Raw genomic sequence first — 57,671 nt, forward strand, 5'->3', positions numbered from 1 at the left:
TGTATTAGGCACGCCGCCAGCGTTCGTCCTGAGCCAGGATCAAACTCTCCATTAAAGACCAACCGAAGTTGGTTTATCGAAAGAGCGATTAGCTCATTTTGAAACTGACGAGATAAAATATCTCATTGTTTGATTTTGCGAACAAAATCATTTACTCACTCGTTGTTCAGTTTTCAAAGATCAAATTCTTTTTCGCTGCGTTTTTCAGCAGCTATAAGATCATATCATGTTCATTTCAAAAATGCAAGGGTTATTTTTTTCTTCTTTTCGAAGTTTGTTTCGCCCTAGTTATTTTCTTTCGAAACGGCTGTTTTGTTGTCAGCTCAAATAATATATCATATACCTAAGCAACTTAGCAAGTATTTTTTTATTATTTTTATTTTTTGAATACATCTACTCATTTTCTGCTCCGATAAATCAGTCAAGGGGCTAGTGCCCCTTCATTAACTGGTCACTCCTTCTGGTTCGAACACCTCTACTGGCCAATGCAGCTCCACACCTTGACGAAGGAGAACATTTTGAAAACGTCCAAGATGTTCTTCTGATCGGCTCACTTCAATAGGATATACTCCGTTGGAGACACAGTAAGCCGCCAAGCTTCCCGATGATTCTCCTATATTCCATTCTGTAGGATGTAGCCGATAGCAACCATTGGCTATTTGAGTCATCCCTATATTTTTGCATGCAGGAAGCAAATTACGTACTCTCACAGGAATCAGTGAACCCAATGGAATTTCATAAGAATAGTTAGGGATGTAAAAGGTTCGCTGAGATACCGTAGTCGGATGAAGATCTAAATGATAGCTGCCCACACCTACACTGTCTGAATACCGTTTGGGTCCCTCCTTCCCCCGAAGCTCACGACTTACATCAAACTCCGAAATCGTATACTTGGCCTTAATCCGGCGCGACTCGCGAATATAAGCCGTTTTAGCCAGACCGTCAGAAGTGCCAAGAAAATCACCCCGTGGTCGAATTCCTGGATAGCCGAAACCTCCATCTAATCGGGGAGCCTCAGTTTGAAGCCAATATATTAATGAACGAGTCAACTCACGCGCTCCTTCTCGATGCCTTGCCTGCTCCTGAGCGGTGACACCAATCAATGGTCCCAGGTAATAATCATTTTGAGCCCAGTTTAAAAGAGTAACCTCACCATCGTTTAGCGGTTCGCTCCATATGGAAGGATCTACGATACGACGATAATCCCATAAGGATACAATACCCTGATCGTTAGGGAATAATGTGAACTGTTTTAGCTTACTGGTATCATCTGCATCTGTTGCAAACCAGCTCAAAATCGGAAAACGGGAAAAGGACGGGATATAATTTCTCCAGAAATCGTATTGTTGCGGTCGCTCTATAATGAAGCTTTCCTGAGGAATGTAGTCTACAGCAGCCACATGCGTGATAGATTGCATATCAAGAGGATTAGCATACTCCAGTGCATGAGGCTCCCCCGTTGCAGCTCGGGACTCCGCTCCACTCGTATGCTCCACACCCGCCATGGGAAGGAGATCACCACACTCTGTGGCATCCAGATAAAACGTTCCATGCAGCACTCTGAGGCCACTCTTATGATCAGGATTATACGAGGTGCGGACGGTAACAGAAGTGATAGAATCTCCATCTGTCTGAGCAGCAATAGGCACGGTGTGATAATATACACGAACACGTCCCGTATTTAAATAAGGAGCAAGCATATCCTCAAGCACCTGTAGAGCTACCCGTGGTTCATGAGCCAGACGACTTACCCAGCCGTTCCCAGGATTAAGAATCGGATCATTGTAGGCTTCTTCGGTTAACGGATAGTTCTGACGGTAATACTCGCGTACACGATTACGGAACTGACGATATGTTGCTGTGCAACCAAACTGTTCGATCCATCGGTGCTCATCTGGGGGAACAGCCTGTGAAGTTAATTGCCCTCCCAGCCAGTCCGTCTCCTCTGTCATGATGACTCTCATACCAGCTTTCGCCGCCGCAAGGGCTGCCGATGTCCCTCCCAGACCTCCGCCAATCACAACAACATCGGCATCAAGCCGTTTTTGCGTCATGGTTCGTTCCCCTTTCATTTTTGTACTAAGATTCCATCACTTCAAAAGCTAGTCTAGCAGCGCCGATGAATCCAGCGCGATTGCCCAACATTGCCCGACTTACTTCTGTTTGAACTCCCAGTTGGTACAAATGCTTTTCCAGCAAGGGCCACCATACCTCTCCCGCATCCGCTACTCCTCCCCCAACAATGATCAACTCAGGATCAAGGGTCACCGAAATATTAGCCAGAAGCACAGCTAAATCTGCCGTGTAGTCGTCCAGTGCCTGAATAGTCTTCAGATTGCCGTGAGCGGCCTCTGTCACAATCTCGTTCCCCGAACGGTACAGTTTTCCGGTGTATTCACTGCCTCGACGTAACAGGGCACTACCTGATACGTATTGCTCGGCACATCCCTTTTTCCCGCAATTACAAGGGTGACCTTCGGGAAATAAAATACTGTGCCCCCAATCGCCGCCGCTCCAGTGAGCCCCTCTACACAAGAAGCCATTTTCCATATACGCGCCTCCGACCCCTGTTCCCAAGGTGAGCATGACCAAGCGCTGTTTGCCCTTCCCAGCTCCCTGCCACGCTTCTCCTAGTAACGCAGCGTTCGCATCATTATCTGCAACCGCACGTAGCGCCAACTTTTCTTTAGCCCACTCCACCAAGGATGTCCCCTGCCAGCCAGGCAGGTTATCTGTGGCGTACACAACTTCACCGCTCTCCACGTTCACTCTGCCAGCAGTAGCAATACCTAAAGCGCCTATACCTATAGGGGTACTCACACTGGTATCTCCAAATGAACGCATCAGTTCGAATACAGCCTCAGACACACGCGACAACACCCATTCACGCCCACGTGAGGCATCTGTATCCATTCGGATTTCATCAAGTACCGATCCATCCCGCGCCACTATGGCGGCCTTTACGGAAGTTCCTCCAATGTCGACCCCAATGACTTTGTTCAATGCAACTGCCACCACCATATCCTCCTTGTTCCCCCACATAAAAGCTTACGAGCTCTTAGCACAAACCTTCTATAGATAGAAAAACATGATGAACTGTCGGAGCGTATCATATTCTAATCTACAACCGCAGAATCTCAATAACTTCGTTCAATAACCGCCCTCGCTGTTTTTTCCTTCATCTCTTCGGTGCGGCTTGTGTGCTTGCGAGCAAGTCCTTCGCAGATGAGGTCAATCACGAATAGCTGTGAGATTTTGGCGCCGATTGAACCGCCTTCTATCGGAGCTTCCTTCCCTGCGGTCAGTAAAACAATATCTGCAATGGAGGTAATAGGTGATTTTGCATAATTCGTAATTGCGATAACTGTTGCTCCGTTCTGCTTGGCCTTGTGCAGCATGTCGTTGGTATCCAGTGTACTTCCTGATACACTGATGCCAATAGCGACATCACCAGGACTCATGGACACGGCCATCATCGACTGAATATGTCCGTCTGCCACAGCCTCGGCGCGCCGCCCAATCCGCAAGAATCGGTTTTTAGCATCCTGTGCGGAAATTCCCGATGCACCTACACCGAAAAATTGAACATAACCCGCTTGATCGAGACACGCTATCGCACGACTAAGCTCCGAACGGTCCAAGAGCCCCATGCTGGAGTGCAAAATATCGAGCATATTGTGATACACCGTGCGGGTAATATCATGTTCGTGATCTGGGTCGATGTTCTCCTCGCTCATATCGGTTTTTCGATAAGTCTGGTTTTGTGCCAGCGACAGTCGGAAATCCTGATACCCTTTAAAACCAATTTTCCGGCAAAAACGCATAACCGTCGTTTCGCCTGTACCTGCAAAGTCAGCCAGCTCCGTCACGGAGAAATATATGATGTCAGCGGGGCACTCCAGTACGCACAAAGCGACTTTTTGCTCCGATTTCGTTAATGAAGGATAATACGTGTTAATTCGGTCGTTCATCTCCATAGATGCATTTCACTGCCTTCCTTGCGGCATCGGCAAACCGCTGCGTAATCAATTGGGGTCTAGTAATCGCCGAGCCTACAACCACTGCATGTGCACCCAGCCGAAATGCTTCCTCTACTTGTGCCGGATCATGGAATCTGCCTTCTGCAATGACAGGAACAGGAACCAGCTCTGATGCTCTCCGCACCAATTCCAGATCCGGACCCTCTATCTGAGTAGAATATGGCGTATAACCGGATAACGTCGTGGATACGCAGCCTACACCAAGGGAAGCCGCATGAAGCGCCTCCTCCAGTGTCGATATATCCGCCATGGAGGTGACTCCGTGCTCATGAGCGTAATCTATGAGTTGCTTCAGCTTGCCCCCCGCTGGGCGCGGTCGTAATGTGGCATCCAGTGCAATGATATCCGCACCTGCCTCCACCAGTTCCTCCATTTCACGGAGGGTAGGCGTAATGTAAACATCAGAATCATCATAATCCCGTTTAATCAAACCAATGACTGGTAGAGGGATCGCCTGTTTAATCGCACGTACATCCGATGCACCATTGGCACGAATCGCTACAGCTCCACCCTCCTGTGCAGCACGTGCCATTTTGACCATAAAATCTGTTCCATGCAACGGTTCGCCAGGTAGCGCCTGACAGGAAACGATCAGTCCATGCCGAACCTTGGATAATATAGCTTCCATCTCCATAGGAATCACTCCCTCTCCTCAGCATAATGCCGAACGGTCAATCCAACTTCAAAGGTACGGTTCCACGGCATGTAGCAATCTGTAATTTCCACGCGACCCTCCGGCCCGTTCACATATTCATCGAGCGCCTGCTCCAGCCGTCCGCGAATAACTGTAGCTACCGATCCTCTAGGTCCATCAAGCATAAACTTGTTAAAACCCATCTGCTCCACAATTCCATTATTCATAGCTGTACGTACCACAGCGCAATAACAGGCATCCTCAGCGTAGCGTAGCCCCAGAAAATCCAGGTGTTCCTCCGTAGGACCATAGCGAACATAAAGCATGGACTGGGCAATGACGGTACCGAGCGTATTAGAACTGGTATTCCAGCCTGCATAGCCTGCCAGCTTAAAAAGCAGTCCTTTTTGCTTCAATAGTCTAAGCAGCTTGAGATCGGCGCCGTTGGCGTAAGCTACATCAGCAATTGCAATATGTTTATTGGCATCATGCTGCATATGAGCACCGTACTCCACCAGTTCTACCAGATTCCGATGTACATCATATCCGGCCATCGCATGCTGCTGGGATGAAGCTTCTGCCATCGTGTCACCAGGTGTGTTGGCCAGCAAAATCAAATCAGCCTCCGCTGCTGAGGAAGCAATCAGCCCACCTGCCGCTATAATCTGATACTTTAACGTTTCGTAAAAATAACGATCCTCAAAAAGCGGGACTAAGAACGCCCCCTGCAAAGCAGATAATCGAGGATATACCAGTGGAACTACATGATTCGTCCGATTCACCCAACGAGCTAGCAACGTACAACCCACTTCGTCTGCCCCCGGATACATGTATACTTTCAAATCCAGCCCAAGCTCGGAAATACGACTTCTTAGTCGCTGTTGATCCTTGGCGGTATAGCCGTAGGGAGCCGAATCATCCTGTGGAATGATCAGAAAATCAATCACGCCTTCTGCTACCAGTTCCAGTGCTACTTGATTAGCTTCCAAATTCACACGGCGACGCCCTAGATAATCGTCCAAAATCTCTATAGGCAAACGCTTGTTGATGTCCGCTAATTCCAGCAACTCTTCTGCGGTAGCGATCGCTAGCTCCTGACGATGCTCAATGAAGCCTTTTCTAAATATTTCACGACCCCAATCAGCATAGTAGTCTGGTTCCTCATCAGCCAAAGAGTATTGCGGACAACGCATAATCAATTGAAAGGCATACAAAGTCAGTTGCGGGTATAGCTGCTTCAACCTGCGAAGACGATTAGCCCTGTCCCTGACCTGCTCACTCGACATTCCGTGTAGCCGAGAGGGTACGATTCCCCCGTACAGCAGCGTATCCATCGCAATAATCGCTCCATCAGCAGTCGCCGCACGTTCTTCGAGCCACGTCCATAGCCTGGTCGTATCGCCAGGGATTTTCTTTTGTCCCATCCATTCTAAAGGAGGGCGCTCCATTTCAAGGTCTGTGCCCTGTGCTAGTAAGTAAGGAAATTGATAATTGCAGGGCCGCTCATCCAGCGGTACAAAAAGTAATCGGGTATTTGGCTTCACCATACGCTCCACCTCTCCTGGAAATTACCGTTATTCTAACGGCAAATGGTAATTTTCAAGGCAGCTATGCTGTCTTGTTTCTTAACCATCACCAATTCTCACAAGATCAGTCGATATTTGCCTTGTTCATCCTGATCGACATAGCCCCACTGCACGGCGGCACGGATCGCTGGATTGCTCCCCAGTCGAGTCTCTGCTTCTAGGCAAGCCGTGATACCGCGTCGTAGTTCGTCCACGACCTCGTCCGCCAGAGGCGGCGGCTTTTGTCCGCCAGTTGCTTCGCTCTGCATGAGGTTTCCTAGCGACTGCACATCGTTCTGGCGCTCGTTGCCTAGCGCAGCTTGGCGCAGCACTTGCCACAGGTCCACATCCAACTTGGCACGTTCCAGCCAAGGCGTAGCCTGTGCCACGAAGCCTGCCGCCGCATCATTGGCAGATATATTCTGTAGGACGCTCACAACGTGAAGCAGCCGCTCGAAGTAGATATCCAGCGCAGGGATATCGCGCATTTGCAAGGCAAGGTCCACGTCCTCATACGTGCTGCTGCCCAGTCGGCTGTTCTTGTTTTGGCGACAGAAAAACATCAGTTCATCTGCATGCTCCCCCGCTAACTCCCGCACAGCCCATTCCCAGGACAGCTCCGGCATATAACGCTCACTGTTCCACATATAGTGGGACATCGTAATAAGCGTCACCTTGGAGCACTCCCATTGGTTCATTGGGTTGGCCACCATGCCGGTATGTCCGCAAGCTGGAAGCCCGGAATACCGTCCGCGCAGCGGATCGAGGAATAACCGATCATGGTCACAATCATTCACCGGGATGTTATCCCATAACCACAGCTCATGCCCATAGAATGCATGGTTATCGGCAGCATGCTGGCGACCAATCTGTGGAGCAAATACAAAGTATCCCGTCCAGAATACCTTAATATCTGGATGCAATCGCTCCCGGAAATCCTTTTTGTATTCGGTATCCCAATAGGACCAATATTCCGATGGACAGACTGTCAGCGTAAATTCAGGCAGCCGCTCAGCCAACCATGTATGAACCTTATTCGTCAAAAAGACATGAGCGTGGCCCGAGCGGCCCAGCAAATGCCGATTTTCCCCTTTAAGGACGTAATCAATATCATCCATTAATACAGAAAAATGACGTACGCCTATCGCTATCATGGCTGCCAGCTTCTCCGTCAATTTGAGAAAATCTTCAGCGCTACCAAAGTTCAGGTCATTCCCTGGACTAATACAATAGTGAAAATCAATCTCGTGCCGTTCACAGGCTTCCTTTAATTCGCGGATTTGGGCAAATGTCTCCTCGGGGTACGGTTCCCTCCATAGCTCGCGATGATAGGGATCGTCCTTGGGAGCGTACATAAACGTGTTCATCCGATGCACAGCCATAAAATGAACGGAATCCAGCCGATCTGCGAAACTCCACGGTTTCCCGTAGAAACCTTCAATGATTCCTCTGACCGGAAAGGAAGGCTCATCCCGAATAGACATCACCGGTAGCGCACATCGTTCCTGTTCTACTTGAAGCAGGAGATGCAGGGCATCCATGCCGTACTTAAGCCCTCTTTTATTGGACGCATGGATTTCAATTCTCCCTTCCTTCTGAATGTCCAAACGATATCCATCGGCAGTAAGCGTTCCGTCATATTCGAGCATCAACTGCACGCTTCCCCTTGTTTCAGTCGGAACACCGGGCCCCGGAGGTGCAATGAGTCGGATCGGTCCCTCGGGGTCAAGCACACCTTCATACTCCTGATTCATTGCGAAGCGAGAGGACAGTTCACAGATCAGGTTCGGTTCAGAGATAACCAGTTTGTCCCCACTGTCATACACATCACGAAAATAATATTGAACCTCCTGCGGTGTTAGCCCTACATCCGAATTAGGTCTCATTCTTTTGGACAGTTCCATCGCAATCGTCTCCTTCCATTTACGGGCTCTCCGTAGCCGAGACTTCTGAATTATCCTTTCACCGCTCCCGCCAAGCCTTCCATATAATAGCGCTGCGTGAACAGGAACAATATAATGATCGGCAATACCGAAATCATTGTGCCTGCAGCAATCCAGCCAAAATTATAGGCAAACTGACCATTGAGATACGTAAGTGCAGCTGCCAGCGGGTATAGCTCCGTATCGTTCAGAATAACGATAGGCCATAGGAAGCTGTTCCAGAACGACATGGCCTCCAACAGAGAAATCACAGCAAGCGCCGGCTTGACCAGCGGAAGCACCAGTTGCCACCAAATTCGAAACTCCGAAGCGCCGTCCATTTTACCCGAATCACGCACATCGGCGGGAATATGAATAAACGTCTGCCGCATTAGAAAAATGTTGAACACAGAGACTGCCCCAGGCAACACCACACCCATATATGTATTGCCCAGATGAAGCCCTTGAATGGTCAGATAATGCACAATAAATGCCGTGTAAGAAGGAATAATCATTGTAGCAATCAGCAGCGTAAACACCACATTTTTACCCTTAAAGCGAAACACAGCCAAGGGATACCCCGTCAAACTGGCCAGTACCACATTGAGCACAACGCCCAACACCGTAATGATGACTGTATTCAGCATATATTTAGGAAAATCCATGAACTGCCACACCTGAACATAGTTGTCGAAATCAATAAAGGTCGGGAAGATCGCAGGCGGCGTTGAAAAAATATTACGGCCTGGCATGAGGGATACACTAAGCAGCCATAGAAACGGTCCCATCAAAAAGAGGGCTAGCAGCACTAAAAGCACATACATTACCGTCATTCTGAGCACTCGACCAAGACTACGCATGATGCGACTGCTTTCTTTTTTAGGAAGAGACGAGCGTAGCATTTTATCATTCTGTAGATTCATCAATAGGGATTGACACCGCCTTTCCTATTGAATCGGAATACAATAATACTAAGTACCGCAATCATTGCACCGACAATTAAGCCAAGTGCCGAAGCGTACCCAAAATTAAACTGCTCCATCCCCTTTTGAAAAATATACAAGCTGGATGTCAACGTGGCCGTTCCCGGTCCACCCTTGGTTAACACATATACCTCATCAAATACGCGAATAGCTGACATGAGCGATATGAGGGTACAAAACAGAACGTATGGCTTCAGCAGCGGAAGTGTAATATGAACAATCAGACGCCATCGACTGGCTCCATCCACCCTAGCGGCTTCGTACAGATCTTGAGGAATGTTTTGTAATCCTGCCAGATAGAGCATCATATAATACCCGAGTCCCTTCCACATCGTAATGAACATCAGTACATACAAGGCTAAATTGCTGTCCGATAACCAGTGTATGTCTTTGCTAATCAAACCGACTTGTATAAGCAAATAGTTCACTACGCTGTTATTGCCCAACAGCCAGCTCCAAATTAAGGCCACAGCTACCATCGAAGTCACAACAGGGATGTAGTAGGTCGTACGAAATATTTTAATTCCGGGGATACGACTGTTCACCAGCACAGCCATCAGGATAGAGAATATTTGAAGAAAGGGAACAATGAGCACGTACAACAATGAGTTCCAAATCGAAATAAGAAAGTTACGGTCCTTAAACGCTGCTTCAAAATTATCCAGGCCGACAAAATGGGTATCTGATATGACAGAGTAGTCCGTCAATGCCAGCGGAATGCTGTAAATAATAGGCCAAAATACAAAGACGGCAAGCAATAACAGTCCCGGCGTCATAAAGGCCCAGGCCGTAAAGGACTCCGACCTCAACCATTTGATCATGCTGCATCACCACCTGATTTTGATAAATGAACAGGGGAGTATTCGCATTACTCCCCTGTCATACCTATTGCTTTAAAATATCATTCACTTCCTGCTCCAAGGCAGTAAGCGTCTCCTTCGTATTACTTCCGTTCAATAAAATATTTTGCAAGGCTCGCGCGATCGCGCTGTTCACATCCTTGGCATTAGGCACACCGACCATATAATCTGTCGCCTTATCCAAGCTTTGTGCAGATACTACCTTGGCTTGTGCCTCTAATGATTGGTCAGACTGAGTAAAATACGGGTCTTTAATCGATTCTTTTGTGGAAGGTAGTGTATTGGCCTCTTTAGAAAATGCCGTTTGACTCTCTGCATTTGTTAAGAAAACAGCAAATTTCACCGCCTCGTCTATATGTGCAGACTTGGTAGGTACGACCAGGTCCATAGAGTTGGAAAGCCGCAAATCAGCTTTGCCGGTTGGGACGGGAACAGCAATCGTATTTTTATATACGTCCGGCGCTGCCGTTTTGATAAAATTAATGAATGTCGGGCCCGCCAGCTCGAAGGCAACCTGCTCGCCAGCGTAATATTTCACTTGCTGCGAGAAGTCAGCATCTTCCTTAAGCACGACTCCATCTTCCATCTGTTTTTTTAGATTATCGATCATGGTGACTGCGTCTGGTGTGTTGAATGCAGCTGCTGTCTTTTCTTTATTTAAGATAGGAATACCGTCAACCGCAAAAAGCTTGGATACAAGCTGCTGAGCATAGCCGGCCTTACCGATTTTTCTATTGATTTGGCGGCCCCATTCTGACAATTCCTCCCGCGTTTTGGGCGGATGGGCAGGGTCCAATCCAGCTGCTTTAACCAACTTAGTATTCATGTAAAGCACTTCCGTGCCTGTATACCAGGGGAGTGCATAAGCTTTACCGTTAATAACAGTCGAATTATAAATACCTTCGAAATAAGCAGCCTTTTCCTCAGGCGACAAGTGTTCATTCATATCAACAACAGCGCCCTTAGAGCCCATTTGGCTAGCAAATTCCGTATTGAGATTCACTACATCCGGACTGCTGTTGCTAGCGATACTCGTCAACAACTTATTGGTCACTGCATCATACGGGTAATCCTTCCAATCAATTTTGACATTAGGGTTCTTCTGCTCATAATCGGCAATGACCCGATTGAAATACGGGGTAAATGTAGGTTGTAGCGCAATGGTCCAAAATTGGAGTGTCACTTTCCCTCCGTCTACCTTTTCCGGCTTTGAGCCTCCGCCACCGCAGCCGCTCAGCAGTACAACCAGCGCCAGCATAGATACAAGCAACCGTAACCTGCCTTTCGCTTTCTTTGTCACATGGTGACCCCCTTGTTCTTAGTTGATTAAGGTAAATTATAACAGAAATACCGTTATAGAAGGAACATTTTTTCAATAAAATAAATTTAGAAGGAATAATTTTTCTTTTATTGGATACAAAAAAGACGCCTCTTTAATAGAGACGCCATGTTTGCCAAATCAACCCACAGAGGATTCATATCTATTAATAATATGGAGCCATGAAAACGTACACCAAAACTCCAGTCAAGCTCACATATAGCCAAATAGGCATCGTCCAACGGGCAATTTTACGATGTTTTGCTACCTGCATCGTCCATCCCCATACAACTGTGAATAGCGCCAACGGTACGATAATCGCCGCCAATATACTATGCGAAATCAACAGCGTAAAGTAAATCGGCCGAAGGATACCCACACCGCCATATTTTGCAGTTTCCGGTGAAATGTAATGGAAGGTCAGATAGGAAAACAAAAACAAAACGGTACTGGCGAAGGCCAGCAGAATAAAGGTTTTATGCACCTTAATGTTTTTCTTGAAAATCGCAACCAATGCAGCCACCAAGAAAATAAATGTGAAGCTGTTAAAAATCGCATTCAACCTTGGGAAAATAGTGAGATCAAAACTAACACTCCCCTGGTATCCGATCGGCGAAAAGAACAGCAGCAAAATAATCACATTGGCTATAATGGAAACGGTGATAATCAAGGCTGTAAAATTACGATTGCTCGTTGGAACGTACTGCTTGTCCTCACTCGCTTTATTCATCATGAGCGTCTCCTTCGTTTAAATTCAGGTTTTCGTTATTTTTGCGGTCATAACCATAATATATTATATAGAACTCATAGATAGCCTGTGAAGTGACAACAGTATGAACAATTTCACAGCCATTCTCCAGGAAATATGCTTCATCGATTTGGGAACCACTCTTACTTCCCAATATCAACGGTAGAATGCATTCATTTTACAAGCTTTATGCACACAAAAAACACCGGGAAGGGATCGTTCCCCACTCCGGTGTTGTGTCGGCTATGCAATAACGCGCCTTGATAGCAATATTCATTGCTGCCAGACGTCACTGTATTCCTGATGACGCTTGAACAGAGCCAGCGCGTACGAGCAAGCAGGGATCACCTTTTTATGCTGTTCCCTCGCCATAGCAACAACTTTGTCGATGAGCTCCTTGCCAATTTTTTGACCCCGTAACTGTTCAGATACAAATGTATGGTCAATGACCAGAGAGTGGTCATCTACGGATTTATAACCTACTTCTGCAACTACCTGTCCATCATCCACCATGACTACTGCATGGTCTTCCTCGCGAATTTGTCTCATGAGACCAATCCCCTTTCTGACTGAAGAAATGCCGTAACGACTCCATGCGAACGAACGCTGCATTCACTTGATACCCACGCTAGATATCCTTATCATTCCCCTATTTAGGGGATAGCGAAACATCACATACATAAAAAAGGAACTATCGTCGACACTATATTTATTCCAATTAAGGTAAAGGGAGGTGCTGTATTGGGTACGGAAATGAAACCTGTCATCCCGTTTGAACCAGAACTGAGTGAAAAAGTCCCTATAGATGCAGGCCCTTGGCGTTACGAAATAAAATGGGACGGTACAAGAATTTTAACGTATCACGACCAGGGCAACACGCGTCTGTTCAATCGTAAGCAGCATGAACGAACGCTGTTGTACCCGGAGCTTGCTCGCTTCTCCTCCTACTGTAGGGCAGATTCAGTCATACTGGACGGGGAGATGATCGCACTTGGTGCCGACGGTAAACCGTCGTTCCATGAAATTATGCGCCGGGATCTGATTCGCCGGACGGAGCGAATTCAGGCAGCCTATGAAGCCGTACCCGCTACTTACATGTTGTTTGACATTGTATATCTAAATGGGGAATGGGTTCATCGCAAACCGTTACAGGAAAGGCTTGAACTGCTGCATCAGATCATCATACCGAATGAACGGATCCAACTGGCTCCTGCTCATCCTGATGGACAGGCTCTTTTTCAGGTTATGTGTAGCCAAGGAATGGAAGGTATTGTGTGCAAAAAACTGGATAGTCCCTACACATTGGGCGGACAGGACAGACGATGGGTCAAGGTCAAAAATTATGGCGATATCATTGCCGTTATCGGTGGCTATACCCTGAACGGAGGTGTGATCAACGCTGTATTGCTGGGCCAGTATGATAAGCAAGGAATGCTGCGCTATATCGGGCACGTGGGTACAGGTAAGCTGACTCGTGGAGATTGGCATCAGCTTACCGAGCGCCTGATGCCACATACTCTATCGGAGCGACCTTTTATTAACAAACCGGATCGGCATCAAGACGCATTTTGGGTGAAGCCCATGTTTACCGCCAAAATTCAATATAGTGAGTGGCGGTGGCAAGAAGGACGCACCTTGCGTCAGCCATCCATCCAAGCTCTTGTGGATCAAGGTATTGAACAGTGCATCGGACCCTGGAAGTGACGTTTTGCCGATACTTTTTCAAAAAATGCAGAACAAAGTTTGTATAAATCATTGCAACCAGTGGTTAATTAAATTACAGTTAACTAATTAACTACATCGAGGTGGATCGCATGTTCTTTTTTTTGGACTCCGAAATTCGTCAACTGGCTTATAACCTATTTCCAGGTGGCAATAAACCGATTGGTGTTTTGGTAGATTTATTTTCTATAACATACGAAATAAGAAAAAATATGGAAAAACGTTCACGTGAGTTTGGTCTCTCCTATGGGCAATATATTGCACTTTGTGTACTTTCTGCGCAAAGAGATGAAATGTCATCTCCTTCAGCGTTGGCTGAAAAGATGGGTGTCAGCCGGGCAGCCATCAGTTCTATGGTCATTTCTCTTGAGCAAGAAGGATTCATAAATAAATACGACGATCCCAATGACAAGCGGGGAGTTTTTGTTTCTCTGAATGATAAAGGAAGAAGTAAAATCCAGCAGATGGACCCTTTTTTCATAGGGCTGGCTTCACGTCTGATGTCAGACTTTACTGAATCGGAGCTCTGCCAGTTTCAGACCTATTTGTCACGCGTACGAGATGCTTTTGAAGATGTTAAAGGTTCGCGTCTAACCACCCCCAGCGCCCTCAGAGAGGAGAAAGACAAATGGTGCGAAGACTGAGACAAAATCTGTTCGTCAAACTTGCCCGCAGATCGGCTGGTCGAATGATAACAGCATCCGATTTTAAGCCTTCGCATGCTCCCAAAGTACATCGGACTGAGAGAATGATCCCCACCTCTGTAGGTGATTCAAGGGTAATTGTATATGAAGCTTCCCTCCGGTCTGCTGATCCACTCCCTGTATTCGTCAATTTTCATGGTAGCGGATTCATAATGGGCAGCGCTGAAATGGATGACCCCTGGTGCCCGGTCATTGCCGAACGAGCGAATTGTGTCGTCGTTAATGTCGATTATCGCTTGGCCCCGGAGCATAAATTCCCTATTCCGCTACAGGAAAGTTATGATGTGACCCAATGGGTGTGCAAGCATCCTGACGTACTAAACATCGATCCCCAACGCATTGCGGTCGGCGGACATAGTGCAGGAGGTAATCTTGCAGCAGCGCTGTGTCTTATGGCCCGGGATCGCAAAGAATTCCCAATTGTGTATCAGGTGCTGGATTACCCATCACTGGATATTGCTACAGATCCCAAGCTGAAGCCCCAATTTGAGAAGGCGATCCCGCCTCGCGTGGCAAAAATCTTCAATGAAAGCTATTTGCGCTCGCCAGATGAGGCGCGAAATCCGTTGGTTTCTCCTATTTATGCAGAATCGCTGCATGATCTTCCTCCTGCGCTGATCATAACGGCCGAGCTAGACTCCTTGGCTGATGAAGCTGAGCTGTACGCCAAGCGGCTGATTGAAGCGGATGTGCCCGTAACATATAAGAAATATATGGGCGCCGCACATGCTTTTACTCATAGCGGCGATCTCGCTGTAGCTGAAAGTGCCTGGCACCTGATGAGCGATCAGTTGAAGTTAGCATTTGAATTTCGTATCGAGGACACTCTGGCAGAGCTGAAGAAATAAAAATAAAAATAAGCCTCCTGCTTCCACTGCCCTCATGCAGTCGGGTTCAGGAGGCTTATTTTTTATCATTACAAACTGTTAAAAGCTTCAGTCAATACAGGTACAATTTGCGATTTGCGCGATACGACGCCTTTCAGAACAGCCTTGTTGTCATCCAACTGTACATTGTAGGCTTTTTCAACTGCCTGAGCCTGGCTTCCCAGCGCAATACCAATGGAATCACTGTTCACAATGTCTGTTACGACGAACAAGAACAGATCAAGATTTTTGGCTGCAATGGTTTGGGACAAAGCAGCTTCCAGATCAGCTTGACGGGACAATACGTCGTTTACGTCTACTGCGTTCACTTGTGCGATTTCCACTTTGCGTCCATTCATCTGGAATTCTTTGGCATCCAAGCTTACTAACTGCTCAATCGTGTGGCCACTCAAATCAGCACCCGCTTTAAGCAAGTCAAAACCGTAACGGTCTGCATCCACACCAGCAATTTCAGCCAGTTCGCGGGCAGCGGCTACATCCTGATCTGTGCAAGTCGGGGACTTGAACAACAGGGAATCAGAAATAATCGCGGACAACATCAGACCTGCGATTTCTTTGGGAATGGCTACACCATTTTCCTTGTAGAGCTTGTTCAAAATGGTGGCTGTGCAACCTACTGGCTCAGCGCGGAAGTACAGCGGCTGGCTTGTTTCAAAGTTAGCGATCCGGTGGTGATCAATGACTTCAGTTACGCGCACCTTGTCAATGTCAGTTGCGCTTTGCTGGCGTTCATTATGATCGACCAGAATGACGCTGTCTGTTTCGGCAGCAACCTGCTCAACCAGACGCGGCGCGCTCACTTTGAAATAATCCAGCGCATACTGCGTTTCCCCGTTAACCTCGCCCAGACGAACCGGCTCTACGTCCGCGCCCAGTTTGGTTTTCAAGTCTGCATAAGCAATAGCTGAGCAAATGGTATCCGTATCCGGATTTTTATGCCCAAAAATCAATGTTTTTGCCAACATAATCGACTCCTTCACCTTAAGCATTTTACGTGATTGTGTAACCTCTACAATTCCAATGCAGATTATATCATTAAATCTTGCATTCTCCCATTCCTCTTCGATTGATTTCAAAAATAATCTAGTGAATTCATAACATTTCCATGGAATCTATATGTGAAGTTAACCTTATTTTTTCTAAAAATATAAAAAACATATAGTAATATATCCCACCAATATGGTAAGATATGCCTCAAAACTGGCAAGTTAGTCACCAGTGGTCAATTCTATTATTTTAGATATTAAGGGAGGCGTGAGAACAACGGCAGTGGCTTCAAATCCTAGTATGTAGAGATATCATATTTTGATTGAAAAGAGGGAAATCTTTGAAAAAGCCGATCATTTTGCAAAAAATACCTGTCGTATCACTCGCTCTTGCCTTGACGGTAAGCTTATCTCTACCGTCTTTCAGTTCTGCCGCTACTGCAGATCTGCCAATCGACTCATTTTTAAAAGCTCAGGAAGCATTAACTATTGAGTCGGCTCCAGCCTTTATCTCACCTGAGCTGAGCACAGACTCCTCTCGTCAGGTCAGAGTCATCGTACAGCTTGATGGTGAGCCCCTAGCTGTGGACAAATATGCCGCACGTTCAAGCGCCAAAGCTTTCACCGCTCAATCCGAGCAAAAAGCCGAATCTGCGATCGCCACCGAGCAAACAACGTTCGTAGACCAAGCCGCTGAGCACGGCATTTCCCTTCAAGTGAATTACCAGTACAATACGGTGCTTAACGGACTGGAGGTTACAGTGCCAGCCAATAAAATTCCAGAATTGGCTAAACTACCAGGCGTTAAATCCATTCACGAAAACAAAACATATTATTCCATCCCCGTGCAGGACCCACCAACACTTACAGCCAATGAAGCCACTTATGACAATGCACCACTGGACCAAATTGGTGTGCCTGAAGCCTGGGCCAAAGGATTGCATGGCGAGGGAATCAAGGTCGGGGTTATTGATACCGGTATTGATTATGAGCATCCAGATTTGAAAGAGGCCTACAAAGGCGGATATGACTCTTTTGAACAGGACAACGACCCTTACGAGGAACCGTTCCTTGAAAAAGAGAATGATCCGTACGGCACAGGTTTTAGTGGAACGACACATGGTACTCATGTCTCCGGTACCATTGCCGGGAAAGCTGCAAATAAATCCTCGGATATTGTACAAAAAGGCATTGCCTATAAATCGGACTTATATGTGTATAAGGTGCTTGGACGCAATACCAAGACCGGTCGTTCCTCCGGTTCCTCGGCTCAGGTCATTGACGGTATTGAACGTGCTGTCAAGGATGGCATGAATGTCATCAACCTGTCGCTAGGTTCAGATTCTGAAAAGGATCCCAACTCCCCGGATGCCATCGCCATCAATAATGCGGTACTTTCCGGGGTAGTCGCGGTCATCGCGAACGGTAACGCTGCACAACAAGGACCCTATTTTTATTCCATGGGTTCTCCCGCAACATCCCAGCTAGCGATTTCCGTTGGTGCAGCCACTTCACCAAGCAAGAGCTTCTCAGGCACAGCCTCAGTGACACGCGACTCCTATTGGGAGGACAACGGTGAATTAAAGAAAACCGTAACTACTGATACCTATGCACATTACGACTTTAATTTAATGGGCTGGGAGACAGGCAGAGAGGACTTTGCCTCCGTTATGGGAACTGCCCCTTATGAGCTTGTATATGCTAATTTGGGACAAGCTGATGATTTTGAAGGAAAAGACGTAGCCGGCAAAATTGTCCTCGTATCACGGGGCAACCTGGCGTTCGTGGATAAAATCGCAAATGCGAAAGAAAACGGCGCGAAAGCCGTCATTGTTTTCAATGGAAATACGAAACCTGGTGACATCACCAAGGCTGATTTAGGGGAAAGCATTTCAGGTCGCGATGACTACGTAAATTCCAATTTGGGTGACAGCTTTGACTTTATTCCGACCTTTGACATGAAAGGTAAGGAAGGTCGCGCGCTGGCTAAACAAATCGTAGACAACGCTGGAGAAAAATTCTCCGTTTCCTTTGGTGCAGACTATATTCGCACAGATCATTCAGGTAATACCATGGCCGATTTTAGCTCCCGTGGACCCAATGGAGATGAACTGCTAAGCATCAAGCCAGACGTAAGCGCACCGGGTGTTGGCATTTTGTCGACGTACCCTGCCTTCGCCAAGTTCTATCCGGATGCATCCTATGAGCAAGCTTACAAACGCAGCAACGGAACGAGTATGGCATCTCCACATGTGGCTGGACTTGCTGTGCTGCTGAAGCAGCAGCATCCAAACTGGACACCGTTTGATATCCGCGCTGCTTTGGCAAATACTTCGGTTACACTCTTTGATGAGGATAAAATCCAATATGATGTGTATTCCCAAGGTGCAGGTCTTGTAAACATCGCGAATGCGATTCAGACTCCAGCCCTGCTGGAAACCGTTGAAAAGATTACGATTCTTGACAAGAACTTTAATCGTCAAGAGGTTGTGAATTACAATCCTTCCGCCAGCTTCGGGGTGTTAAGACCGGGTAGTGATGCGAAGCAAATTCAGCTTCAACTCAAAAACTTGTCTGCTAACACTGTACAGTATGAAGCCAGCTATGTTTTACATGATAATGTCACCTCTGATCCGACGAAGCCTATTGCTACCCCTGATGTGAGCAACATTGCCGTTCAGTTGCAGGGTATCGGTGCGAATGGAGCCATCTCGGCAGAACCTGGCAAGTCACAACCGTTCTTCCTGTCTGTACAACCGAGCGCAAATGCAGCTACAGGTGTATATGAAGGAGAAGTTATTTTAAAAAGCGCTGGACAGCCGACACTTCATCTTCCGTTCGTTGTGCATGTCGGCAAAGAAAATCCAACGACAGGCTTCGGCTTGCAGGATCTAAGTTTCACGAACCCGATTATTTATCCAAGTCGTACAGGTGCGGAGCGCACAACAGATTTGGCTTTCCGTCTGACCACAGATAAAACCAATCAGATCGCGCTCTATGTATACGGATTAGATGATAAGCTAATCGGTCTGATTGATGGGATTGCCACTACCAAAGAACAAGGAGCTAACGCTCGCCTCAAACAAGGCGCATATTCCTTTAAGGGGATTAACGGAAGTTATGTTGAATTTGATGATAATGGCAAGCCTGTTCTGGATGCTAACGGTCAGCCGGTTATTCAACACTTGAAGGATGGCGTGTACAAGCTGGAAGTCAGCTCTCCAGAACTGAATGAAAAGGGAGAAGTCGAACGCAATCCCGATGGTCCTAAACTGTTCACTGCCACGAAATCGATCCGTGTGGATAATAGTGCCCCATCGGGCGGTAATAGTGGCGGCGGTGGAGGTGGCGGCGGTGGCGGCAGAAGCAATACTACACCTTCTGCTGCAACGAATACATCCACCCCTGTCGCTACATCTGCACCTTCACTGCAAAGCGTAGTGAAGCAAGGACAAGCTGTAAAAGCTGTGCCTACAGCCGTTGCGTTAAACAATAATGTACAGTCACTGACAGTAGCTGATGCAGACATGCAGGCTGCCGTGACAGCAGCTGGCTCCAGCCCAACAGCTATCGTATTGTCGGCTACTAGCCAAGCAGGCCAAACGACTAAAGCATCACTCACTTCGTCACAGCTGGCAACGCTGGGCAAAGCCGCAGCAGGAAGCAGCCTGGTTGTGAGTAATACAGGTTCTTCCCTGGCATTGCCAGTATCTGTTCTAAAAAATGCACCTGAAGGTGCGGGCATTGAAGTGGTCATCAGTAGCCAAGCAGAGGCGAGCGGCACATTTACAAGCAAGCTTAAAGGCTCGAATGTGATCGGCACCCCGGTAGGGTTTGAGGCCAACGTAATCACTGGCGGTAAGAGCCAACCGCTCAAAGTTGCGCCAGGACAATTTATTAGCCGATCCTTTACCGTACCTGGTCAAATTGATCCTAATACAGCCGGTGTGCTCTATACAGCGAACGGAAATGTCTATCCCGTCCCATCCGTCTTCACCAAGCAAGTTGATGGATCTACCGTCGTTAAGGTAAGCCGTCCGGGCTTCTCGACGTATGCAGCGGCGACACGACCTGTTAGCTTTGAAGATATTTCATCGTCGTATGCCCAATCCGAAATTCAATCGCTTGCAAATAAATTGCTCATTAACGGCACAACCGACACGAAATTCTCACCGAAGCAAAACGTGACGCGTGCAGAATTTGCAGCCTTGGTCACCCGGGCACTTGGCCTGACACCAGGTACTGCTGCACCATTTAGTGATATTCCGGCAGGTAGCTGGTATGCCGGGGATGTGGCGGCCGCTTATGAGGCCGGATTGATTACAGGTCGCAACAACGACAAGTTTGATCCGCAAGCAAATATCAGTCGTCAAGAAATTGCTGTTGTGCTGGGCAAAGCAGTAGACCTGCTTCAAATCAAAACAGCAGCCGATGGTCCTGCACGCACACCATACCATGATACTTCATCCTTTGCAGGCTATGCCAAGGACAGTATTGAAAAAGTAAGTGCGGCAGGTATTATTAACGGAGCCACGATTAAAGGCTCTTCCTACTTCCAGCCGAATGCACCTACAACACGTGAGGCATCTGCCAAGGTGCTGCATGTGCTCTTACAAAAAGCTGCACTCATTAACTAACAATTACAAAGCCCCCCGAGCCGTTATTTAACCAAAGTCGCGGTTCGGGGGGCTATTCTTATGTTAGACCATAATCTGCGATACTATACTGTTCCTGCTAAAGGCAGCGTTACTTTAAATATACTTCCCGTTCCCAGTGTACTTTCAGCTGTAATGCTCCCTCCGTGTGCTTCCACGATTGATTGCGTAATAGCCAGACCAAGGCCCGCTCCGCCTGAGCTGCGTGTACGCGATTCATCTCCACGATAAAATCGCTCAAATATCCGCTCCAGCTGTTCCTTCCCCATGCCGGGTCCATTATCACGAATTTGAATATCTGCCAGCTTCTTACCAGCCGATAGGTTGACATGGATCACGCCCTGCTCTATATCGGTATGTTGAACAGCATTGTGAAACAGGTTAAGTACGACCTGTTTGATCTTATCGCCTTCTGCCAATACCCGAACACCTGCCGTCATATCAAAAAATACCTTACGTGTGCCTGCCAGCATAAGGAGCTGTGGCTTCATTTCCAGCAGCAATGCATCTAGTGATATGTCTTCCAGCTTCAACTCCGGTGTTCGGTCCAGCTTAGCCAACAATAGCAAATCAGAGACAAGCTTGTTCATGCGCTTGGATTCACCATACATACTTTCTAGTGCTGATTGGAGCTGCTTCGGATTGGATGCTGCTCCACGAAGCAGCACTTCCAAAAAACCGTGGATGGATGTGAGCGGGGTACGAAGTTCATGAGAAGCATCCGCAATAAATCGTCGCATTTGCATCTGCAATTCCCGCTCGGCAGCAAAAGAATGCTCCAGCCGCTCCAGCATTCCATTAAATGAAACTGCCAGGCGATCTACTTCATACTGACCCTGCTCTGCGTCAAAGCGCTCGTCCAAATTGCCCGCATCAATACGTTTGACTGCCTCGACCATTCTGGAAAGGGGCACCAATGTACGGCGAAGCACAGGAAGCATAAGCGCCAAACCAATCGCAAGTGCAATCAGAGACAATAAAATAAAGGTGCGGAGTTGATTAATCAGCTGCTCTTGCATGGAATTCGTGGATACGCCCATTTGCAGTAACCCTGACGAACGGTCTGGTGGACCGAGCGGGCGAAATACAACTAGCTGCTCTTTTCCCTGTGCATCCGTAATTAATTGATAGCCGTGACGCATGCGCTTGCTCTGCTGCATTGCTTGATACTGCTGAGTGGTGAGGCGCGGCGGTTTAAGCCCATTTTCGTTGGACAAGCTCTGGAAGGTGCCGTCTATACCTATAGAAGCAAGCGACATATCCGGCCAAAACAAAAACGGCCCCGGTCGATTACCTCTCCGATTGGTATCATCTTGGGGAGCGGCGATCCCATCCCCACTATTATCCCGTGAATCCTTAATCAATAAGTCGACAGGAATTGAATTCAGCTGTGTATTCATAGCGTCTGCTCGACTGCGATACAGAAAATCTTTCATTAGAAAGTATTGGAGAAAACCGATCAACACGAGCAGCAATGCCAAAATGAGTAAGGTTCTGGCCAAAAGCTGGGACCGGAGAGAACGAAGCGCATATTTTCTCCGTTTTTTCCTCCCCGCCTTCATAACAGATCCACTCGGTACCCAACACCACGCAGCGTCCGAATGACCCGATGCTCCTTATCTTTGAGTTTTTCTCGCAAGGAGCGAATGTACACTTCCACAATATTATCCTCTCCCCCAAAGTCATACCCCCAGACTCGGTCTAGAATACGACTTTTACTCAGCACGATTCCATGGTTTAACACCAAAAACTTCAATAGTTCGTATTCGGTAGGCGATAGCTCCAGCACCTGACTCTGATAGCGAATCTCCTTTCGTCGGTCATCCACTTGAAAGGGTCCGTGAACCACTTCCCCCAACAGGTCAGGGAACTGATTTCGCAAACGCGCTTCAATACGAGCCAGCAGCTCATTAAAACTGAAGGGCTTAACGATATAATCATCCGCGCCGAGCTTGAGCCCTTTTACCCGATCGTCCACATCATCCTTGGCGGTCAGCATAATAACTGCGATGTTATCCTCTGTCTCCTTGAGACTTTGGCATACCTCAAATCCGTTCATTTCAGGCATCATTACATCCAGCACCGCTACATGCGGACGAAACTCTCTTGCCAGATCGAGTGCATCACTCCCGTTCTCAGCGGTTCTGACTTCATATCCTTCATTAATCAGTCCAAGCTCTAAAAATTGCAAAATATGAGGCTCGTCGTCCGCCAGCATAATCTTAACTCCGTGTATTGGATTCATTATTAATCTTCCCTTTCATATTGCTTCATTTTTATCATATTAAAAGTCGATTCATTTTTACCTGTATCTAATATACCTGATTCCTGCCGTAAAAAAAGCACCTCACCCCAGCTTTCAGCTAACGTTCAGGGAGCGCTCAGAACCCATTAAGGTACGTCTGGCATGATAATAGCAAGCCGGTAGTTCACCGGGCCAAGATCGGAATAAATACAAAGAAACTTTCACAGGGAGTGGAATGAACATGATTAAGAAATGGTTTAAGACCAGGGCGGACATCCCCCTGATCATCATTATGCTGATATCCGCATTTTTGAACGGATACAACATCTGGCAAGACAAGTACGTAAACACCTACTACACGACGGCAGTAGCAAGCATGCTGCAGAGTTTTCACAATTTCTTTTTCGCCTCACTTGATTCTGCAGGATCGGTAACGGTAGACAAACCGCCTGTGGTGTTCTGGATTCAGACGTTGAGCGCCTATATATTCGGACTTCACGGATGGAGCGTGATCCTGCCGCAGGCACTGGCTCAGGTCGGATCGGTCTTGCTCGTTTACTTACTCGTCAAACCGAGCTTTGGTACACTGGCCGCACGTTTGGCTGCCTTCGCCATGGCAACAACACCGATAGCCGTAGCGGTTAGCCGCACGAATAACATTGACGCCATGTTGGTCTTCACATTATTGCTCGCAACTTGGCTATTGTTCAGAGGCCTTAAAAATAGCAAAACCGGGCTGATCCTGGCTGCTTTCGCAGTCGTCGGCATTGCCTTTAACGAAAAAATGTTGCAAGCCTATATGATCGTTCCTGCGTTGGGCCTGTTCTATCTGCTGGCTTCCAAGTATAACTGGAAACGAAAAGCAATAACGTTGGCAGGATCGGCAGTGGTTCTCCTGATTGTATCGCTCTCTTGGGCAGTCGTAGTGGATTCCACTCCGGCCGATGAACGTCCTTATATGGGGAGTAGCGGAACCAACTCTGTACTGAATTTGGCCTTCGGTTATAACGGCCTGTCTCGCCTGACAGGAGATCAGGGGACAGGTGGCAATCGTGGCGGTCAACGCTCAGAGCAAAACAATAACGCTGCAACGAATAGCAACATTACGAACACGGATCAGATCCAGACGACTACATCCTCCAACAGCACTACCACTACGGATGACTCTGGTGCCAACAACATGGCAGCAGGCGGACCCGGTGCAGGTGGTCAAATACCACCCGGCGGATTCGGGGGGAACGGACAAGGTGGAGAGGGCCAGGGTGGTCCAGGCGGTGGCCAGGGTGGAAATTCCGGTGGCGGCATGTTCGGTACTGGTGAAAAGGGACCTTTGCGGTTGTTCCAATCTTCCCTGTCAGGCCAAGCCAGCTGGCTGCTTCCGTTCGCAATCATTGCTTCCATCGGCCTGCTTGCCAGTATTCGACGCCGTAATATCACACGAAAACATAAAGAAGTTATCTTCTGGCTCGCCTGGTTGATTCCCGTAGCTGCATTTTTCAGCGTAGCAGGTTTCTTCCATCATTATTACCTAATTATGCTCGCACCACCGATTGCAGCGCTCTTCGGAGCAGGATTCGTAGAATTGTGGCAGCAGTATCGTGAGCGTTCCAACTGGCTCTCCTGGCTGTTACCCGTGGCAGTATTAGCAACATCGGTATTTAGCTGGTTCATTCTACAAAATTACAACGATACCATCGGCAGTGGCTGGTCCATCGCGGTATTGATCCTAGGGATCATCGGCACAGCACTCCTGGTGGTAGCACGAATGAAATCCGAGAAGTTCACAAGATATGCCATTATCGCAAGTGTACTCGCTATGTTTATCGGCCCTGTGTACTGGGCATTGACACCAATCGTCTACGGGGGGAACAGCATGATCCCACAAGCTGGACCGACTCAATTTGGCGACGGCGGTGGCGGAATGCCAGGCCGCAATGATGGCAATAGAGGTGCAAGCTTCAATGGTCAACAAGCCGAAGGAACTCAAATGAATAACCAGACTCAAAATGCAGAGAATTCCAACTCTGTTGGAAATACTTCAAGCACACAAACAAGTACAGACACGGAACAAAAAACTTCTACCCGTTCCAGAGGAATGGGAGGCCCGAACGGTAGCCAAAGTTTAGATCAAAAAACATTGAGCTACTTGCAAAAAAATAACACAGGTGAAACCTATCTTTTCGCAGCAAGCAATTATTCAACAGCCGCTCCTTACCTGGTCGAGGCCGGACAAAAAGTAATTATTATGAACGGTTTTGTGTCTTCCGATCCGGTCTATACCGTCGATAAAATCAAGGCGCTGGTCGAAAGTGGGCAAGTGAAATACTTTATGATTTCTGGTGGCGGCGGTGGACCGGACGGCGGCAACTCCGAAGTCACTGCTTGGATCAAGGAACACGGCAAAGTAATCCCTACAGATGAATGGAAAACAACAACCACAGCAGAAACAAGTACAGCAGTGAAAGCAACGAACAGCGGAAACGACACCACGAACACCAACGCAAGCGCTCAGGATGGTCAAGGTGGATTTGGCGGAGACGAGCGTGGCGGAAGCGGTACTTTATACGAAATCACATTATAAATGAGGAGGAACTACGAATGAGTGAACCTATCCGTTATTCCATAGTTATCCCGATGTACAACGAGGAAGCCGTTATTACGGAAACCTACCGGAGGCTGAAACAAGTCATGGGCTCAATGGGCGAGCCCTACGAGCTGATCTTCGTCAATGATGGAAGTTCGGACCGCAGCGTCCAACTCATCAAGGAATTCAGTCTCAGAGATGACACGATTGTATTGATTGATTTCTCTCGCAACTTTGGTCATCAGCTAGCAATTACCGCTGGGATGGATTATGCGGTGGGAGAGGCAGTCGTCGTCATTGACGCTGACCTCCAGGACCCGCCGGAACTGATTGTTGAGATGGCTAACAAGTGGAAGGAAGGATATGAAGTCGTCTACGCCAAACGACTCAAACGCAATGGCGAAACTCGCTTCAAGAAATGGTCTGCCAGCCTCTTTTACCGCGTACTTAAAGCATCAACGGATATTAATATCCCGGTCGACACCGGGGACTTCCGCCTAATGGATCGCAAGGTCATAGATGAATTGAAACGTCTGCCTGAAAATAACCGATTCGTACGCGGTCTGGTCAGTTGGATCGGTTTTAAACAAACTGCTGTTGAATATGAGCGCGATGAGCGGCTCGCAGGCGAAACCAAGTATCCGCTAAAACGCATGATCAAGCTCAGTCTCGACGGGATCACATCCTTTTCGATTAAGCCGCTCAAGCTGGCAGGTTATATCGGCGCACTTTTGTCCATGTCCGGCTTCCTGTATCTGATGTATGTGTTGTTTCTTAACTTTTTCACCGATTCCTATGTGATGAAAGGCTGGTCATCCATGATTAGCATCAGCCTGATCTTCGACGGAGTGATTCTGATTATTCTCGGTATTATGGGTGAATATATTGGACGGATTTATGACGAAACCAAAGCACGTCCACTCTACATTGTCCGTGAGCGTCTAGGTGGACAATATGATAACGGTCCGACACATGCTATGAAGGTTCCTGAACAACGCGAGTCCCTGTACATGAAAGGAGCCCGTGACAGTCTGATTTCGGGCGGACGTACAGTACGCGACAACAGCGCGGTATATACTGGACCCAAATCCGGTCGTGGGGCCTAACTATGAAAAGTCGCATGGCCCAGTTGCTTCCTATGATCCGATTTGGCATCGTAGGTCTGGTGAATACAGGAGTAGATTATATCATTTTTACGCTACTGGCTTGGACCGGAGTGCCGGTCGTGGTGGCGCAGATCATTTCGTACAGCTGCGGCACAGCCAACAGTTATATTTTGAACAGCAAATGGACATTCAGCAAACAACAAGCAAACAACACAGGCAAAGGTCAGTTACTCAAATTTATCGTCATCAACCTCATCGTATTGGGGATAACCTCCTTATTGCTGCAAGTGCTTCACACTGAAACCGAGCTGCCGCTTGCTTTAGGCAAGCTGATCGCCACCGCAGCCGGAATGATCATCAATTATATCGGGAGCCGATACTGGGTATTCGGTTCCCCATCCCGAAAGGAAAGTGAATCTCTATGAGAAAAATTACAAAAGCCGTTATCCCTGCCGCCGGTTTGGGAACCCGTTTTTTGCCAGCTACGAAAGCTTTACCAAAAGAGATGCTTCCAATCGTAGATAAACCAGCCATTCAATATATTGTTGAAGAAGCCATCAAATCTGGAATTGAGAGCATCATTATCGTTACGGGGCGTAATAAAAAAGCCATCGAAGACCATTTTGACAAGTCTGTAGAGCTGGAGCAAGTACTGGAGAGCAAGGGAAAATATGATCTTCTGCGTGAAGTTCAAAGCATCGGGGGCAAAGCCGTCATTCACTATATCCGTCAAAAAGAACCGCTCGGCTTGGGACATGCGGTGCGCTGCGCCCGTCAGTTCATTGGCGATGAGCCCTTCGCCGTGTTATTGGGCGATGATATTATGAATTCCTCCACTCCGGCGATTCGTCAAATGATGGATGTATACGAAGCCACTGACAAGCAAGTGGTCGGCGTGCGTACAGTGGAAGAACAGGATGTAAGTAAATACGGCATTATTGACTCTATCCGCCAGAATGGTCTTATTCATGAAGTCGGCGGGCTTGTTGAAAAACCCGCTCCAGCAGATGCTCCTTCGCGACAGGCCGTCATTGGTCGCTATGTATTGGAGCCTTCTATTTTCTCCATATTAGAGAACATGTCGACTGGAGCGGGCGGTGAATACCAATTGACAGATGCTCTGCATCAAGTAGCATTGCAGAACCAACTGCTCGCCTTGGAACTGGAGGGCACACGCTATGATATTGGTGATAAAGCCGGCTATCTGGAAGCGGTGCTCCACATGGGCATGCAGCGCGAAGATTTGCGTCCAATGCTTGACTCCATGATGCGTGAGTGGGCGCTTGCTTCAATGATAAAATAGGAGACTTTCCTCCACCGAAATCCGATGATGTTGTGAAAACACAAAAGTAGCTGGTTAAGCACATAAACTTGTACAATGTAAGAGTACAGAACATCGGAATTTGTTCGGTCGCCCGGCCGAAGCTAAGGAGGAAAAGACCCTATGATTCCTGAGGGAAATCTGCAAAGTAATGTGGATCGTTTCAATGGCTTTGCCGACAACTACGATCAGCACCGTCCAGAAGCGCCATCACTCGTGGTGGAAATCATCAGCCGCTATCTGGATCGGAACGTAGAGCTAGTTGCCGATATTGGCTGCGGTACCGGACTTTCAACCTTCATATGGAAAGACAGCGCTCAGCGAATCGTCAGCATCGAGCCTAACCCGGACATGAGAGGAATAGCGCAGCGCAAGCTGGAGAGAGCAGGAACGACAATGGCAGGAGCTATTTCCTTCGAGAGCGGGTTCTCCAACAACCTGCCCTTTGAGGACAGCACTGTAGACGTCATTACCTGCTCTCAATCCTTTCACTGGATGGACCCCGAGAGCACGCTTCAGGAAGCAGGCAGGGTCTTGGCTCAAGGCGGTGTGTTTGCGGCCTTTGACTGTGACTGGCCTCCAGTGCTGCAATGGCAGATAGAGCAAGCTTATACAGAGCTTATCACCAAAGCAGATGCCACTTTGGAACAGGAAGCTCCTGTAGAGCAACAGGCTCATAAATGGAGCAAGGATCAGCATCTAGCCAATCTGCAACGCAGCGGACAATTTCGCTATACTCGGGAGATTGTCTTCCACAATCGTGAGCAATGTGACGCAGACCGTTATACTGGGCTCGCTCTTAGCCAAGGGGGGATTCAGAGTCTTTTCAAACTTGGCAATCGAACGCTTGACGACGATATAGCTCGCTTCGTGAAGCTGGTAGAGAATCATTTTGAAGGCAGAACACTGGATATCCTGTTCAGCTATCGTATGAGACTTGGCATCAAATAGAACGGGATCAAAATTGTCGTGATCATATTCTCTTCGGCTCAAGCAAAAAAAGACTCTCCTTGTCTCGTGAAAGCGAGTACGTAGGAGAGTCTTTTTTCATTCAATACATTTCTACTACTATTTCCGTACAATCTCTAGTAGTAGTGTAGTTTTGCTGCGCCTTCCTCTTAAGAAGAGTGGACAGCTAGAATGTGCGCCAAACGATCTGGGTAGTCTGTAATGATGCCGTTCACTCCAGCCTCCAGCAGACGTTCCATTTCTTCCGGCTCATTCACCGTCCATGGGTGGTAGACGACACCTAATGCCAAGGCCTCAGACACAGCTTCTGGTGTAACCACTTGCTTATAGGCATGAAGTGCTGTAACCCCGAATTGGGTTGCATATTCCGATGGGCGAACCATAATTTCAATATATAGCGCTCCCGTCTTGATCTCAGGGGCTATCTGCGCACAGAGCGCGAGCGATTCGTGATTGAAGCTGGATAAGATCACCCGCTCTTCCAATCCGAAACGCTTCACAGCGGCAATAACCTCTTCCTCCATCCCCGGATAGAGATGAACACTATTTTTCAATTCCAGATTAATAATGGTATCCGAGGACTGGGCCAGTTCCAATAACTCATCCAGCATCGGTACCCGCTCGCCTCGAAATTTCTCATCAAACCAACTGCCTGCATCCAGTTTATTTAATTCTTCCAGCGTGATATCTCTTACATCCAGCCGGCAACCTGTCGTGCGCTCCAGCGACTCATCGTGAATCAGCACCAAATGCCCATCTTGGGTACGCTGCACATCCGTTTCAATGCCTGTTGCTCCCAGTTCCAACGCGTGGTGGAAAGCCGCCATCGTATTTTCAGGACATACCCCGGAAGCTCCGCGATGCGCAAAATTAATTACCTTCTGGGTCATAGTCACGATATAATCCCTCCTGTCATTTCAAACAAGAACATTCTACTCGTTCATTGTTTGGGCTGTATAAAATATTCGCCACAGTCGCCTGTTCTTCTACGCCGGTTGAACAATCTTCCCAATCCATTTCGAATAAAATGCATTTCCATTCCGTCGATCAAATTCAGCTGCCGCAGACTCTGCCAGTGGTCTGAAGTACGCAATGATCTCTTCTAACGTACGTTCCTGTTTGCCCCATTCAAAAGATGCAGGCATCCGAATCAAACGAAGTTTTCTCGAAGTATCCAGCTTTTGCAGCAGCCCTACCATCGCTGCGTAAAAATACATTTGCTCCAATCCGCTCTCATAGTCCAATGCGATGTGCAAATGACGTTCCACCACTCCGATGCCTTCAATCGGATTTGCAACCGTCAAATACTCAATATGCTCTGCTATCGTTTTCAGGAAGTCACGGTCATCACGAACCAGGCGATAGCCTTTGCGATACTGCTCCTTCGCCTGATCAACCTCGCCTTGACGATACAGCGGCAATAGCACCTGCGAGAGCGTCACATGCGGCACTTCTGCACATCTCATCCGTCCCGATAAAATCGGTTTTGCCACGGCAAGCGCCTGCTCGTCTTCTCCGGTCAAATAATAGAATCGCACCATCTGGCTCTGCTCACAGGCTTCACAATCACTCATACTGTCTGGCTCAATTACGCGGAACATATCCAGATACCGCCGTGCTTCATCCAGTTCACCCATGTCCATCGCGATGCGGAACTTATAATAGTAATATGGTCGCTCATTATACCCGTATTCAGCATAACGTCTGCGCATATCCTCTACCAGATCCTCGATTTGAGTTTTTGATATATTCGGAAAACTGCACACCTTTCCAAGTATCCATTTATAGTTCCACAACAGCTCAACGGGGTCGTATTCCTCTGGATTTTGGTCAAATTGACCCAGCTGCCATGAAAAAGCAATCAGCGACTTCAACGGATATCCGTTAAAAATAGCACAGTCTACAATCTCTCCCCGAATTTCATAAGCGAGCTCCTTCAAACCTGAAGTATCCGCCAGGCGAACAGCCTCTTCCAGAATCGCCAGCTTTGCCGCCCCTCCGGGCATATCCTGCGCCTGCTCCATCATTTCATATATCGTCTCTTCCATTTGAATCCTCCTTTAATTACGCAATTACGTATTCTGTCCGTTCCCTAATCCCCAATTGATAAAATGCAGCACACTCCGGTTCATCAGCCCTAGCTCACTGCGGTTCATCGGATAGTGACCCATCATAAGCGCATTCACATACATCATTTCTGTTGCAGCCGTAATCATCTGTGTATCGGTAGCTTCAAAAATCCGCGCCACTACCGGGTTGCTTAAATTAAAATACAAGGTCGAATAGCCCGCGTTCTGCTGGACTCCCGCTTTTAGACTATCGAGCACATTGGAAAAAAGTGAAGTTGTCTCTTCAACGGTGTTTTCCATAGAGCGCAAGGTTAGTGCATCCTGTGAAATGGTGTACAGCACAGGCAAGCTCGCAGGCTCAAAACGTTTCAACTCAGCGCGGCAACGCATCGGCTGTAAAGCAGCATCCATCACACGCAGCACACCGTAATACTTTGTATGCTCTTCCTGCGTCAGTCCGGTAAAAGAAAGAGATACGTCTTCAGGGCTAAGTCGTTCTGTGTGCAGGGTAGCGTCGACCCAGTGCAGCCTTTTTAAAATTTCCGAATCATAGATATATCCGCCATTGATCACTAGCATGGATTGTGCTGCCGCCACATGCGTAATCTGACGATACTCATCCACGGTCGCCGTGTAATGGAGCGGACGTCCGCCCGCCTCTCGGATCAGTTCACTCAGCTCGCGCCGTCCAAATGTACTTTCGAAGGAAAACCAGCGATGCATAATCCGCAGAAATTCATCATCCTCGACCGCGAGCGCCTTCATGGACAGCTCGTGTAAATAAATCCAGTTCTGCAAGCGGTCTGGCTCATATTCCGCCATGCGTAGCAGTTCTTCGCGAATACAGGTCCCCAATTCAGAACGAACCGCATCAAGCTGCTCATTTTCATAAAAGTATTCACGAGATGCCGTTGGTTGCAATTCGTCTGTCCAAATCAGGCTTTTAATGAAAAATGCCCATTCTGGCAATACATTTTCCGCTTTGTCGGACACGAGCATATGCTTCAGATACACCCGATGCAGCCGCTTGCTGTTCAGATTAACACTGCGAGGCAAAATGAATGCAATCCCGCCTGTTCTGCCCGATGCCGTCCGCAGCGGTATAAAATCACTGAAGCGCTCACCCATTAGGCGATAGCCTAAATCCAGCACCTCACCGCGTCGACTCCGTAATTGTTCCGGGTCCTGCATCCAGCTTGTCGATGGAAGATTGACCTGCTTAGTCTCCCCGTCTACAGACAGCAGGACAGGATATGGCAGCAAGGCTCCATAATAAAATAAGGAGTCTTTCACCTGCGCTGGCTCATAATAAAACTCGCTCCCCGGCTTACAGCGCAAATAAATTTGCGTCCCTATAGGCAGCTCAGTCTCTAATCGACGAATCGTATACGTCCCATCTGGCTTCCCTCTCCATTCCATAGAGATGCCTTCCTTCACCGAACGGGTCAGTACTACAATTTCATCGCTCACCATAAAACAAGACAGCAAGCCAATCCCAAAACGCCCGATAAATGAAGTCTCCGAGGTTAGCAAATCAGCCCCCTTCTTGGAAGACTGCCCGATGATCGACAGAAACCGATGAATGTCTTCTTCAGACAATCCAATACCGTTATCCTGAATCATCAATACCTGCTGATCCCCGGCACCGGATAGCTCTACGATGACTTTGCCTTCATAGTCGTTACTCTCAAAAGCTGTATCTCCAAGAGTATTGTCTTCTTTCAATGGTTTACTTTCAGCAGCAGCCTTCCCCAGCTCCTTGCGAGCCGTGATCGCATCTGTTGCATTTTGTAGTATTTCACGTATAAACACCCGTGGACTGCTATATAAATGATTGGCCAAAATATCAATCATGCCGCCCAAATTTACTTGAAAACGATATTCGTCTGTTTGACTCATAGAGATCATTCCTTTCACGAAATGCTACAGCCATCTTTTATTTAAAATAGCTATCTTTTAAAGTATAACGTGGATTTAAGACGGATTACACACCTTCATTTCAGATATCAATTCATTGACAACGGTACAACAGGGCCTTTTTTCACCCAGGAGTGTGGGCACTGGGTCTAATTAACTTCATAAAAATGTACGAGGCACGAACACTTAGTGATTAAGGATCATCTTTACCTAGTTAAATTTAGGAATAAATATAATATTTATTGGAATTACCTCTTCCTTTCGAGCACTATGTTGATGGAGGGACAAATGGCTCATTTTATACAAAAAGCCCGCATTCCTGCTCTTGTAGTAGCCTTACAAGAGAGAATGCGGACTTTTTTAGGTATAACTCAGTCCGTTCCTTTTAGAAAGAGAATTAATGAGATTTAGCAAGACGAATAACGTTCCACGAGGCTTTGCCCAAATGAGCTTTTACAATTCCGTCTTCAAGCTTGGCATTGCCACCGTTATGAGGCGTAACCTTTTCTCCAGCTGGGCTATTGGTCGCTTTGAGATCATCATGCTCCAGCACGGTATGCTCGACAATACGGTAGCCTTCGAAACTGCGTACATCTACCGTCAGCTCCAGCGATTCAGACAAGTGACGGTTCACTGCAAAGACAGTCAGCGCGTCTCCCTCTTCATCATAAACCACAGCGCTATCCAGATAAGGAATGTCTGTAAAGTCCTTGGAATCGTATTTTTCGGAATCCACTACAGGCATCAGTGATACCCCACGACCATAACGGGAAGCATGCAGATACGGATAGAAGATCGTTTGCTTCCACGCTTTTCCGTTATTCTCGGTCATGATTGGCGCAATAACGTTGACCAGTTGAGCCAGGCAAGCCATTTTTACACGGTCCGCGTGACGCAAGAACGTAATCAACATGCTGCCCACCAACAATGCATCCTCAAAGTTGTAAATATCCTCAAGCTGCGGTGGTGCCACAGACCATGGATCGATTTTTTTGTCTGCATCATTGGAGTGGTACCATACGTTCCATTCGTCAAAGCTGAGCATCATTTTTTTCTTGCTACGTTTCTTCGCTTTGATATAATCACAAGTCGAAATGACAGTATGAATAAAATGATCCATGTCCATGGAACGTGCCAGATAATTAGCCGTATCATTGTCATGGTTGCCGTAGTATTGGTGCAGGGAAATATAGTCGGCTACCTCGTACGTATGATCCAGTGTGGTTGCCTCCCATTCCGGGAACGTCGGCATCGTGGAGCTGGAGCTTCCACAGGATACAAGTTCAATGTCAGGATCAATCAGCCTCATGGCTTTTGCAGATTCTACAGCCAGACGACCATATTCCTCCGCTGTCTTGTGACCAATCTGCCACGGTCCGTCCATCTCATTGCCAAGACACCAGGTTTTAATCTTATGTGGCTGCTCTATACCGTGACTACGACGTAAATCACTCCAATAGGAGCCTCCTAGATGATTGCAATATTCCACCAGATTACGCGCCGCATCAATTCCACGCGTACCCAGATTTACCGCCATCATTACTTCAGAGCCAACATCCTTGGCCCATTTAAAAAATTCATTCGTTCCTACTTCATTCGGCTCCACTGTTCTCCACGCCAGCTCCAACTGTCTAGGTCTCGATGCAACAGGGCCGACACCATCCTCCCAATTGTAACCGGATACAAAATTGCCGCCCGGATAGCGTATAATAGGAACATCCAGCTCTTTTACCAGTTCTTTAACATCATTGCGGAAACCGCTTTCATCACTAGTCGAATGAGTAGGCTCATAAATACCACCATATACAGCACGCCCGAGATGCTCTACAAAAGAACCATAAATGCGTTTATCGACTTCAGCAATACGAAAAGATTTGTCTACAATCATCTTTGCTTTTACAGCTGCTGCCACCTAAACCATCCTCTCTGAATGCGAAAATAAAATTTGTTGTACCTAAAGCTAACAAGCCATTTTATTAACGCTTTCAATATATCACACCATAATTAGCATAGTCAATATTATTATTAAATACTTAATATATATATTAATTAAATGATATTAAACGATAAGTATTTGGTTACGTATTTTATATATCAGTTTACCAGTAGCTGCTCTAAACTTGTATAAAAACGACCTATATCTCCCTCGTTTAACTCCGGAAAAACCCATTCTTGCGAATATCGCTGCTCTGTCTGTATAGAGATTTGAATGCTGTCAGCCTCTGCTACAGATATCACAGAAAGCTCAATATCAACCCCTGATACATCTTGCTCTTTGCTCCAATTTGAAATATGCTGAGCCTCTACGCAGAAAATGGCAATATCCGTATACGCACTATAAGCCATTGCCCCGGCAGCGATTATTAATGCCTGTAATCCATGGATTGCAGCTTTAAGAGGCAAATACTCCATATCATGCAGCATAGCGGTAGGCTGGTCTACCACGATCCAGCTTTGATATCCATCTCGGGCAAAGAAATCTCTCAGCACATGCAAAAAATATAGGATATCAAACTCCTTGCTATAATACATGCAAATAAGCGGAATGTGAGAAGCTTCTATCGCAATCGTCTCCTCCTGCTTTATAAAGAAATGATCCTCTTGCTGCCACCAGCGCAAATGGTCAGATAAAAAAGGCGGGGCAGGAGTGTGGCGTTGACTTGTAGAGATATAAACGACATGTTTTCTATAACGCACAGCCAATTGCTCCACTTCCTGCAACTCTTCTGGTTCCATTGTGCCCAGCAAGACAATCGTATCTGTCAGATCCCCACTCCATTTTCCCGTCCTAAAGGCTGAATCCGGCTGCTGCTCCTGCTCCCGGAGGATCGCTTGTTCGATGAATGCAGCTACTTTTGTGCGAGGAATTTGGGCTTCATATGGGGTCTGAAAATAATAAGGTGCTACCGAGCCAACTACACCCTCCCCCTTAAACACATGTGCACGTCGTATCCAATCTGGATGTTTGTATTGGATTACAGGTAAATCCGTATCCTGTATCGGACGGTAGCTATTCTCATACAGTATATATTTTAGCTTCTCTATAGAAGGAACATGCTTGGACTGCTGCAAAGCTTTACACACCTGGGCCGTAACGAATGGAGTGGCATAGCTATTGCAATTGGAGCAGCGCACAATCCCTCCCGTTGAATCTACCAGTTCATGTCTGGCAAAAGCGGTAAATTCAATACCACTTGAATAAGCTTTTTCAGCATCATATGTATATTGCCCTACCATAAGTATGCCGCTTCGGTCACAGCGTACTCCAATCACATTAGCAAAAGAAGCCGGATAAGTAAGAAGCCCCCCGTTTTGTGCAGCACATACCATAATCAGTCCTGCTCTAGCTGCATCATTTACAGCTTCTCGCAGCATTTCTCGATCCCGATACTTTATGCTTCCCAGGCTCATATTCGCTACCTGTACCCCATGCTTTACACACCAATCCAGTGCGGCACAAAGCTGCACCGCATTTCCTTTTCTATCGTTCATTATTTTCACACTGCTAATCATCGCATCCGGGAAATACGTTTGTACAATAGCAGCACACAGCGTACCGTGATTTAAGCTACGCCCATCTTCTGCGCCCCCATGCGCTATTTCGACGTCGTATAATAAATGAGAGTTCAGGAAGTCAGCATTCACCCCATCGTCAATGATGGCTACATGTATCTTGGCATTCATTGTTTCTCCCCCTCCTCCTTCGGATCGCGAAATGGTTCTCACTGCTCTGTTCCATTTCATTAAGTAAGAGGAGGGTGCCTCTACGAACGTTAGCGTTCGTCTATAAGCACCCTCCTAGTTCGTGTACTATACGCAAAATAACTGGATCAGACTGCAATATTTACGTTCGTACCTGCAGCCTTCTCCTCTTTTTTAGCCGAATCCTGGTAGGCATTGATTTCTTGTTCAGTCCACACTCTGCCGGCCTCTGGACTTACCTCCTTCTCATCCTTTGGCTCATCCCGTTCAGTCATCGTCGGTGCATTATTCGCGGCTTCACTGATGCGCTCATTAATACTCGCAGCGATTCCCATAATTTTTCCGTCAAGCCCTTCTGCCTTCTCACGCAAAGCCGCTGATTTTGCAGGGTTAGTGCTTTCCCAGCCCTTAGCCTCGCTTCCCAATGTGATTTGTGCCATTTTAGCTATTTTGGCATTCTTCAACTCATTGTTTGCAGATACTATACCATGCATGGTATAGGTGATCAGATTCTGTCTCTGTTCCTCAGCAGTCTTGGGTATATATTGTTCCTTTTTACCTTCCTGAGCCTCTTTTTTACTGTCCTCATCCATGCCTAAGGCCTTTTTTTGTTCTTCCAGTGACTGTTTTTGAATGTTCTCATCAATTTGCTGAATCTGCTTATCGATCTCTTCCATTTCAGCCTTTACTGCTTCTGGACCGAGACCACGCTTGAGGGCATTACTTACATAGTTTGAACGTCTCTCCATTAAATTTTGCTTCTGCTCTGTTAATTGTTGAATAATCTTGTTTTGCGGCTTGGTTATACTCTTTCTTTCAGCCTGAGCGGAAAGTGGATGCCGTATTTCAAGTCGGTTGTTATCTGTGGTGCTGAACGGCGATTGGTGAGATGATGTAAAAGATACATTCATCCTAAAACCTCCAATTCTCTTCTAATAAGTGATTCTAGAGGTATATCGGATTCTTTTGTATGTTTTTGTATGTTTTATCATCATTTTCACAAATCCTTCATTCCTTTTCCACTGTTAAGCAGTCCTATACCGTCTATCAATTTATTATATGTAAGCAACCTCTCCCAATATAACGCTGTCTATGTCCTTCCTCGCTGACAAATATAATATTTAAGTTACGGCGACAATGACCCGGATTTACAGACAAAAAAATTCGTACAATATCCTATCAATATTGTCTAACTCATATAGGAAATGTCCAATGTGAAGCCCAAAAGCGGGGCCTCTCAATGGGAAGCTCCGCTTTTTTATTATAGTCTACTTCTCATAAGGTAAAAAACAATTCTGTTCGCAGTCCCACTAATTACCGGAATCTCATTACACAGTTAGCGTACATCATTAATAACTAGCGCTTTCTGGAATGTATTAATTTCGTCAGAAAATAAATTATAGTAAAATCCTCTACTTTCAATTAGTTCTTGGTGGGTTCCTTCTTCTACAATCTGACCCTTTTCCATAACTAAAATTTTATCTGCATATAAAACAGAGGTATAACGATGAGAAATGTAGAGGCAAAGCCTGTCAATAACAAAATTTCGAAATTGGCGAAATAGTTGTTTTTCTGATTCTGGATCAAGAAATGAACTTGGCTCATCTAACACATAAACGTCAGCATCTTTGAAGAGCGCTCTCGATATAGCTATCTTTTGCCACTGCCCTCCTGAAAGCTGTATACCCCCTTCGAAGTTTCTTCCTAGCTGTTGTTCTAATTGATTAGGCAAATCTCGTATTACCGAATCTACTCCTGTATGTTGTGCCGATTCCCATATCCTAGTATCAAGTTCAAGATCTCCTATACTGCCAAAACCTATGTTTTCTCTTACTGAAAAATCAAATTGGACAAAATCTTGAAATATAACACCTACTTTCTTGTAAAGCATTTCTTTATTGTAATTTCGAATCGAGATAGAATTGATTAAAATATCTCCTTCAAAGTCTTCATATAACCCCGTTAAAAGTTTTATCACTGTTGTTTTCCCTGATCCATTCCTGCCCACTAGAGCAAGAGGTTCACCACGCTTCATTTTAAAACTTATATCTTTGAGAGCTAATTCTTTTTGATCTGGGTAGGCAAATGAAACATTTTTAAATTCTATGCATTCTATTGTTGAATCAACACATATACCTGATTCTCTTAGTAACATACTAGAATTCTCTTGTTTTTCTTTTATGTTAAAAAAAGCGAATAATTCATCCAGATACAGATTATGATCACACAATGAAATCAATCCTTGAGATACCGTGTTAATATTTTGATTAGTTAATAATACTGCTTGAACTAATGCATAAACACTGCCAACAAGTAATTTTTCTTTCCATGTTATTTGTATAATCATGATCAAAGCTATGGCTATAACTAATGTACTTATCAGTTGAAATGATACGTATAAAGTGATACGTTTTTTGGCTAAATGCTTATCCTCTTTATAGAAAACATCAAAAATGCTCTTATATCTTGCCGTTAAATAGTCACTAAGTTGATACAATACGATTTCTTTAAAAGACTTGTCATTAGTGAGCAAATAATTAATATACCTAGATTTGCGTTGTAAAGGAGCACGTTTCTTTTTAGCTATATACTGAATTTGTGTGAACCTCAGTAAAGAATAAAAGGATGCTAGGGGAGAAAGAATGAGAATAAGTAAAATCCACCATCTGAACGCTAGTAAAATGGCAATACTAGAGCATAGTGTAACCATGGAACTTAACAAATTAATGAGTTCTTTATAGATCTGGATAGGTCTATCTATCGAGTCGTTCTGAACTCTTTTGAGCTGATTATGTACTTGCGGGTTTTCAAAATCCGAAAGATTAAATGTTGATGTTTGTTGTACTATCAATGTTTGTAATTGGTTTATCAGAGTAATTTGGAACAGTTTATCAGAGTATTCAATTAAACTTGAAATGAGCAGACCACAAAACATCACAAGAACTAAAGGGTACACTGTGCTTATTTGAAGCATATGCGATAATGGTCTTGTTTCTATTTCAGAAACCAAAAACTGTATGGAAAGGAGATTGGCAATCGGGAGTATTCCTTTTAAAAGATAACCAATGATGATGATAATAAAATAGATAGGTTTTGTATTCCATAACAACCTAGTTAATTTCGGCCAATATTGGAATGAATGAAATATAGCTCTTATATTCAAATGGTCTATCTCACGTTCCATTCATTCCATCCCTTTCTTTTATATCCACTATTATTGGTTCTTCACGAATTCTCGTTATTTTAGCTCTCATTCTCCCTGAATTGTATAGACATTTCCAGGATTTTTTCTGCGAACTTCCACAATAACATTACTTTTGACGCGCCTAAATGCGTCCACTTGCTCATTGGAGAAGTGAGTTGATTGCGGCAAAATGTAATCAATCCACTTACTCGCCCAATCCATTCCGAAATTAAACTCTAAAAGCTTATTTGAATAAATATTGATTTGAAGTTTATTATAATTTTGAACTATTATTTTCGGCTCGAACGATGACATGGAGTGTATTCGGGTGATTTCCAAGGTATAGCGAACCGGGTGTGTCCCATTTTTCTTAGCCACTTGATACAGCGTTTCGAAAAGGGTGGCAAATTGCCTCGCCTGATACAAACTAATTCCCTTATACTCTACTTGTGTTTGCCCCACAGTTATTTTTTGAAACGACGATGTCTGTACATTCTCATTAAATAGCCTCTCATATCCCCATACGCCCATCAATATACTACAAGCAAGGACTGTACTAATCCAAGGGATTATAGACTTTTTGCCGCCTCCACGCCGACTGGATAACATTGTGCCTAATCCGTAAAATAATAAACTACAGCCTAAGAGTCCAAAAAGATTTCGCCAGTTGACCATATAGGGGTTGAATATATTCACTATAGGAGATATGTAACGTAACTTTTCATTAAAAGACCAGGAAACTAAACCTATAGGAAGGTAAAAAGCAATGAGAAAAGTAAAGGCTAACCCATAATGCTTTACTACCTGCCCCAGGAAGAGACCCAACATCGATGAAAAAACACTAGAAAAAAATACAATGATAACCAAATTCCATAGTGAAACATCAGCGAATGATTTCCATAAAAGTCCTACCATCATGAGCAAGAAAGGAAACGAAAGAATTAAAGAAACATAAAGCTGGTAAGCGATTAGACGGTAATTAGGAAAGACAGAAATATATATATACGGTTCTGTATGATTACGATTGTGTATACTCGCAATCTGTAAAGAAAAAAAAGCTACAAATAACAAGTTAACACTATAAGTTATTGCAATACCTTCATTCATTATTAAATTGAATAAAAGAACCACACTAAAGGAAACGAGCAAGGTTACTGCTTGTTCTCTTCGAAATAAAAGCTGTAGCCAGAAACGAACTATAATTCCATTCATCCTTGTACCCTCGCCATCCATAGATGATTACTGACTTTCATCAATACCCATATAAGCAAAAATAGGAATACTCGCCCAAAAGAAAACGACTGTGTGAAGAAATTGGAAATAATCCAATCCGGATTAAACCAGATTGAAATGTAAGGAAAGTTGATAGTAATACTGATTAGAAGGTAAACGAGCATCACAATGTTCACATACAGTTGTTTACGTAAGACCAAGTTCAATATGACGGTAATTTGAACAGAATACCCCATAGTTGCTACACCTGCTGCTGTTAGCTGAAGCAGTATCAAGAATGGAGCCTTACTATGAGTCGTCCATTGAACTACACCAATCATAGCTAAAGCGACAAATTGAAATAAGCAAACCACTCCCCATAATACACAGCTCTTACAATAAAAATATTGGGCTCCTTTAAGTAATTTAGGCATAATAACAGAAGAGATCATTTTTTGCTTCTCACTATCATAAAGAACAGAATACATTAACGGCATTAGTAATATGGTAAAGAACATTTGTCCATGATGCAAAAATATCCATAACTCGTTATTCTTATTCCCTGCTCCTAGATATAAAAATAAAGGAATTAAAAAACAAGAGAACGTTAGTGCTATAAAAAACACTACACTTTTTTTCATAAGCAAAACTTCGAATTGTACTAGGGCTCTGGTTACTTGTCCCATTCTGCTAACTCTCCTCCGAATCAGAAATGTACAGATACGCATCCTCAAGATTAGCCGTTTCAGGTGTGACTTCTGTACAACAATCTGGAGGGTAGTTACACAATAATCGAGCCTGAATTCTTCCTTCCTTTCGCACAATGGAAGTGATTCGAGCTTGTTGGTTTAATTGTTCCAATTGACGCTTGCCAACATCAACCAACCATACTTTACCCTCAACAGTTCGAATCATATCGTCTATAGCCCCTTGGTACAGACAACGACCTTCTTTTAAAACGAGTAGTTTGTCACATGTGCTTGAAACGTCAGGGACAATATGAGTAGATAACAATATAATCCGGTCTTCTCCATAATTCTGAAGCAAGTTTCGAAAAGCAATTCGTTCTTTGGGGTCCAGTCCAACCGTAGGCTCATCTACAATTAACAACTTAGGCTGTCCTAACATAGCTTGAGCAATTCCTAAGCGCTGCTTCATTCCCCCAGACAAATGTTTTATTTTTTTATGAACTTGATCGATAAGTCCTACCTCAATTAATCGCTGTGATGTCTCCTCTTGAATATGATGTTTACCTTGAATACCTTTTAAAGCTGCAAAATAGTTCATGGATTCCAAAATAGTCACATTTGGAAAGAAATCAAAATGCTGCGGCAAGTAACCCAGTAAAGAACGAATAGCATCAGGTTCTTTTTTCAAAGAATGTCCGAATATTTCAACTTTCCCTCGGTCGAATCTAAGTAAAGTGGCAAGAATTTTCATTAAAGTGGTCTTACCCGCCCCATTGTCTCCAAGCAGTCCGAATATACCATTATCAATGTGAAAATGAAGCTCGTTAAGTACTTGGTGAGAACCATACGACTTACTTAAAGCTTGAATATCAATTGTCAAATGAGGCATCCTCCAATAGTTGCTCTCGCTGCTGCTTAGCTGAGAACAGGTTTGTCTTGTCTTCTTTAGTTAATCGTAAATACAACTTCATACAATCCATTATTGCACTACGAGTAAAGTTACAGTATTTATCCACTGGCTCATTAATCGAACCGCTAAGCACCATATTTTCTTGAGGACAACCTCCACCACATAGATTCTTAGCCCAACATTCTCCGCATACAGTTCTCTTCTCTAAACGCATCTCACTAAGCATGCCACTCTTCTTTCTTACATCCATCCCTTCCCTCACATTCCCTAAAGAATAATCCTTTACATTAACAAATCGTTGACAGGGATAAAGATTACCGTGCACATCAACGGCAAGCATATGCGAGACTGCTCCACAAAAATAATCTCGCTTAGAAGAAGAATGAATCATCTGCAAATATTTTAGAATGTTCGATATTTGACGTGCTTCCCCATATTTTTTGGCCTGAAGCAAAGATTCAAAATGAACAACCAATTTGGTGAATTCTTGTGCATACTTCTCAAAGTCTTCCTCACTAAGCATCTCAACTGCAGGATACATCGCAACATGGCGGATACCAATCCCCATTAAATGTGTAAGTGTATGTGTTATATCCAATTGTACTGATGAAATCGTAGCTCTTGCTGTTATGGCACCCTTTTTTCTTAAACTTTCTGTTCTATTTAAAATGATTTCATAGGTACCTTTTCTGTTCTGATAATATCGATTGAAATCGTGCGTCATTTGATCACCGTCTAGACTTATCTGAATAGAAACATGATGATCTAATAAAAAGTTTTCAATTTCTTTGGAAATCAAGGTACCGTTCGTTGTCATACTATATGTAACACGTTTATTTGATTTTTCTAGTTTTAGCTTAGTGTAGGCTACAACTTCTTTAATAACTTCAATGTTCAGAAGTGGCTCCCCTCCAAAAAAGCAAATATTCAGTTCTTCTTCTTCGCCAGAATGATTAAACAGATAATCAACTGCTTTTAATGCGGTCTCTGTGTCCATCCTCCCTCGATCATTATACTCTCCGTCTCCTCCATAACAGTAAGAGCATCTTAGATTACACTCTTGAACCAGCATAAGGACTATAGACGATAGACTTACTTGCTCATCATTGCAACTTTTAGATTCCTTTTGAATAGGCAAATCTTTATTATATATAACCGATGCTTCCTTCAGACTGGCTAATAACCTATCTATCTCTTCTCTACTAGAACGATATTTAAGTAATTCATATATTTCTTCAATGCTCTTACCTTCGCTATTACATATATCTACTACGACATCATCAATCTGAAAAAGCCCATTTGTTTTTATATTGTATAAGTATAACTTTTCATTTTGTTCTATGATTTTGACGGGATTTTTTTTAAATGGAGCACTAATCACTATTGATCATCCTCTCAAAGTTACAAAATAGGGGGAAGTCCAAGAAGATTAGTTCCCAGACCTCCTAATTGACTACCTGTGTTTGAAAGTCCTATCGTTGCGAGCTTTACTTCAATTAATCGCTATCATTATTAGTACACCAATGACCACTTTCTTTGCTACAAAACCAATCGGTAGCATCACAACCTACACAACGATCACGTGTATCACAAAGAACACACGTCATAGGGGAAACACTTCCTTCAGCTGCTTGGTTAATAGGATCGAACAATTTGAATCACCCCATTTTTTTGTATTTTTTTATTTCATTTCCAAGATAATCATTTTCCTATTGCACTTCAATACTTTTTTTAAAATAATTATATAAAATTTGTTAACATATTATTTTTGAAATATATTCAATTAAATATAATAAAAGTATAATTTTCTTTGCCAAAAAAACTATTCGTTGTTTATGTAATGCATGTCTTAAAGATTCTAGAGGTCGGAACTTTTATTCACCTTCGTAACACGCAATCTTTGAATTCTAAATCTTCGTTCTCCCGTTTTCATATATAAACAAAACCTGATGCAGCCTCTTAGAAATGAATGTGACTAGCCAGGTTTTCTAATTTTTCTATAAAACAAGATCACAAAAAACGGAGGGCTTCTTTTTCTAAGAAGTCCTCCGTTTTTGTGTTTTTATCATTTTACATACCTATTATACCCCTACTTAATTCCCGAAATTGTATAATTCTCGATAATATACTTTTGGAAAATAATGAAGATAATCATAATCGGAACGACCATAAAGGTCGAACCCGCCATTTGCAGGGCAAATTGACTTTCGTTCTGTCCCTTGAGCAGTGATAAACCTACGGACAAGGTGTACAGCTTCTCATCGTTCGCAATAATGAGCGGCCATAAGAAGCTGTTCCATCCACCGATGAAGGTCAGGATCGCCTGTACCGCAATAATCGGCGTCGAAATGGGCAGCACGATTTGTAAAAAAGTGCGGAACTCCCCTGCTCCATCAAGTCGTGTCGCCTCCAGCAGTTCTTCCGGGATATCGGACATGAACTGCCGGAAGAGGAAGATCGCGAACGCGCCCACCAATCCAGGAAGCACAATCCCCAGCATGGAATTGGTCAACCCCATCTGATTCAGAATCAAATAGACGGGAATCATCGTCACTTGACCTGGAATCATCATGGTTGCCAGCACCAGATAGAATAGAAAGCCTTTGCCCTTAAACTGGAATTTGGCAAAACCATAGCCCGCCATGGCATTAAGGAATAATCCAAAGAAGGAAGCTAAGACAATGATCAGCGTATTCGTCAGATAGGTTCCAAACGCCATGCTATCGAATAGGATTTTAAAATTATCCAGTGTAAAATGCTCCGGCCAGATGGTTGGAGGAATTTTGGTTACCTCACCCTCTGTCTTAAAGGAGGATAAAATCATCCACGCAAAAGGCAGCACCATCAACAGACCTCCCACAGTCAGGAGAATCGCCACGAACCATTGAAATGTTTTTTCACCACTGCGCGTATTGGCGCGGGCTTGCTGAACAGCTGTTTTCACGTTCATCACCTCTCTCTATCAGGACTCCGCTTTATTTTGCAAACGGAACTGAATCAGCGTTACCGCGATGATCGCGAAGAACAGAATGAACGATCCCGCCGCGGCATACCCGAATTTACTAAATTGGAAGCCGTTATTGTAAATGAACAAGGATGCCGTCAGCGTGCCGTCCAGCGGTTTCCCTTTGGTCATGACAAAAGGTTCCTCGAAAAATTGCAGCCAGCCGATCATCGTCGTGATGGACACGAAGAAAATAGCGTAACGAAGCTGCGGAAGTGTAATATAACGAATCTGCTGCCATGTATTGGCCCCGTCAAGCTGTGCAGCTTCATAATAAGAGCCCGGAATCCCTTTAATAGCCGCAATAAAAATAATCATGTTTAAACCGATGCCCCGCCAAACCGCTAACACAATCAGCGAAATTTTCGCTACTGTTGGATCGGTCAGCCATGGGACGGGACCCAAATTCACCAGACCAAGTACGTAGTTGAATAATCCAAGCGTCGGATTATACAAATAGCTCCAAACCACTGCGACCGCAACCACATTCGTTACGGACGGCAGATAGAACACGACGCGGAATACTTTGAAAGCACGTGATTTACCCATGTTAATCAGAATCGCGATGCTGAGTGAAAATATCAGCACCAGCGGAACGCCAATGATAACAAAGAACAACGTATTCCCAATGGACTTCAAAAAGGAAGGGTCCAAAAGCACGTTCGTGTAATTTTCCAATCCTATAAAGCGAATACTTTCATAATTAACGAGTCCGGACAGATCCATATCCGTGAAGCTGATCACGAGCGCCAGTAGTATCGGCAATAATGAAAACAGCGTTAACAGGATGATGGAGGGACCGATAAACAAGTATGGCGCAAGCTTCTGCGAGCTTCCTTTCATGCCTTCACTCCCTTTGACAATGACGGATATGGATCATTATTTTTTCATTATACTTGCAGCCTGCTGATTAAAGTCATCCATTTCCTTCTGTACATCGGCATGACCGCGGTAAATACGCTCAAAGCTCTTGATAAATTGTTGAGAAACCTCTTCCCATGCAGCCAGTTGCGGCAATGCTGCGGAATGATCCAGCTGTTTGCGAATCGTCAGAAGCATCGGATCACTCTTCAGTTTGGCATCTTCCCACGATTTAGTAGTCGCAGGCAAGTTACTGGACAGCTCCATCCATTTCAGTTGTGTTTCTGGTTTGCTCATGTAAGCCAGGAATTTGGCTGACTCCTCTGGGTGCTTGCTGAATTTCATAATTGAAAGGTTGGCTCCACCCAAAACGGATAGGTTGTTTACTTTGCCAGGAAGCTCCGCAATATTCCACTTGCCTTCCAGTTCTGGTGCCTTGCTCTTGATTTCTTTAATCATGAAAGGACCGCTGATAAACATTGGAACGATCCCCTCGCCTTGCAAACCTTGAACGGAATCAATTCCAATATCCACTGCGTTAGAGCCATTTTGGAAAAAGGTATTTACATACTTCACAGCATCTACAAACGGTGCTTGGTTGAATAGCGGATTGCCCTGCTCGTCAACCAGCTTGGAACCGTTCTGGAGAGCAAACATAAAGCCCATAGACTGCTCCTTTGCACTAAAGGAGATACCATATTTGCCTTTACCCCGAGCTGCTAGTTTTTGAGCAGCATCGGACAGTTCCTCCCACGTTTTAGGTGCTTCATTGTATCCAACCTGTTTCAGTAGGTCCGAACGATAGAATAAAACTCGCGTTTCAGTGTACCAAGGTACGGCGACCGGTTTAGCTTCAAATTGAGCCGTACTCACAGCGCCCTTGAAGAAATTTTTCGCTTCAAGCTCAGGGTATTTGCTGATGTAAGGCGTGATGTCTGTTAGTGCACCCGCAGATGCTAATTCCGGCACCCATGATGTACCGAGCTGGACAACATCTGGACCTGATTTTGAGGCAACCGCCGTGAGCAATTTGTCGTGAGCGTTATCCCAAGGCAACGCCTGTACATCAACGTGAATATCTGGATTTTCTTTTTCAAAATCTTTTACAATTTCAGGCAGCAACTTCCCTTCCGCTCCCATTCCCCACATGGTGATGGTCGTCTTGCCATTTGCATCTTTGCCCGACGAATCATCCTTGGATGAACAGCCTACCAGCGCACCCCCCAGTAATAAGGTGCTTGCCAAAATGATTCCCAATGTTCTTTTCATCATACGAATTCCTCCCGAGATGATCAGTTTACCGATCATGCAATATGATAACGGATTCAAGCACATGAATTTTGCAAAAATTCAATAAGCGACTTCCAATGTCCAAATATTGCAATTTGGAGCGACTGAAATCGAATTTTGCAAAATCCTGATACATGCAAATATATAGCAGTTAAAGCATACCGTTATAACAATTATGTTTAAAGCCTAAGGACCATACTCATCAATAGAAACGTTTCGATAGTCATTATAGAACAAATTGAAACCGTATTCAATAGGGATATTATTTTTTATTTACTTGGAATCGCATCTCTTTTTCATTTATTTCAATCTTTATTACGCTATTTGTCCTATAAAAAACTCCCGTTTTGCATTTGACTCTCCATTTGGAAGCGTATATAATCCAACTGAGTCCAACAATAGAAACGTTTCGATTAATAATACAACAGAAGATTATGCTTCTATACTAGCTATTAGCCTGTTCAGCACTTTTTTGAATCAACTTTATCCCAAAAATCTCATGAATCTGAAAAAGAGAGCTGTTTTACCAACCAAACAGCTTACGGAGGATTATGATGGAACAACACCTGAATTCGTATTTACAAAACATGACTCTTGAAGAAAAAGTTGACCAACTGCTTCAGCTTGTGGGTGGCTTTTTTGAAGAAGCGGGTACAGAGGGCCAAATTACTGGGCCTATGGCTTCTCTCGGCATCACAGAGCAGACGGTTCACAACGTTGGTTCCGTGCTCGGCCTTGCAGGAGCCCAGGAAGCAATTCGTGTTCAGCAGGCTCATTTGAATAAAAACCGTCTGGGTATCCCGCTTTTAATTATGGCAGATATTGTACACGGCTTCAAAACGATTTTCCCTATACCGCTGGCTATGGGTTGCTCATGGAATATGGAACTTGCAGAAGAGAGTGCTACTATCGCTGCTCGGGAAGCAGCCGTATCCGGTGTTCACGTCACATTCGCTCCTATGGTCGATCTGGTACGTGACCCACGCTGGGGTCGTGTAATGGAATCTACTGGGGAAGACCCTTATCTCAACAGTCAATTTGCCCGTGCGTTTGTGCGCGGATTTCAGGGTAATGATCTGACGAATGATACCGAGCGGGTAGCCGCATGCGTGAAGCACTTTGCTGCTTATGGAGCCGGTGAAGGTGGACGTGATTACAATACCGTAGATGTATCTGCATGGCAGCTGCGAGAGTATTATCTCCCTTCCTACAAAGCTGCTTTAGATGAAGGCTGCGAAATGGTGATGACGTCCTTCAATACCGTAGAAGGCGTAGCGGCAACGGGCAACAAGCGCCTGATGCGTGATCTGCTTCGTGATGAATGGGGTTTTGACGGTGTGCTCATTTCGGATTGGGCCGCGATCAAAGAGCTTATTCCTCACGGCATCGCCGAGGATGAACGGGAGGCAGCAAAAAAAGCATTGCTGGCAGGCGTAGATATTGAAATGATGACCTCCTGCTACAATGGGCACCTGCCTGAGTTGATTCGCAGCGGACAGCTGGATGAAGCGCTCGTTGATGAAGCCGTGATGCGTATATTGAAGCTCAAACAAAAGCTGGGCTTGTTCGAGAATCCGCTACGCGGCGCAGACCCTGAGCGTGAACGTGAAGTGGTATTCTGCGAAGCCCACCGTGCGGTTGCTAAAGAACTAGCCATTAAATCATGCGTGCTGCTCAAAAATGATTCTGTGCTTCCATTGAATCGCAATCAACATGTTGCATTGATCGGACCTTTTGCAGAGAGCGGCGATATTCTGGGCTCTTGGTCATGGAGCGGTTCACAAGAGGAAGCCATTCGTGTTGTTGATGGATTCCAATCGAAAATATCCTCCTCGCTGCTCACGGTAGCGGCAGGATGCTCTGTAGACAACATAACAGAGGAGCAATATGCAGAAGCTCTGCATGCTGCCAGTCAAGCAGAGATCATCGTACTAGCGCTTGGCGAGCGCTCAGATATGAGTGGTGAAGCAGGCAGCCGTTCAAATATTCGCCTGCCGCAGGCTCAATTGGAATTGGTGAAACGCCTGAAGACACTGAACAAGCCCATGGTAGCCGTACTGTTTAATGGTCGTCCATTGGATCTGCACGGCGTCATTGAAGAAGCAGACGCTGTACTGGAAGCCTGGTTCCCTGGTGGCGAAGGCGGCGCGGCAATTGCCGATTTGTTATACGGTGATGCTGAACCTACGGGTCGTCTGACGATGTCCTTCCCGCAATCGGTCGGACAGGTGCCAGTGTATTACAATCATTTTAATACTGGACGTCCGCAGTTAGATCCGAACACAACAGAACGCTACGTGTCTCAATATCTAGACGTACCGAACGAACCTTTATTCCCGTTCGGCTATGGCCTGAGCTACACCGATGTAGCCTATGACAGCTTACAACTTTCAGGCGATACTCTTATTCCCGGTCAAGAACTGACCGTTAGAGTGCAGGTAACGAACACAGGAACACGTCCAGTCGAGGAGACCGTTCAGTTCTATGTCCGTGATATCAGCGGTGATACGGTTCGCCCAATGAAGGAACTGAAAGATTTCTGCAAAATCCTGCTTGCCCCAGGCGAAAGCCGGGAAGTGGAATTTACAGTGACCGAGCCTCAGCTGCGCTATCATCATGCAGATTTGAGCTTTGACAGTGACAGCGGTGAATTCGCCGTCTTTACAGGACCTAACAGCCGAGATACTACTGAAGGCCGTTTTCGGTTAGTAAAAGAAACAGGAAAGTGAGGCGTTCCCTTTGATGAATACAAGTCTAGACCAAAATATTTTGCTGCGGGCCGGAGACCTGTCTTTTACCTTCTTAAGCAGCGGTGATGTGTACAAGATCGCTCACGGCTCAACGATGATCAACCAACTGTTGACCAATTCAGTCGATGGTTCCCTGAACAATCTGTACTTGAGACTGTATCGTCCTTCCGGCGTAAGCATCACTCCTCTGCTGGGAGTTCGTTCGCCCGGCGTAATCCGACAAACGGATCAGCAGATTATATGGGAAGGGTTCACTGCCGGTGTAGGCTATCAGGTGACCTTCACACTCAGCCGCCTGGGAGTATGGTTCTGGGATGTAACCCTACAGGGCGATGATGTTGAAGCAGATATTGTGTACGGTCAGGATATCGGCATTGCCGATACCGCTGCTGTGCGCAGTAATGAAGCTTATTTGTCTCAATATATTGACCATACTGTCTATCATGATGAACAAAGAGGCTATACTGTTTGCTCACGTCAAAACCAGCCTCAAAGTCAGGCATTCCCATACATTCAACAAGGCTCGTTAACCCGCACTGTTGGTTACTCGACAGACGGATTTCAGTTCTTTGGACTTTCTTACAAGGAAACGAATGAGCCGGAAGCACTGCGCCGCGACACGCTCGCCAATGAAGTGTATCAATACGAATTCGCTTATACAGCGCTGCAATCTGAGCGGGTAAAACTCGCTGGGGAAGCTCGCTTTACGTTTTACGGTCTGTTCCAGCCGAGCCATCCGGCTGCAGTGACGAAGCTGGAGTATCAGGACCTGGTAACCAAAGCACGCGATGAAGTAGCTGCCGTTCTAGCGGACGCTTCTGAGACCAGCATACCAGCACACGCGGCAAGTGATCTTCAGGCAGGGCGTGTGGCCCCAGCTCAAACCATCGGTGAACCGCTGCGCACACTGGACTTGACCGATGCCGAAGTGAATCAGCTTTTCCCGAAACGCCAGGAAGAAGAACGGGATGGCGATACACTACTTTCCTTTTTCACGGATAGCTATGAGCATGTCGTACTCAAATCCAAAGAGCTTCGTGTAGAGCGTCCTCACGGACACATTTTAATGGGTGGGCATTACTCTGGAGGTAAGGAAGAAACCATTACAACCACTTCCTATATGTACGGGGTATTCAATTCCCAGCTCGTGATCGGCAATACGAATTTCAACAAAATGATCACCAACGTGCGTAATGCGCTCAACATTCCTAAGACATCCGGTCAACGTATCTACGTCGGAATTCAAGGAAAATATCGCCTGCTCACCATGCCTTCCCTGTTTGAGATTGGCTTTAATTATGTGCGCTGGTATTACAAAACGGCTGACGATACATTCATTATTACAAACCATACGAATGCTGATAGCCCAGAAGTGCGGCTTCACATGCGCTCGGCAAGTGGTAAAGCCTATCCATTCCTGATCACTCAGCAAATGTGTATGCATGTGAACGAATATGAGCTTCCGTTTCATATGGAACGCGAAGGTGATGACCTGCTCTTTAGAGCTGATTCCGCTTCCCTGAGCGCCGAGGCCTATCCCGACCTGCTTTACCGAATGCACGTAGAGGGCGCTCCATTACAGCATGTGAGCGACGCTCAAGCACTGCTACAGGGTGGAGCCTCTCCTGATGCATCCCTGGTCGTTTTGGAACTGGGCGACAGCAGCGAATGGACCTGCATTGTACAGGGCTGGCTGCATGGCCGCTCGACCGGGAAGGACCGAGCACACAAGGAGCTACACGCCTCCTTTGAAGATGAGCGCGAGCGCTACCGGGAGTATTTTGCCGAGCTTATGAATGGCTTCCATCTGACGCTTGGCCAACAGGAAACCAGCGAGCTATTCCGTGTGAACGCAGTGGCCTGGTGGTACACCCACAACATGCTCGTCCACTACTCTGTGCCTCACGGTCTGGAGCAATACGGCGGAGCAGCCTGGGGAACACGTGATGTATGTCAGGGGCCTGTCGAATATTTTTCGGCAGTGCAAAATTTTGATGAGGTTCGTTCCATTTTGCTAACTGTATTCAGCCATCAGTATGAAGACAGCGGAAACTGGCCGCAATGGTTTATGTTTGACAACTATACTCACGTGCAGCAAGAAGAAAGCCATGGGGATATTATCGTTTGGCCGCTCAAGGTACTGGGCGATTATTTGACCGCTACCCGTGATTACAGTATTCTGGGAGAAAATGTGCCTTACACCCATCGGCATACTTTCGATTATACCAAGCAGACTGCGACCCTTATGGAACATGCCCTGAAGGAAATCGAATATATTCGAGAGAATTTCCTGCATGATACGTACTTATCGGCTTATGGCGATGGCGATTGGGATGACACCCTCCAGCCAGCCAATGCGCAACTGAAGCAATACATGGCGAGCAGCTGGACGGTTGCACTCACCTACCAAGTGATTCGTAACTTTGCTGCTGTGTTGGAGCAAGCTCCAGCAAATGTAGTAAGCGAAGCGGATAAGATTGCACAAGATTTACATCAGATGGCGAACGGCATCCGTAAAGACTTCAATCGCTACATGCTGGAGAGCGGAATTATTCCAGGCTTTGTATATATGGAAGAGCCTGGTCAACCCAAGCTCATGCTCCATCCGTCCGACACCGAGACGGGAATCCACTACCGTTTGCTGCCGATGACACGCAGCATGATCAGCCAGTTGCTCACGCCTGAGCAAGCATTGGCTCATGAGCAGCTCATCCGCGAGCAGTTCCTCTGCCCGGATGGTGTGCGTCTGATGAACCGCCCTGCTCAATATGATGGCGGTGTGAGTTCGCACTTCAAGCGCGCTGAGCAAGCGGCCAACTTTGGACGTGAGGTTGGTCTGCAATATGTGCACGCTCATATCCGCTTTGTGGAAGCCATGGCCAAGTTAGGACGCAAGGATGACGCTTGGCACAGCCTGAAGCTCATCAATCCGGTCGGCATCCGTGCAACCGTACCGAATGCCGAATGGCGCCAAAGCAACGCGTATTTCAGCAGCTCGGACGGTAAATTTAACACCCGCTATGAAGCACAGGAACGGTTTGGTGAACTGCGGGAAGGAGCCGTACCCGTCAAGGGTGGCTGGAGAATCTATTCCAGCGGTCCGGGAATCTACATGAATCAGCTCATATCGAATGTCCTTGGTATTCGTCAGTCAGGCGAGGACCTGATCCTGGACCCTGTGCTGCCGGACGATCTCGACGGATTGGAATTTAAATTTTCCTTTGCAGGAAAGCCAATCACCTTCGTCTACCGCATGCTGCAAGAGCATACGAGCGGTGAGCAAGGCCGTGCAGTATTGAACGGTGCCCCTCTGGAAAGTGAGCCAGCCGATGATAATCGCTATCGTTCCGGTGCCTTGCGCATCAAACGTGAGACTTTCGAGCAGGCGTTAGCAGAACATAATGGTGTACACCGTCTGGAGATTATTTTATAAATCGAATGATGCATAAGCAAAATCAGGTATAGGCAACAAAGGAATGGCGATCTTGCGGGATCGCCCTTTGCTGCTTGCATGTAGAACTACGACATTTTGAATAGATATGTGGTTAATAATCCATATACAATAGCACATATAAGACGAACACAAGGAGGTGACGTTGTGGTCAGCATTAAAGATATCGCCAAACAGGCGGGCGTTTCCATATCTACCGTTTCATATGCTTTGAACGGTAGCGATAAGGTAACAGAAGAGACTTGCGCACGTATTTTGGCCATTGCCAAAGAGCTTAACTATGTGCCCAATGCCGCCGCACGGAATCTCAAGAAAAGGCAGACCAAAATTATTGGCGTATTCCTGACTGATTTTCGCGGAGACGTTTATGGAGATTTGCTGTACGGCATCAAGGAAATTTTGAACCGCAAGGGCTATGACCTCATTGTCTGCAGCGGCAAGCAATCACATCGAATGCTGCCAGAACGCATGATTGACGGTGCCATCGTACTGGATCAGACGTTTGATAGTCAGGAGTTGCTGAACTACGCCGAGCGCGGACATAAAATTGTCGTATTGGACCGCGAACTGAATCATCCTAACATTAACCAGGTGCTGCTGGATAACAAAGCAGGTGCCGCGCTCGCCATAGAGCATCTATTGGAATTGGGACACCGCAAGCTACATGTTGTGACCGGACCAGAAGGTTCTTATGATTCCTGGCAGCGGATGCAGGCGGTCAAGCAGACCATTGAGCGTAGCGGTGTCGCCGAGATGATCGAAATTGACGGCAATTTCGAGAAATCGGGCGGCGAGCAGGCGGCTGAGATCATTTTACAGCAGCAGGCTCGCCCAGATTCGGAACCTGTAGCTGTATTTTGTCTCAATGATGAAATGGCCGTAGGCTTTTACAATCGAATGGCTCAGTCAGAGCTTACCATTGGCAAGGATGTTCATATCGTCGGCTTTGATAATATCGAGCTGGCGCAATATATTCAGCCCCGGCTGACAACGATAGACTACTCCAAGCGCAAATGGGGCGCTGTAGCCGCTGAACAGGTTCTCAAAATCATTGCCGGGGGAGACGTGGAGCATGAACGGTTGTACGTTACGCTTGTCCAAAGAGAATCGGCAGGCGCGGCGCTCATCACCCAAGACCAGCAGGAGCACTAATGAATCGCACAGAAGTGCCCCCACCTACCCACTTCCAAAAAAAAGAACTTCCACTGTCCCAAAATGGGTAGGAAGTTCTTTTAGCTATACTTATTTAACCTAACAAAACCTCAAGTAAATTCGCCAACGACCGTAAAGGATTGGCAATCGTCCGCCCTGTCTCCAGCTCCACCTGCAACGCAGCATCAACCATCGATAACTGTGCTACAGCCAGCCCTCTGCTGGGATCAGCCTTCCTCAATTCATGCAATGAACGAACCAGCAATTCCTCATACTCATCTTTACGTCCCTGCATAATCAGTTCAAAAGCGCCCTCCACCACCTTGACCTCTATCAAAGAAGAGAGGTCCGGCTTGCCTAATACATTGGCCGTATGATAAAGACGCTTCATCGTGCCCTCTACGGTAGCCGGATTCGTAAATACCAAGGTTCGTGGCAGCAAATCATCACACATCTCATGAAATAGAGGCTCATCCAGTGCGACAATTGGCGTAGGCATTGACCCTTGAGCCTTCTCCGCCAAAGCAATATAATTCGTACACGTTATCAAAATAACGTCTAGATCGCTTTGAGACATCCAGCTCAGCTGCTCTTCTACCTTGCGACTGGCATCATCTGAAGAAAAATGCGGATCCGACGATACCCGGCGCATAAGTCCCGGTTCCACAAAATGTACCAGCTCCACCTCATAAGAAGCAAAAGCTCGTTCCACATAGGCAATGTTCGAATGATGCGCATGCAGGCAACCCACACGTTGCTTCAAGTCTTCCACCGTCCAACCCCCTGATATGTTTGCCCCATTTTAACAGGAACCGGACGGTCTGGACAGTGCCAATCAGATCACACGACGAGAGCGTATTCTTTAAAATTTACCGTTCGTATTTTTCCACTCTGTTTTAGCTGGAATCTCCTGAACTACATCCCAATGCTCGGCTATTTTGCCGTTCTCCACACGGAACAGATCATAGACAGCAGCTGAGATTCCCTTAGGAGATTTCAGTTCACTTACAACCAGCACGAAGTTGCCTTCTCCAAGAACCATATGCACCTGATCATATCCAATAGAAGTTCCTTGACCCGTAGTGGATAATGCTTGCTTCAGACTAGATACACCGTCACCAAAAAGAGGATTATGCTGAATGTACTGATCCCCATTATAATAGCTTTCCAATGCTGCACGATTTTTGCCAACCAGCACATCATCTACAAACTTGCGGATCAGCGTTTTGTTTGTCTCGGTTTGGTTGAGATCCGTGACTTGTGTTGTTCCGTCAATCATGGTATGTCCACTTGGATTGGTTGGAGCCGAGTCCTGCATGTTATCCCAATGCTCAACAATTTTACCATTGCTATTGAAGCGGAAAATATCAAAAGCAATGCTCGTTTTCCCTGCAATAGACTTTTTATAATGTACTGCTACATCATTGCCATCCTGAATAACCCGCTGGACTTCAACCAGCACATTGGCTCCCTTGGATTGGCTAATCCCTTGCAAAAAGGCATCTCTCCCGCTAGCAAAGCTCGGATTATGCTGAATGTACTGATCTTTGCTGATCCAAGCCTCAGCTGCTTTCGTATCGCCCGTTTCAAAGCTCTTCAGAATCTCTACAACCTTATCCTTATTACTCACCCCGATTTGCAAGGTCTGGCTGGCCGGGTCCCAAATCACTTGCTTGCCCCACGCTTCTTTGACGACATCAACTGGTACATAGGTTACCCCTTGCTTGGTCAAGATGGTCGAGGTGGATAGTGGTACCTTAATCCCGTTGATTTGCGCTTCCGGACTGCCTGATACCAGTACAACCGTCGCTTGATCATAACGAATCGTCGTACTTTGACGCGCCGTATTGAATGTAATATGCTTGGCGTCCAGCGGAATTCCTAAACTAGTAGCCAATTGTCTCAGGGGGATCAACACCTGCTTATTTCTCACGATAGGCGCAATTTTGTAAGCCTCCTTCTTGCCATCTACCCAAACCTGGATACCCGTAGTAGGTTTTACGTCGGCTGCTAAAGCCGGTACAGCAGAAGACAGAACGAGCAAGCCAGCAAGTGCAGCAGTAACCGTATGTTTTTTCATGAATGTAAGCCCCTCTCAACCTGTAAAATAGAGTATGGAATGCAATTTCTCTTTATGTAACTAATGTGGTTGCAGTTAACTACGAAGATTTGAACTCTTCCCCACCTATCTAACTTTAAACCCCATTTAAATCATTTGAAACCTTATTAAC

General features: G+C 45.9%; 42 protein-coding genes. 12 read left to right on the forward strand and 30 right to left on the reverse strand.

Going from position 1 to position 57,671, the window contains the following annotated elements:
* Positions 1-443: 443 nt before the first annotated feature.
* From G9G57_RS11530 to G9G57_RS11580, 11 genes are all read right to left on the reverse strand, one after another.
* Positions 444-2,054: an FAD-dependent oxidoreductase gene (locus G9G57_RS11530; protein ID WP_164964958.1), complete on the reverse strand. Its 1,611-nt coding sequence runs from the start codon at positions 2,052-2,054 to the stop codon at positions 444-446.
* 25 nt (positions 2,055-2,079) lie between these two features.
* A complete protein-coding gene (locus G9G57_RS11535) occupies positions 2,080-3,021 on the reverse strand; it encodes an ROK family protein (RefSeq protein WP_238799284.1) in 942 nt (313 codons plus the stop codon).
* Between the two features lie 116 nt (positions 3,022-3,137).
* Positions 3,138-3,977 (reverse strand): MurR/RpiR family transcriptional regulator, encoded by an 840-nt coding sequence (locus G9G57_RS11540; RefSeq protein ID WP_017425714.1) that lies wholly within the window; start codon positions 3,975-3,977, stop codon positions 3,138-3,140.
* Positions 3,955-4,674 carry an N-acetylmannosamine-6-phosphate 2-epimerase gene (locus G9G57_RS11545; protein WP_164964960.1) on the reverse strand — a complete coding sequence of 240 codons (720 nt, stop codon included), beginning with the start codon at positions 4,672-4,674 and terminating at the stop codon, positions 3,955-3,957. The genes G9G57_RS11540 and G9G57_RS11545 overlap by 23 nt, the downstream gene beginning before the upstream one ends.
* A 5-nt stretch (positions 4,675-4,679) precedes the next feature.
* The gene (locus tag G9G57_RS11550; RefSeq protein WP_164964961.1) at positions 4,680-6,221 is read right to left on the reverse strand and encodes a DUF4127 family protein; all 1,542 of its coding nucleotides are present in this window, start codon (positions 6,219-6,221) and stop codon (positions 4,680-4,682) included.
* Between the two features lie 95 nt (positions 6,222-6,316).
* The gene (locus tag G9G57_RS11555) at positions 6,317-8,143 is read right to left on the reverse strand and encodes a protein O-GlcNAcase (protein WP_016820247.1); all 1,827 of its coding nucleotides are present in this window, start codon (positions 8,141-8,143) and stop codon (positions 6,317-6,319) included.
* A gap of 50 nt (positions 8,144-8,193) precedes the next feature.
* Entirely contained in the window at positions 8,194-9,084 is an 891-nt protein-coding gene (locus G9G57_RS11560) for a carbohydrate ABC transporter permease (protein WP_117290312.1), read from the reverse strand.
* A complete protein-coding gene (locus tag G9G57_RS11565) occupies positions 9,084-9,965 on the reverse strand; it encodes a carbohydrate ABC transporter permease (RefSeq protein WP_016820245.1) in 882 nt (293 codons plus the stop codon). Before G9G57_RS11565 ends, G9G57_RS11560 begins: the two co-directional genes overlap by 1 nt.
* 64 nt (positions 9,966-10,029) lie before the next feature.
* The gene (locus G9G57_RS11570; protein WP_016820244.1) at positions 10,030-11,304 is read right to left on the reverse strand and encodes an ABC transporter substrate-binding protein; all 1,275 of its coding nucleotides are present in this window, start codon (positions 11,302-11,304) and stop codon (positions 10,030-10,032) included.
* A gap of 184 nt (positions 11,305-11,488) precedes the next feature.
* Positions 11,489-12,055, reverse strand: coding sequence for a DUF420 domain-containing protein (locus G9G57_RS11575; protein WP_013369012.1), 567 nt, complete (start codon positions 12,053-12,055; stop codon positions 11,489-11,491).
* 288 nt (positions 12,056-12,343) lie between these two features.
* Complete coding sequence (locus G9G57_RS11580) at positions 12,344-12,619, reverse strand: GNAT family N-acetyltransferase (protein ID WP_013369011.1); 276 nt, start codon at positions 12,617-12,619, stop codon at positions 12,344-12,346.
* Between the two features lie 192 nt (positions 12,620-12,811).
* Here G9G57_RS11580 and G9G57_RS11585 point away from each other — a divergent pair, with 192 nt between their 5' ends.
* From G9G57_RS11585 to G9G57_RS11595, 3 genes are all read left to right on the forward strand, one after another.
* Complete coding sequence (locus G9G57_RS11585) at positions 12,812-13,774, forward strand: ATP-dependent DNA ligase (protein WP_185156686.1); 963 nt, start codon at positions 12,812-12,814, stop codon at positions 13,772-13,774.
* Between the two features lie 110 nt (positions 13,775-13,884).
* Entirely contained in the window at positions 13,885-14,436 is a 552-nt protein-coding gene (locus G9G57_RS11590) for a MarR family winged helix-turn-helix transcriptional regulator (protein ID WP_016820242.1), read from the forward strand.
* Entirely contained in the window at positions 14,421-15,344 is a 924-nt protein-coding gene (locus tag G9G57_RS11595; RefSeq protein WP_016820241.1) for an alpha/beta hydrolase, read from the forward strand. Before G9G57_RS11590 ends, G9G57_RS11595 begins: the two co-directional genes overlap by 16 nt.
* Positions 15,345-15,412: 68 nt before the next feature.
* Here G9G57_RS11595 and G9G57_RS11600 read toward each other — a convergent pair whose 3' ends face one another.
* Positions 15,413-16,348 carry a manganese-dependent inorganic pyrophosphatase gene (locus G9G57_RS11600; RefSeq protein ID WP_016820240.1) on the reverse strand — a complete coding sequence of 312 codons (936 nt, stop codon included), beginning with the start codon at positions 16,346-16,348 and terminating at the stop codon, positions 15,413-15,415.
* Between the two features lie 362 nt (positions 16,349-16,710).
* Between G9G57_RS11600 and G9G57_RS11605 the strand changes: the two genes are divergently transcribed.
* The gene (locus G9G57_RS11605) at positions 16,711-21,006 is read left to right on the forward strand and encodes a S8 family serine peptidase (protein ID WP_164964962.1); all 4,296 of its coding nucleotides are present in this window, start codon (positions 16,711-16,713) and stop codon (positions 21,004-21,006) included.
* A gap of 83 nt (positions 21,007-21,089) precedes the next feature.
* Here the strand turns inward: G9G57_RS11605 and G9G57_RS11610 are convergent, their stop codons facing one another.
* Positions 21,090-22,586 carry a sensor histidine kinase gene (locus G9G57_RS11610; RefSeq protein ID WP_040102334.1) on the reverse strand — a complete coding sequence of 499 codons (1,497 nt, stop codon included), beginning with the start codon at positions 22,584-22,586 and terminating at the stop codon, positions 21,090-21,092.
* Positions 22,583-23,269 (reverse strand): response regulator transcription factor, encoded by a 687-nt coding sequence (locus G9G57_RS11615; RefSeq protein WP_014599406.1) that lies wholly within the window; start codon positions 23,267-23,269, stop codon positions 22,583-22,585. Before G9G57_RS11615 ends, G9G57_RS11610 begins: the two co-directional genes overlap by 4 nt.
* Positions 23,270-23,510: 241 nt before the next feature.
* On the opposite strand from G9G57_RS11615, the gene G9G57_RS11620 reads away from it, so the two are divergent.
* The 5 genes from G9G57_RS11620 (at position 23,511) to G9G57_RS11640 (ending at position 29,231) form a co-directional block, all read left to right on the forward strand.
* Positions 23,511-25,850, forward strand: coding sequence for an ArnT family glycosyltransferase (locus G9G57_RS11620; RefSeq protein ID WP_185156687.1), 2,340 nt, complete (start codon positions 23,511-23,513; stop codon positions 25,848-25,850).
* A 17-nt stretch (positions 25,851-25,867) separates the two neighbouring features.
* Positions 25,868-26,959 carry a glycosyltransferase family 2 protein gene (locus G9G57_RS11625; protein ID WP_013369002.1) on the forward strand — a complete coding sequence of 364 codons (1,092 nt, stop codon included), beginning with the start codon at positions 25,868-25,870 and terminating at the stop codon, positions 26,957-26,959.
* A gap of 2 nt (positions 26,960-26,961) precedes the next feature.
* Positions 26,962-27,384, forward strand: a complete 423-nt coding sequence (locus G9G57_RS11630) for a GtrA family protein (protein WP_164964964.1) — start codon at positions 26,962-26,964, stop codon at positions 27,382-27,384.
* Positions 27,381-28,262 (forward strand): UTP--glucose-1-phosphate uridylyltransferase GalU, encoded by an 882-nt coding sequence (gene galU, locus G9G57_RS11635; protein WP_164964965.1) that lies wholly within the window; start codon positions 27,381-27,383, stop codon positions 28,260-28,262. Before G9G57_RS11630 ends, galU begins: the two co-directional genes overlap by 4 nt.
* A 141-nt stretch (positions 28,263-28,403) precedes the next feature.
* Positions 28,404-29,231 (forward strand): class I SAM-dependent methyltransferase, encoded by an 828-nt coding sequence (locus tag G9G57_RS11640; RefSeq protein WP_164964966.1) that lies wholly within the window; start codon positions 28,404-28,406, stop codon positions 29,229-29,231.
* A 167-nt stretch (positions 29,232-29,398) separates the two neighbouring features.
* Here the strand turns inward: G9G57_RS11640 and G9G57_RS11645 are convergent, their stop codons facing one another.
* From G9G57_RS11645 to G9G57_RS11710, 14 genes are all read right to left on the reverse strand, one after another.
* On the reverse strand, positions 29,399-30,145 hold the full coding sequence (locus tag G9G57_RS11645; protein ID WP_164964967.1) for a glycerophosphodiester phosphodiesterase: 747 nt from the start codon (positions 30,143-30,145) through the stop codon (positions 29,399-29,401).
* 90 nt (positions 30,146-30,235) lie between these two features.
* Positions 30,236-31,297, reverse strand: coding sequence for a hypothetical protein (locus tag G9G57_RS11650; RefSeq protein WP_013368997.1), 1,062 nt, complete (start codon positions 31,295-31,297; stop codon positions 30,236-30,238).
* Between the two features lie 24 nt (positions 31,298-31,321).
* Positions 31,322-33,217 (reverse strand): HSP90 family protein, encoded by a 1,896-nt coding sequence (locus tag G9G57_RS11655; RefSeq protein WP_164964968.1) that lies wholly within the window; start codon positions 33,215-33,217, stop codon positions 31,322-31,324.
* A gap of 415 nt (positions 33,218-33,632) precedes the next feature.
* Positions 33,633-35,147 carry an arabinosylfuranosidase ArfA gene (gene arfA / locus G9G57_RS11660; RefSeq protein WP_164964969.1) on the reverse strand — a complete coding sequence of 505 codons (1,515 nt, stop codon included), beginning with the start codon at positions 35,145-35,147 and terminating at the stop codon, positions 33,633-33,635.
* Positions 35,148-35,329: 182 nt separating this feature from the next.
* Positions 35,330-36,919 (reverse strand): S8 family serine peptidase, encoded by a 1,590-nt coding sequence (locus tag G9G57_RS11665; RefSeq protein WP_164964970.1) that lies wholly within the window; start codon positions 36,917-36,919, stop codon positions 35,330-35,332.
* 146 nt (positions 36,920-37,065) lie between these two features.
* Positions 37,066-37,848, reverse strand: a complete 783-nt coding sequence (locus G9G57_RS11670) for a muscle M-line assembly protein unc-89 Uncoordinated protein 89 (protein ID WP_164964971.1) — start codon at positions 37,846-37,848, stop codon at positions 37,066-37,068.
* Between the two features lie 425 nt (positions 37,849-38,273).
* Positions 38,274-40,121 (reverse strand): ABC transporter ATP-binding protein, encoded by a 1,848-nt coding sequence (locus tag G9G57_RS11675; protein WP_164964972.1) that lies wholly within the window; start codon positions 40,119-40,121, stop codon positions 38,274-38,276.
* A gap of 66 nt (positions 40,122-40,187) precedes the next feature.
* On the reverse strand, positions 40,188-41,333 hold the full coding sequence (locus G9G57_RS11680) for a hypothetical protein (protein ID WP_164964973.1): 1,146 nt from the start codon (positions 41,331-41,333) through the stop codon (positions 40,188-40,190).
* Positions 41,330-42,019 (reverse strand): hypothetical protein, encoded by a 690-nt coding sequence (locus G9G57_RS11685; protein ID WP_017425692.1) that lies wholly within the window; start codon positions 42,017-42,019, stop codon positions 41,330-41,332. Before G9G57_RS11685 ends, G9G57_RS11680 begins: the two co-directional genes overlap by 4 nt.
* A gap of 4 nt (positions 42,020-42,023) precedes the next feature.
* Positions 42,024-42,902 (reverse strand): ABC transporter ATP-binding protein, encoded by an 879-nt coding sequence (locus tag G9G57_RS11690; protein ID WP_017425691.1) that lies wholly within the window; start codon positions 42,900-42,902, stop codon positions 42,024-42,026.
* Positions 42,892-44,313 carry a PapB family radical SAM/SPASM ranthipeptide maturase gene (papB, locus tag G9G57_RS11695; RefSeq protein WP_017425690.1) on the reverse strand — a complete coding sequence of 474 codons (1,422 nt, stop codon included), beginning with the start codon at positions 44,311-44,313 and terminating at the stop codon, positions 42,892-42,894. Before papB ends, G9G57_RS11690 begins: the two co-directional genes overlap by 11 nt.
* A 708-nt stretch (positions 44,314-45,021) precedes the next feature.
* The gene (locus tag G9G57_RS11700) at positions 45,022-45,876 is read right to left on the reverse strand and encodes a carbohydrate ABC transporter permease (RefSeq protein ID WP_013368987.1); all 855 of its coding nucleotides are present in this window, start codon (positions 45,874-45,876) and stop codon (positions 45,022-45,024) included.
* Between the two features lie 18 nt (positions 45,877-45,894).
* Complete coding sequence (locus G9G57_RS11705) at positions 45,895-46,779, reverse strand: carbohydrate ABC transporter permease (protein WP_016820227.1); 885 nt, start codon at positions 46,777-46,779, stop codon at positions 45,895-45,897.
* Between the two features lie 36 nt (positions 46,780-46,815).
* Positions 46,816-48,069, reverse strand: a complete 1,254-nt coding sequence (locus G9G57_RS11710; protein WP_025363775.1) for a sugar ABC transporter substrate-binding protein — start codon at positions 48,067-48,069, stop codon at positions 46,816-46,818.
* 572 nt (positions 48,070-48,641) lie between these two features.
* Here G9G57_RS11710 and bglX point away from each other — a divergent pair.
* From bglX to G9G57_RS11725, 3 genes are all read left to right on the forward strand, one after another.
* The gene (bglX, locus tag G9G57_RS11715; protein ID WP_107734468.1) at positions 48,642-50,816 is read left to right on the forward strand and encodes a beta-glucosidase BglX; all 2,175 of its coding nucleotides are present in this window, start codon (positions 48,642-48,644) and stop codon (positions 50,814-50,816) included.
* A gap of 13 nt (positions 50,817-50,829) precedes the next feature.
* Positions 50,830-54,270, forward strand: a complete 3,441-nt coding sequence (locus G9G57_RS11720) for a GH36-type glycosyl hydrolase domain-containing protein (protein WP_107734467.1) — start codon at positions 50,830-50,832, stop codon at positions 54,268-54,270.
* A gap of 165 nt (positions 54,271-54,435) precedes the next feature.
* Positions 54,436-55,440 (forward strand): LacI family DNA-binding transcriptional regulator, encoded by a 1,005-nt coding sequence (locus G9G57_RS11725; RefSeq protein ID WP_164964975.1) that lies wholly within the window; start codon positions 54,436-54,438, stop codon positions 55,438-55,440.
* 94 nt (positions 55,441-55,534) lie between these two features.
* Here the strand turns inward: G9G57_RS11725 and G9G57_RS11730 are convergent, their stop codons facing one another.
* Complete coding sequence (locus G9G57_RS11730; RefSeq protein ID WP_107734465.1) at positions 55,535-56,212, reverse strand: hypothetical protein; 678 nt, start codon at positions 56,210-56,212, stop codon at positions 55,535-55,537.
* Positions 56,213-56,302: 90 nt separating this feature from the next.
* Positions 56,303-57,520: a stalk domain-containing protein gene (locus tag G9G57_RS11735; RefSeq protein WP_107734464.1), complete on the reverse strand. Its 1,218-nt coding sequence runs from the start codon at positions 57,518-57,520 to the stop codon at positions 56,303-56,305.
* Between the last annotated feature and the right edge of the window lie 151 nt (positions 57,521-57,671).

The organism is Paenibacillus sp. EKM211P (assembly GCF_011066175.1).
GTDB classification, from domain to species: domain Bacteria; phylum Bacillota; class Bacilli; order Paenibacillales; family Paenibacillaceae; genus Paenibacillus; species Paenibacillus polymyxa.

Coding starts and splice junctions, on each gene's coding strand:
- G9G57_RS11530 (WP_164964958.1), bottom strand. CDS start 2,054: ATGACGCAAAAACGGCTTGATGCCGATGTTGTTGTGATTGGCGGAGGT.
- G9G57_RS11535 (WP_238799284.1), bottom strand. CDS start 3,021: ATGGTGGTGGCAGTTGCATTGAACAAAGTCATTGGGGTCGACATTGGA.
- G9G57_RS11540 (WP_017425714.1), bottom strand. CDS start 3,977: ATGGAGATGAACGACCGAATTAACACGTATTATCCTTCATTAACGAAA.
- G9G57_RS11545 (WP_164964960.1), bottom strand. CDS start 4,674: ATGGAGATGGAAGCTATATTATCCAAGGTTCGGCATGGACTGATCGTT.
- G9G57_RS11550 (WP_164964961.1), bottom strand. CDS start 6,221: ATGGTGAAGCCAAATACCCGATTACTTTTTGTACCGCTGGATGAGCGG.
- G9G57_RS11555 (WP_016820247.1), bottom strand. CDS start 8,143: ATGGAACTGTCCAAAAGAATGAGACCTAATTCGGATGTAGGGCTAACA.
- G9G57_RS11560 (WP_117290312.1), bottom strand. CDS start 9,084: ATGAATCTACAGAATGATAAAATGCTACGCTCGTCTCTTCCTAAAAAA.
- G9G57_RS11565 (WP_016820245.1), bottom strand. CDS start 9,965: ATGATCAAATGGTTGAGGTCGGAGTCCTTTACGGCCTGGGCCTTTATG.
- G9G57_RS11575 (WP_013369012.1), bottom strand. CDS start 12,055: ATGATGAATAAAGCGAGTGAGGACAAGCAGTACGTTCCAACGAGCAAT.
- G9G57_RS11580 (WP_013369011.1), bottom strand. CDS start 12,619: ATGAGACAAATTCGCGAGGAAGACCATGCAGTAGTCATGGTGGATGAT.
- G9G57_RS11590 (WP_016820242.1), top strand. CDS start 13,885: ATGTTCTTTTTTTTGGACTCCGAAATTCGTCAACTGGCTTATAACCTA.
- G9G57_RS11595 (WP_016820241.1), top strand. CDS start 14,421: ATGGTGCGAAGACTGAGACAAAATCTGTTCGTCAAACTTGCCCGCAGA.
- G9G57_RS11600 (WP_016820240.1), bottom strand. CDS start 16,348: ATGTTGGCAAAAACATTGATTTTTGGGCATAAAAATCCGGATACGGAT.
- G9G57_RS11610 (WP_040102334.1), bottom strand. CDS start 22,586: ATGAAGGCGGGGAGGAAAAAACGGAGAAAATATGCGCTTCGTTCTCTC.
- G9G57_RS11615 (WP_014599406.1), bottom strand. CDS start 23,269: ATGAATCCAATACACGGAGTTAAGATTATGCTGGCGGACGACGAGCCT.
- G9G57_RS11620 (WP_185156687.1), top strand. CDS start 23,511: ATGATTAAGAAATGGTTTAAGACCAGGGCGGACATCCCCCTGATCATC.
- G9G57_RS11625 (WP_013369002.1), top strand. CDS start 25,868: ATGAGTGAACCTATCCGTTATTCCATAGTTATCCCGATGTACAACGAG.
- G9G57_RS11630 (WP_164964964.1), top strand. CDS start 26,962: ATGAAAAGTCGCATGGCCCAGTTGCTTCCTATGATCCGATTTGGCATC.
- galU (WP_164964965.1), top strand. CDS start 27,381: ATGAGAAAAATTACAAAAGCCGTTATCCCTGCCGCCGGTTTGGGAACC.
- G9G57_RS11640 (WP_164964966.1), top strand. CDS start 28,404: ATGATTCCTGAGGGAAATCTGCAAAGTAATGTGGATCGTTTCAATGGC.
- G9G57_RS11650 (WP_013368997.1), bottom strand. CDS start 31,297: ATGGAAGAGACGATATATGAAATGATGGAGCAGGCGCAGGATATGCCC.
- G9G57_RS11655 (WP_164964968.1), bottom strand. CDS start 33,217: ATGAGTCAAACAGACGAATATCGTTTTCAAGTAAATTTGGGCGGCATG.
- G9G57_RS11665 (WP_164964970.1), bottom strand. CDS start 36,919: ATGAATGCCAAGATACATGTAGCCATCATTGACGATGGGGTGAATGCT.
- G9G57_RS11670 (WP_164964971.1), bottom strand. CDS start 37,848: ATGAATGTATCTTTTACATCATCTCACCAATCGCCGTTCAGCACCACA.
- G9G57_RS11675 (WP_164964972.1), bottom strand. CDS start 40,121: ATGGAACGTGAGATAGACCATTTGAATATAAGAGCTATATTTCATTCA.
- G9G57_RS11680 (WP_164964973.1), bottom strand. CDS start 41,333: ATGAATGGAATTATAGTTCGTTTCTGGCTACAGCTTTTATTTCGAAGA.
- G9G57_RS11685 (WP_017425692.1), bottom strand. CDS start 42,019: ATGGGACAAGTAACCAGAGCCCTAGTACAATTCGAAGTTTTGCTTATG.
- G9G57_RS11705 (WP_016820227.1), bottom strand. CDS start 46,779: ATGAAAGGAAGCTCGCAGAAGCTTGCGCCATACTTGTTTATCGGTCCC.
- G9G57_RS11710 (WP_025363775.1), bottom strand. CDS start 48,069: ATGATGAAAAGAACATTGGGAATCATTTTGGCAAGCACCTTATTACTG.
- bglX (WP_107734468.1), top strand. CDS start 48,642: ATGGAACAACACCTGAATTCGTATTTACAAAACATGACTCTTGAAGAA.
- G9G57_RS11720 (WP_107734467.1), top strand. CDS start 50,830: ATGAATACAAGTCTAGACCAAAATATTTTGCTGCGGGCCGGAGACCTG.
- G9G57_RS11735 (WP_107734464.1), bottom strand. CDS start 57,520: ATGAAAAAACATACGGTTACTGCTGCACTTGCTGGCTTGCTCGTTCTG.